Here is a 55,002-nt window from a genome sequence, read left to right on the forward strand (position 1 = left end):
GTCGAAGCAGGTACGTGAGGGCGCAAGCGTTTGTGCTTGTCTTTTTTGTCAGGCATGGGAAAGTCTCTGATTAGTGCGGTATCGAGCGCAGCGACGTGGGTATGAATGTGCGTACAGACCGCGCCTGGCGCGCGACGATGGCACGCCAGGTATCGCGTTGGTTGAGAAGGGATTCGAGACACTTCGCCAGCTGTTCGCCGTTCCCCATCGCCACACATTGAATAAGCCAAAGCGCACCGGTGGACGGCGCTAATGCAACTGCGCCGTGAAAATAGCTCAGGCTGGGGCCTCCCAGACGCATCCAGGTGCGCAGATGGGCTTTGTCTTCGCCCGCTTTGGTCAACTGGACCTTTACCAGCAGTCTGTTCGAAACGCGTTGAACGATGATTTCGTCTTCGTTCTCAAACAAAGTGAGCTGCTCTTCGTGGCCATTCAGCCAACTGGTAAGGAGTGCTCGCAACTTACTGCACGCCATCCAGCGCTGTTTTGAGCAGCGTATGCCTGGAGCGCGTATGTTCGTTTAGCGCGATGATAGAGAGCTTTTGTTGTTTCATGAGGTCGCCGAAGTATTCGATATCCGCATCGAGCGCAATCGGATCTTTATAGGCTGTATTGACTCGCTTGATATCAGCCTGAACTTGCTTCAGTAGATGGTTTTTCAGGTTTCCGTGAAAGTCCATGATTTTTACTCCAGATGTGTCTGAACTGTGTGGCGGGTTGTTTGCCACCAGTTCCATCGGCAGACATTTTTTTAAAGATATCGCCTGCCTCTACCGCTATGTCCTACTCGCCTGTAAACAATATTTCTCGCATCGAGGCCCAGTCGATACGAAAATCGCCTTCATCTGTTTCCAGTAGCAGTGATTGAGGTTTGATCTGGTCATCGGGGCGAAGCTTCCAGGGTGTAGAGCCCAACCGGGCCAAGGCTTGGGCTATCTGCTCATGCTCGTGCGGGTGGCAAACCAAGGTTGCCTTGATAGGTGGAATTTGCGTCGCTACCAACTGTTTGACCAATGCCGAAAGACGCTTTGGGGGCGGCACTTCTTCCAACAGGCAGTGGAAGGCTCGGCTGGCAATGGATGTTGCGTAGTGTTCGAGGCTGTCACACATTGTCTGGCGTTGGCGCTCCCACGCGCTGAGTTGCGCATGGGCACGTGACCAGAAGTCGAGGCGGGCCTGCTCGAGCATTTCTTCGCGATGCTCAGCCGCCTGGCGCAGCAACTCTTCAGCTTGGGCCTGTGCGCTACCCAGCAACTGCGCGGACTGAACGCACTCGGCGAGCATCTCCCGGGTAATCATTACTTTTGGCTGCCCGCAAGCGCCGTTGTGCAATTCGATTTTGCGTAGGGTCAACATAGACAATTGCTCTGGCTTGTTGCAGTTAACGACGAGTTGTTTCGCTGCCCGTTGCTTCGATACGCCAGACAATCGCCTGCCACAGCGTATTGAGCCGGCCATGCGCGTCGTCGAGTGGCAGGTGAGTGGTTTCAAGCGCCTGCACCCGGTCAGGGGGCAAGCGCAGCCGAAGACGTTGCCAGACAGCAGGCTCAACCCAGGCCCTCAGCAATTGCAGTGGATCATTCTCCGGCTGCAACAGCGCGTCAGGGTGCAGCGCCTTGGCGAGGCGCTCACACCACTTGCGGTGTTCATCGTACAAGGGGCTGTCGACGTTGGGATGGCACGTAAGCTCCAGTAGCGCTATCGCCAGATCGAACTGCTCCCGTGAAGCCAGGGCCAAACCAAGCACCGTTGCACGGGGAGGGGGAGGCAGGCACGGCTCGATGCCCAACGCTGCACACGCCAGCGCGGGTTGGCTGCGACACAAGGCGGGTAATGCATGGTAAGCCTGAGCGCTGGTCGCATCCGGGTGCGAAAACTGCCACGGACTGGCCCACCATTGGGCCCAGGCCAGATGATCACTCATTCGGTAGATGCGCTGGGGCGACAGGTTCCTGCCTTGATCGTTGGCCTCGTATGCGCCAGAACAGCGCAGCGACGAGCGTCAGTATCGCGCCGATAACCAACAAGCTGACAGTGGTACGCCAAAAACCGATGTCTTCCTCGGGGACCAGGAACGGACCGAAATAGCTCAGGCGTTGCTGCTCTTGGTAAGCCGCTGCCGGCACAAAAACCACCGTGAGCTTCTGCGCGTTATCCAATGCAGTGGTCATGCCGGGAATACTACTGGATACCATCCTGCGTACGCGCGCCCGGATGCTGTCGGGTTCCAGTCGCGGGTCGTGCTTGATGAACACCGAGGCGGAGGCGGGTTGGACGGGTTCACCGGGAGCCACGCGTTCGGGCAGCACCACGTGTACACGAGCGACGATGACGCCATCGATGTTTGACAGCGTAGCCTCCAACTCCTGGGACAGGGCGTAGATATACCGGGCACGCTCTTCCAACGGGGTAGAGATGACACCCTCCTTGCGGAAGGTGTCACCCATCGTGGCACGGGCGACCTTGGGTAATCCGACCGCTTCCAGTGTGCGAACGGCGCGGCTGATATCGGCTGCATTGACACGCACCACGACGCCGTCCTTGGCAGGTACTTTTTGCGCGCGTATGTGTTTGTCAGCCAGTTCCGCGATGACCTCATTGGCATCCTGCTCGGAGAGTTGGCGATGCAGTTCGACACTTTCGCCGCAGCCGCCCAGTATCAGCGTCAGCGAGAAAACTAATCCGATGGATAGAAAACGAATCATTTTTTCCTACTGTAGGTTACTGACTTTTTCTAGGCATTGAGCGCCCTTGCCGACGCACTTCACTAGGGTTTGGGTCAGCAGTACGGAGTCTGAAAGATGAGAGGCATAGTTGACCCGACTTTTCTCTTTGAACTCATTGTTGAAGTCCTTGAGGCCTCGACTCATGCCATTTTTCGCCTTGTCCAAATGCTGCAAAGCGTCGGTCAGGGCATTCGATGATGACGTGGCGGTAGCCCGTTGCATCGAGGGTTCCAATAACGAGCTGAAAAAGCTTACATCTTCGCCGTGGTGCGTAGGTTGGGCAGGGGGCCTGCGGGCTGTGAGGCCGTTCTGATATTCGCGTAATACATCGAATTCTTTTATCTGCATATAGACCTCTTGGGGAACCGCCCTTTGGTGACAAAGAGCGGTAATGCTATTTAGCGTATCGCGTCGATGTTCTTTTTCTGCTCAGAGATCTTGAAGGCCTCAATACTGTCCTTCAGGGATTGGCGAGCCGCTGCTTTCCTTTCTTGTTTAAGGTCTTCGTTTTCGCCGCCGCCGCCGCCGGAGCTTTGGACAGGGGGTAGATAGGTTTGTGCGTTAACGCCAGAAATATTCATAGTGATACTCCAATATCTAAGAAATGATGTCTGAGTCTTGATATATTGTTGCAATATTGTTGCTTCCAATAGGCACTAAATATATCAGGCTCATCCTTATGTGGTTCCGGGGCGAATATGGTTCCAGCTTTTACTTGAAGGGTGTGTCTGGAAATTTCTTCGGTGGCTGTGGACTGCGCTGCGGGCTACTGTATGTCTAGTTGTTTCATGCGATAGTAAAGCGTTCTCTTCGCCATCCCCAACTCTGCAGCCACGTCGTCCACACAATAGGTATGACGACGCAACGACTCTTCAATCAGAGCTTTCTCGATTTGTTGCAGGCGTTCTTTCAGGTTGATTGGCTCGTTTGTAACGTTCGAGGGTGAGCTTGATAACGGCACCAGGCCCAGCACAAAACGTTTGGCAGTGGAGCGCAGCTCACGCACATTCCCCAGCCAAGGGTGGCACAGCAACTGTTGGACCAGCTCGCTGCACAGGTTTGGGGCGAGACACTTATAGTGCTCGGCTTCCTCTTGAATCATATTCAGGAACAACGGGACGATTCGGTCACGGCGATTGCGCAGCGGAGGCAGATTGATATTTACGACGTTAAGGCGGAAATACAGGTCGCGCCTGAACCTTCCCTGCTCGACCATCTCATGCAGGGATTGCTGCGCAGAGGCGATGACTCGCATGTCTACCGGGATAAACCGGGTTGAGCCCAGCCGTTCCACACCCCTTGATTCCAGTACCCGTAGCAGTTTGGCTTGCATGGAGAGCGGCATACTGTCGATTTCATCCAGATACAAGGTACCCAGATGGGCGGCTTCGATAAAACCCGCACGTGATTGCACTGCTCCGGTATAGGCGCCGCTGTTGACGCCGAACAGTTGGCTCTCTGCGAGGCTTTCCGGGATGGCGGCGCAGTTCACGGCGACAAAATGACCTCGTCGTCCCGACAAACGATGGATCCGTTGGGCCAAGGTATCCTTGCCCGTCCCCGTCTCTCCTAATAATAAAATGTCGATATCGAGCGCCGCAGTACTCTTGAGCGTATGCTCGATGTCCAAGGCTTCAACAGAGGGGAGGTATGTCTCATTTGTTATTTTGTAAGAGGCTGACATAGTCCGGGTACTCCACTATCGCTATCACTTCACTGTTGATAGAACGCTGTTGGCGTACGGCCAGTAGAACGCAAATAATCAAAAATGTCATCGTGGCTGTGAGTATGAAAATGCTGCGGGAGAATGTGTGAAAGATTAACTATGTCAGCGCGCTGTATTATTCAAGTGCTTTAGTGTCGGTTATTGAGCGTTTAGTGTAGGAGAAGACTTAAGGGTTGAGGGATTCATCGTTCAAATGGATCGCCGGATCTGGATGATTAAGGTTTCTATGTAGAGGGACTTTAGTTGAGTGGTAGATAGAAATAGGAGGCAACAAAAAACCGACGCAATGCGTCGGTTTCTTGTATAGGGCAGGGTGTTCAGCTAACGCTTATACGTTGAAGCGGAAGTGCATCACATCGCCGTCTTTAACAATGTAGTCCTTGCCTTCCAAGCGCCATTTACCAGCTTCCTTGGCACCGGCTTCACCCTTGAACTGGATGAAGTCGTTGTAGGCGATCACTTCGGCGCGGATGAAGCCTTTTTCGAAGTCGGTGTGGATCACGCCGGCGGCCTGTGGCGCGGTGGCACCGACCTTGACGGTCCAGGCGCGAACTTCTTCGACACCGGCTGTGAAGTAGGTCTGCAGGTTGAGCATTTCGTAGCCGGCGCGGATCACGCGGTTCAGGCCAGGCTCTTCCAGGCCTAGGGCCTCGAGGAACATGTCCTTTTCTTCGCCGTCGTCGAGCTCGGCGATTTCCGCTTCGATCTTGTTGCACACCGGAACAACGATGGCGCCTTCTTCGTCGGCAATGGCCTTGACCACGTCGAGCAGCGGGTTGTTCTCGAAGCCGTCTTCGGCAACGTTGGCGATGTACATCACAGGCTTGGTGGTCAGCAGGTGGAAGCCCTTGATCACGGCCTTCTCGTCTGCGCCCATGTTCTTCATCAGGCTGCGCGCCGGCTTGCCTTCGGTGAAGTGCGCGATCAGTTGCTCCAGCAGGCCTTTCTGGACCACTGCATCCTTGTCGCCGCCCTTGGCGTTACGTGCGACTTTTTGCAGTTGCTTCTCGCAGCTGTCGAGGTCGGCGAAGATCAGTTCCAGGTCGATGATCTCGATGTCGCGCTTGGGGTCGACGCTGTTGGAGACGTGAATCACGTTCTCGTCTTCAAAGCAGCGGACCACGTGGGCGATGGCATCGGTTTCGCGGATGTTGGCCAGAAACTTGTTGCCCAAGCCTTCACCTTTCGAGGCGCCGGCAACCAGGCCTGCGATGTCGACGAACTCCATGGTGGTCGGCAGGATGCGCTTGGGATTGACGATGGCCGACAGTGCGTCAAGACGCGGGTCCGGCATCGGCACAATGCCGCTGTTGGGTTCGATGGTGCAGAAGGGGAAGTTCTCCGCCGCAATACCGGACTTGGTCAGGGCGTTGAACAGGGTGGATTTGCCGACGTTGGGCAGGCCGACGATGCCGCAATTGAATCCCATGGTGTTTCCCCTCGGTAAGAGTCAGGCCTTCTGGCTGTGCAGGTTTTTCATCGCACGGTTCCATTCACCGGCGAAGATATCCGGCAGCACGCCGAGGGCAAAATCGATGCTGGCATCGAGTTTTTCCTGTTCGGCGCGTGGCGCACGACCCAGGACGAAATTTGAAACCATACTGGCAACGCCTGGATGGCCAATGCCGAGCCGCAGACGGTAAAAATTATTCTGATTACCCAACTGCGCGATGATGTCGCGCAGGCCATTGTGCCCACCATGCCCGCCGCCGAGCTTGAGCTTGGCTACACCGGGTGGCAGGTCCAGTTCGTCATGGGCCACCAGGATTTCTTCGGGTTTGATCCGGAAGAAGCCCGCAAGCGCCGCGACAGCCTGGCCGCTGCGGTTCATGTAGGTGGTGGGAATCAGTAGACGAACATCCTGACCCTGGTGCGAGAAGCGCCCGGTCAGGCCAAAATATTTGCGATCGGCCACTAGGTTGATGCCTTGGGCGTGGGCGATGCGCTCAACAAAAAGGGCCCCCGCGTTATGCCGGGTCTGTTCGTATTCGGCGCCTGGATTTCCCAGGCCAACGATCAGTTTAATGGCAGTCACGACAGGGGCCCTTCCTTTGAAGTTGTGGATAACATCGCCGTACCCAGGTGCGGCGAAAGTGGACGACACTACATCATTTACTCAAGAGTAAACGCCGCGTTATCGCCCGCTTTCTCGCTACGTTTCGGTCCGCGATGTTTCCTCAAGCTCCGGCAATACAGAGTGAATTACTCTGCAGCGCCTTCTTCAGCTTCTTCTGGAGCAACGCGTGGAGCGTGAACGTTGGCAACAGCTTTGTCATCACCGTGAGCCAGTGCAACAAACTCAACGCCTTTAGGAGCCTTGAGGTCGGACAGGTGAACGATGGCGCCGATTTCCAGAGCCGACAGGTCGACTTCGATGAACTCAGGCAGGTCTTTTGGCAGGCAGGTCACTTCGATTTCGTTCAGGACGTGAGAGATCTCGCCGCCTTTCTTGACCGGAGCTTCTTCACCTACAAAGTGCACAGGCACGATGGCGGTCAGTTTTTGGCCAGCAACAACGCGAACGAAGTCAGCGTGCATGATGAACTGCTTGGAAGGGTGACGCTGCATCGCTTTAACGATGACGTTCTGCTTGGCGCCGTCGACGTTCAGCTCGATAACGTGGCTGTAGGCAGCTTCGTTTTCGAACAGCTTGGCGATTTCCTTGGCCAGGATGGTCACGGATTCAGCAGGCTTGTTACCACCGTAGACAACGGCTGGGATGTTGGCGGCGTGACGCAGGCGGCGGCTCGCACCTTTCCCCAGGTCAGTACGCGCTTGGGCGTTCAGAGTAAATTCGTTCATGTTGTATCTCCAAAATAGCCATCATCGAGGGGCGTTTGCGACCAGCGCCGAACTCGATATGGGCAAAAAAGCCCCGCCCCAGCGGAATGCTGGGGCGGGGCGCTTTTCGTCAGTGAGGTGATCCGTTGGTTTGACCCTTAACGGAACATCGCGCTGATCGATTCTTCATTGCTGATGCGGCGAACCGCTTCGGCAACGACCGGTGCAATATCCAGTTGACGGATACGTGCACAGGCTTGAGCTGCGGCGGACAACGGGATGGTGTTGGTCACCACCAGTTCGTCCAGCACGGAGTTCTCGATGTTCTCGATCGCTCGGCCCGACAGCACAGGGTGTGTGCAGTAGGCGAAGACTTTTGCTGCACCGTGCTCTTTCAAGGCTTTCGCCGCGTGGCACAGGGTGCCGGCGGTGTCGACCATGTCATCAACCAGAATACAGGTACGCCCTTCGACATCACCGATGATATGCATCACTTCAGAGTGATTGGCTTTCTCACGGCGTTTGTCGATGATCCCGAGGTCCACGCCCAGGGATTTGGCAACAGCCCGTGCACGCACGACGCCGCCAATGTCCGGGGACACGATCATCAGGTTTTCAAAGCGCTGGTCTTCGATGTCATCCACCAGAACGGGGGAGCCGTAGATGTTATCTACCGGAATATCGAAGAACCCCTGGATTTGGTCAGCGTGCAGGTCAACCGTGAGCACACGGTCGATACCTACCACGGTCAGCATGTCAGCAACGACTTTCGCGCTGATAGCCACACGAGCGGAACGCGGACGGCGATCCTGACGGGCATAACCAAAGTAAGGGATTACAGCTGTGATTCGAGTCGCTGAGGAGCGGCGGAAGGCATCAGCCATCACGACGAGTTCCATCAGGTTATCGTTGGTCGGAGCGCAGGTCGGCTGAATAATGAAGACGTCTTTACCGCGGACATTTTCATTGATCTCGGCTGTAATTTCGCCGTCGGAGAATTTACCGACAGAGATGTCACCGAGAGGGATATGCAGCTGACGTACGACACGTCGAGCCAGATCGGGGTTGGCATTCCCCGTAAAGACCATCATCTTGGACACGCGCAGTACCTAGAGGCTGAGGGTAACCTGGATGAGTATTAGAAAATGGCAGGGGCGGCTGGATTCGAACCAACGCATGGCAGGATCAAAACCTGCTGCCTTACCGCTTGGCGACGCCCCTGTATCTGTTGCAACGAGTGCCTAACACTCGGTTCCTTTTAGAGCAGACTTTGCAGCTTGCGATGCAACATCGAAACGTTGCTTCCTTTTGCTACAAACCCTGTAAGGGTCTCTGTAAGAAGGGCCGAGACTTTATCAGCTTCAGCTTTGCTTGGGAAGCCCCCAAACACACAACTTCCAGTGCCGGTTAATTTTGCTTCGGTAAATTTACCTAACAAATTCAAAGCGTTACGTACCTCTGGATAACGCCTTGCTACAACCGGTAAGCAGTCATTTCGACTGTTTCCCTTGGGAACGGGGCGCACTTTAATGGGAGAAGAGTTACGTGTCAACAACGGATCTGAAAAAATTTCTGCTGTACTTACAGATACTTGCGGCACCAGCACGACATACCAAGGTTCTTCGGGCTCTACAGGGGTGAGTTTCTCCCCAACGCCTTCAGCAAATGCGGCGTGCCCACGCACGAAAACCGGGACGTCGGCGCCCAGCGTAAGGCCCAGCGCAGCAAGGCGGTCGTGGTTCCAGCCCAGTTGCCATAAGTGATTGAGGCCCAGCAAGGTGGTGGCGGCATTTGAACTGCCGCCGCCGATGCCACCGCCCATGGGCAGGATTTTGTCGATCCAGATATCAATGCCAAGTGGGCAGCCGGATTGTGCCTGAAGTTTTTTGGCTGCCCGCACAATCAGATTGCTGTCGTGGGGCACGCCGTCGAATTCGGTGTGCAGTTGGATTACGCCATCCTCACGCACGGCAAAGGTCAGCTCATCGCCGTAGTCGAGAAACTGAAACAGCGTCTGCAACTCGTGGTAGCCATCTTCACGACGGCCAAGGATGTGCAGCATCAGGTTGAGCTTGGCCGGGGAGGGCAGGGTCAATTTTTGTGCGGACACGTTATTGCCCCAGCTTGCGCGGTTGCCAGTCCTTGATCACCAGCGTGACGTCAAGGTCGGTGCCATGCAGCTTGATACGTTCTGGAAGCCAGTAGCCGCTTTGTTCCACATAGCTCAAATATTCGACCTGCCAGCCATCCTGCTCCAGTGTGGCGAGGCGGCTGTCGCCATTGAGGCTCAGACGGCTCTTGCTGTCCGGCGCCGGCAAGCCGCGCACCCACCAGACCAAATGCGAGACAGGCAACTTCCAGCCAATCTGCTGCTCCAGCAGTTCTTCCGGGGAGGTTGCCTCATAGCGGCCCTGGTTGGCCACTTCCAGGCTCACTTGACCCGGCCGGCCAGTCAGGCGGGCTGCACCACGGCCCAGGGGGCCCGAGAGGCGAATGTCGTAGTAGTCCTGGCGCTGCAGCCAGAACAGGGTGCCGCTGCCGGAGTCTTTCGGCGCGCGCACCCCGACCTTGCCCTCGATCTGCCAGCCATCGATGCTGCTGAGTTGGTCCTTGTGTTGTTTCCATTGGGCCGGGTTGCCCTGGCCTTCAACGGATTCACGGCTGCCGATGCCCGCGCAACCGGCGAGCAGGGCGATGAAGCTGAAAACAATAACGTGGCGCAAGAACATAAATTTAAAGGGTCTCGGATCCGGTCAGGCGCTTGATGGTGCTGCGCAGGATAGGGCTATCGGGTTGTTCCTTGAGGAATTTTTCCCAGATTTGTCGGGCTTCGCGCTGCTTGCCATTGGCCCAGAGCACTTCGCCCAGGTGCGCGGCAACTTCCTGGTCCGGGAAACGCTCCAGTGCCTGGCGCAGCAAGCGCTCGGCCTCGTCGAGGTTGCCCAGGCGGTAATTCACCCAGCCCAGGCTATCGAGCACGGCCGGGTCTTCAGGGTTGAGCGCATGAGCCTGTTCGATCAGCACCTTGGCTTCGGCGTAGCGTGTAGTGCGGTCGGACAAGGTATAACCCAGGGCGTTAAGGGCCATGGCGTTGTCCGGGTCACGCTTGATGATCAGGCGCAGGTCTTTTTCCAGCTGCGCCAGGTCATTGCGTTTTTCTGCCTGCATGGCGCGGGTGTACAGCAGGTTCAAATCGTCGGGGTATTGCAGCAACGCCTGTTGCAACAGTTTCCAGGCGCGTTCGCCCTGTTTGTTGGCCGATAAGGTCTCGGCCTGGATCAGGTACAGCTGGATCGCGTAGTCCGGTTCGGCATCGCGGGCCGCGGCCAGGCGTTTTTCCGCTTCGTCGGTGCGGCCGTTGCTCATCAGGATATCGGCCTGGCGCAACTGTGCTGGCAGATAATCATTGCCGGGCCCGACCTGGGCATATTCAAGCAGGGCCGCTTGCGGGTCGTTGCGCTCTTCAGCGATGCGGCCCAGGTTCAGATGCGCCGAGTCCACATGGCTGTCACGTTCGATCAGCTCTTGCAGGTAGCCCTTGGCCTCGTCCCATGCCTTGGCTTCCAGGCACACCAATGCCAGGGAATAACGCAGTTCGTCGTCGTCCGGGTATTGCTGGACCAGGTTGGCGAACTGCACTTTGGCGTCTTCCATCCGGTCCTGCTCAACCAGCATGCGTGCATAGGTCAGGAGCAGGCGCTTGTCGCCGGGGTATTTCTTGATGCTTTTTTCCAGCAGCGGAATCGCTTCCTTGCCGCGGTTAAGGCTTTGCAGCAGGCGTGCGCGCAACAGGATCGGCGCGATTTCGCCTTCTTCCGGCGGGTTCTGTTCCAGCAGCTTGAGCGCGGCGTCAGCTTCATCGTCCTGTTGCAGCAGCAGGGCCTTGCCGAAAATCAACTGACTGTTCTTAGGGTGCTTTTGCAGCAGGCGATCGAAACTCTTCATCAGGCCATTGCGCGTGTCCTGGTCGGTGTCGGCGGCCGACAGCGCGAGAAAGTCAAAATGCGTGTCGCCCTTGCCCTGCAAAACTTTCTCCATATAGACCATGGAGTCGTCATAGCGCCCGGCACGCGCCAATTGCACGGCCGCGGCGCGTTGGGCTTCCAGATCATCCGGCGCGTTTTTGGCCCAGATCAGCGAGGTGTCCAGCGCTGCCTGGTCGGCGCCCAGGTATTCGGCGATGCGAAACGCTCGCTCGGAAATCCCCGGGTCCTGGGTATTGATGGCCTGGGTCACGTAATTATCCAGCGCAATATCGAAGCGATTGCGCTGGCCGGCCAGTTCAGCGGTCAGCAGGCTGTAGATCGTTTCTTCACTGAACGAGGAATAAACCTTGGGCTTTTCAGGGGCGGGAGTGCTGTCTTCCACCGGCGACGTAGCGTCCGGCGACACGGGGGCCATGGCCTGGCAGCCGCTGAGGAAGACAAAAGCGAGGAGCAACGCGGAAGATCTATTCATATAGGAAGAGGACGACTAACCTGCGGTCGGATCATCATGACACAAGCCTTCGGCCAAACATAACCGGGGCACTCGGAATACGACTATTGCTGCCTTTTGCCTTTCCTTTGTAGGAGCGAGCTTGCTCGCGAAAATCGTTAACGATAATGCGGGACGCCTGGCGCTCAGCGGCGCTCTCAGGTTTTTCGCGAGCAAGCTCGCTCCTACAAAAGTGCATTGATAGGCATAAGGTATAGGGACAATAGACGACGGTGGTTGTTCTGGATCTTTCGAAGTAGGACAATTGTCGGCTTCCCGACATCATCAGCGATATTGAATGGCCTTCCTCGCACTCGGTATTAACCACAAGACTGCCTCCGTAGACGTGCGCGAGCGCGTGGCGTTTACGCCAGAGCAGTTGGTTGAGGCCCTGCAGCAGCTCTGCCGGCTCACCGACAGCCGCGAAGCTGCGATCCTTTCGACCTGCAATCGCAGCGAGCTCTATATAGAGCAGGAACATCTCTCGGCGGATGTGGTGCTGCGCTGGCTGGCCGATTATCACCATTTGAGCCTCGATGACCTGCGCGCCAGCGCTTATGTGCATGAAGAGGATGCGGCAGTTCGTCACATGATGCGCGTGGCGGCTGGTCTCGACTCGCTGGTATTGGGCGAACCGCAGATCCTCGGCCAGATGAAGTCCGCCTACGCCGTGGCGCGCGAGGCCGGCACCGTCGGCCCCTTGCTGGGCCGCCTGTTCCAGGCCACCTTCAATTCCGCCAAGCAAGTGCGCACCGATACGGCCATCGGCGAAAACCCGGTGTCCGTGGCCTTTGCCGCCGTGAGCCTGGCCAAGCAGATCTTCAGCGACTTGCAGCGCAGCCAGGCCTTGCTGATCGGCGCCGGGGAAACCATTACCCTGGTGGCCCGTCACCTGCACGATCTTGGCGTGAAGCGCATCGTGGTTGCCAACCGCACCCTGGAGCGCGCCAGCATTCTGGCCGAGCAGTTCGGTGCGCATGCGGTGCTGCTGTCGGACATTCCCGCTGAACTGGTACGCAGTGATATCGTCATCAGTTCCACCGCCAGCCAATTGCCGATTCTGGGCAAGGGCGCGGTCGAGAGCGCGTTGAAGCTGCGCAAGCACAAGCCGATCTTCATGGTGGATATCGCCGTTCCTCGGGATATCGAGCCCGAAGTCGGCGAGTTGGACGACGTTTACCTCTATAGCGTCGATGATCTGCATGAAGTCGTCGCCGAAAACCTCAAGAGCCGTCAGGGCGCCGCCCAGGCCGCCGAGGAAATGGTCAGCACCGGCGCCGAAGATTTCATGGTGCGCCTGCGTGAACTGGCGGCAGTGGATGTGCTCAAGGCGTATCGTCAGCAGGGTGAACGCCTGCGTGATGAAGAGTTGCTCAAGGCCCAGCGCATGCTGGCCAACGGCAGCGGCGCCGAAGAGGTGCTGATGCAATTGGCCCGTGGCCTGACCAACAAGCTGCTTCACGCCCCTAGCGTTCAGTTGAAAAAGCTTACCGCCGAAGGCCGCCTCGATGCGCTGGCCATGGCCCAGGAACTCTTTGCCCTCGGTGAGGGCGCGTCAGACAGCTCTTCGGATAAAAAACCGCAATGAAAGCGTCACTGCTCAATAAACTGGACGTGCTCCAGGACCGTTTCGAAGAACTGACCGCCTTGCTCGGCGATGGCGAGGTCATTTCCGATCAAACCAAATTCCGTGCTTATTCTAAGGAATACGCCGAAGTTGAGCCCATTGTGGCCACCTATAAAAACCTACTGAAAGTCCAGGCCGACCTTGAAGGCGCCCAGGCCCTGCTCAAGGACAGCGACCCGGACATGCGCGAAATGGCCGTGGAAGAAGTCCGCGAAGCCAAGGAAAAACTCGCTGAGCTTGAGGGTGACCTGCAACGCATGTTGCTGCCCAAGGACCCTAACGACGGGCGCAACGTGTTCCTTGAAATCCGTGCCGGCACCGGTGGCGACGAGGCGGCGATTTTCTCCGGCGACCTGTTCCGCATGTATTCGCGCTATGCCGAGCGTCGCGGCTGGCGCGTGGAGATCCTCTCCGAGAACGAGGGCGAGCACGGCGGCTATAAAGAAGTCATCGCCCGGGTCGAAGGCGACAACGTCTACGGCAAGCTGAAGTTCGAGTCCGGTGCGCACCGCGTACAGCGGGTGCCGGCCACCGAATCCCAAGGCCGTATCCATACCTCGGCGTGCACCGTCGCCGTGTTGCCTGAGCCGGACGAGCAGGAAGCCATCGAGATCAACCCGGCGGATTTGCGCGTCGACACCTACCGCTCATCCGGCGCGGGTGGCCAGCACGTTAACAAGACCGACTCGGCGATCCGTATCACTCACTTGCCGTCGGGCATTGTGGTGGAGTGCCAGGAAGAACGTTCCCAGCACAAGAACCGTGCGCGGGCCATGTCCTGGTTGTCGGCCAAGTTGAACGACCAGCAGACCAGCGCCGCGGCCAACGCGATTGCCAGCGAACGCAAGCTGCTGGTGGGCTCCGGCGACCGCTCCGAGCGTATCCGCACCTACAACTTTGCCCAGGGCCGGGTTACCGACCATCGGGTCAACCTCACCCTGTACTCCCTCGACGAAATCCTTGCCGGTGGCGTGGATGCGGTGATCGAGCCGTTGCTCGCCGAATACCAGGCCGATCAACTGGCGGCGATAGGTGACTAAATGACCATCATTGCCAGCCTGCTGCGCGCCGCTGACCTGCCCGACTCGCCGACAGCGCGCCTGGACGTGGAGTTGCTGCTGGCCGCTGCCCTGGGTAAATCGCGCAGCTACCTGCATACCTGGCCGGAAAAGATCGTCAGCAGCGAAGATGCCCTGACGTTTGCCAGCTACCTGCAGCGCCGCCGCAGCGGCGAGCCGGTGGCGTATATCCTCGGCCAACAAGGTTTCTGGAAACTCGACCTTGAAGTGGCGCCGCACACCCTGATCCCGCGCCCGGAAACCGAACTGCTGGTGGAGGCCGCCCTGGAATTGCTGCCCGCCACGCCCGCCCAGGTCCTGGACCTGGGCACCGGCAGCGGCGCCATCGCCTTGGCCTTGGCCAGCGAGCGCCCGGCCTGGCAGGTCACGGCGGTCGACCGCGTGCTGGAGGCCGTGGCCCTGGCCGAGCGCAATCGCCAACGCCTGCACCTTCATAACGCCACGGTGCTGAGCAGCCATTGGTTCAGCGCCCTGCAAGGCCATCGCTTCGACCTGATTATCAGCAACCCGCCCTACATTGCCGACAATGACCCGCACCTGGTGGCCGGCGATGTGCGCTTCGAACCGGCCAGTGCGCTGGTGGCGGGGCACGATGGCCTGGACGATTTGCGCTTGATCATTGCAGAGTCTCCTGCCCACCTGAACGACGGCGGCTGGCTGTTGCTCGAACACGGTTACGACCAGGCCCAGGCCGTGCGCGACTTGTTGCTGAACCAGGGCTTTGAAGGCGTACACAGCCGCATCGACCTCGGCGGTCACGAACGCATCACCTTGGGGCGCCGCCCGTGCTGACCGACCAGGAGCTGTTGCGCTATAGCCGGCAGATTCTGTTGCAGCACGTCGACATCGAAGGCCAATTACGCCTGAAACAGAGCCGCGCGTTGATCGTCGGCCTGGGTGGCCTGGGCGCTCCGGTGGCGCTTTACCTGGCCGCTGCCGGTGTGGGCGAGTTGCACCTGGCGGACTTTGACACGGTCGATTTGACCAACCTGCAACGCCAGATCATCCATGACACTGACAGCGTGGGGCAGACCAAGGTCGATTCGGCCATGGGGCGCTTGAGGGCGATCAACCCTGACGTCACCTTGGTCGCCCATCGTGCTGCGCTGGATGCCGACTCGCTGGCCGCTGCGGTCAACGCAGTGGACCTGGTGCTCGATTGCAGCGACAACTTCTCTACCCGCGAGGCGGTCAACGCGGCCTGCGTAACCGCTGGCAAACCGTTGATCAGTGGCGCGGCCATTCGCCTTGAGGGGCAATTGTCGGTATTCGATTCCCGTCGCGCCGACAGCCCCTGTTACCACTGTTTGTATGGGCACGGCAGCGACACTGAACTGACCTGCAGCGAAGCCGGCGTCGTCGGGCCGTTGGTGGGGGTGGTTGGCAGCCTGCAAGCGTTGGAAGCCTTGAAACTGCTGGCCGGTTTTGGTGAGCCGTTGGTGGGGCGCCTATTGTTGATCGATGCGCTGACCACGCGTTTTCGTGAGTTGCGCGTCAAGCGCGACCCTGGCTGCAGCGTCTGCGGAACACAACATGGTTAAGGGCGCGCCTATCGGTGTGTTCGATTCCGGCATCGGCGGCCTCACGGTGCTGGAAGAAATTCAGCAATTATTGCCCCGCGAGTCACTGCTGTACGTGGCTGACTGCGGGCACATTCCCTATGGCGAGAAAACCCCGGCGTTCATTCTCGAGCGTTCTCGCTCGGTCGCTGAGTTTTTCCGCGAGCGGGGCGCCAAGGCGTTCGTGATTGCCTGTAACACGGCAACCGTCGCCGCCGTCGCCGATTTGCGCCAGGACTACCCCGACTGGCCATTGGTCGGCATGGAGCCTGCGGTCAAACCTGCTGCTGCTGCCACGCGCAGCGGTGTGGTGGGTGTGCTTGCCACCACCGGCACCCTGCAAAGCGCCAAGTTCGCCGCCTTGCTCGATCGCTTCGCCACCGATGTGCGAGTGATTACCCAGCCGTGCCCAGGCCTGGTGGAGTTGATTGAAGCTGGCGACCTGAATAGCCCCGCCTTGAGCGCCCTGCTGCAAGGCTATATCGAGCCGCTGCTCAGCGCTGGTTGCGACACCATCATCCTGGGTTGTACTCACTATCCTTTCCTCAAGCCACTCCTGGCGCAGATGCTGCCCCCCAGCATCATCCTCATTGATACCGGCGCCGCCGTGGCGCGCCAGCTCAAGCGCTTGCTCGGTGAGCGCGACCTGCTGGCCGTTGGCGAACCTGAACCTGCACAGTTCTGGACCAGCGGCGATCGGTGTCACCTAAGAAATATCCTACCGACACTTTGGAAACATCCTGGAGTTGTGCGAAGCTTTGGCTCGTGAAAATTTCGTGAAATAACACTGAAAAAAGCTGAACTTCTGGCTATGCGTCGGCTTCTATAGCCCGTTAGCCTGTACATAACCCAATTATTCCGTTTGCAAAGGACGTTTCACATGAAGCGCTTGTTCTGTTTGGCTGCGATTGCGGCCGCTATGTTGGGACACTCTGTTTCAGCCCAGGCCACCGGCCTGGAGTTCGGCTTGGGCAGCACCAGCGATTCGACGCTGACCTACCGCCTGGGCCTGACCTCCGATTGGGACAAAAGCTGGATGCAGAGCAATGTCGGCCGACTGACCGGCTACTGGAGCGGCGCCTATACCTATTGGGAAGGGGATGACCGTGCGGGCGCCAGCAGCCTGTCGTTCTCGCCGGTATTTGTGTATGAGTTTGCCGGCGAGTCGGTCAAGCCCTACATTGAAGCCGGTATCGGCGTGGCGTTGTTCTCTCGCACTCGGCTGGAAGACAACAACATCGGCCAGTCCTTCCAGTTCGAAGACCGCCTGGGTTTCGGCCTGCGGTTCAACGGCGGGCATGAAGTGGGCATTCGTGCCACGCATTATTCCAACGCCGGCATCAGCAGCAATAACGATGGGGTAGAGAGCTACTCGCTGCACTACACCATGCCGTTGTAATGCACTGTAGGAGCGAGCTTGCTCGCGAAGAACCTCAACGATAACGCAGCGAATCAGGTTTAATGCGGCGTTCTCAGGTTTTTCGCGAGCAAGCTCGCTCCTACAGAATCAGCGGTAGGCCGTGGTAATACCTTCACGCTCTTCAAGGCATTCCGGCGCCCCCATCTCGAACTCCCGGCAAATCAGCGGCCGCAGCTCATAAATCGTGCACATCATCGTGTCGCGGTCCAACGCTGCGCACCAGCCGTCGTCCAGGCGCAGCATCACCTCACCGCCCCAATCGTCGGTATCGATAAAGCGTTGCGGCACGCCAGTGTCGGTGATCAGCATGACTTCCAGCTGGCAGCAACAGGCCGCGCACGTCGAGCAGGTGACGGGTTCGGTGATTTGAATGTGAGGGATGTTGGTCATAGGCGCGCAGTGTAAGGCAAGTGCGCTAGACGCGTATGAATGCTCGGACGGGCGTCAATGCTCCAGCCTCTGCGCAATCCTGTGCAACAGCGGAAAGAGCATGGCCCATAACAGCGCCAGGCCGATCAGTGTTGGGATGGTGCCGTACCCAAAACTCACACCCGCCAATTGGCTGCCGGCGTAATAAGACAACGGCCCGCCCACCGCGCCTAGCAGGCTGGCCAGCCACCAGGGCTGTGCGCTCCAGGCCAGGCAATGCCGCAAGGTGGTGGCCAGCAAGGCCCATAACAGTATCAGCCACAGCGGAATCAATGGCCCCGGTGTATTGAACTCAAACACGCCCAGCCCGCGCAGTGCCGTATCGACCAGGGTGCCCAGCACCGTCACGGCCAGAATCACTTGCCCCTCTCTGGTCCATGAACTTATCCACAGAAGATGGACGCCCAGCGCCGCGATACCAATCAGCAGCCAACGGCTATCGCCGCCGAGCACGCAGACAAACCAGCCGCACTGAAACAGCACGGCATTGGCCAGGGGTTTAAGCACTGAAACGCCCGAGCAGCGGTGGATTGATCGCCGCCGGTTTGGCCAGCAGCAACTGTGCGGTGCCGATGGTGCGCTCCATAAAGCCGCCTTCGCAGTAGCACAGGTAAAACTCCCACAGGCGCAGGAAGTACTCGTCATAACCCAGTTCCGCAAGACGGCCATGGGCGCGGCGAAAATTCTCATGCCACAGGCGTAGGGTACGGGCGTAGTGCAGGCCGAAGTCTTCCATGTGCAGCAGGTTCATGTCGGTGTCGCGGCTGACGATTTGCAGCATGTTTTGCACACAAGGCAGCGCGCCGCCGGGGAAGATGTAGCGCTGGATAAAGTCGACGCTACGCTTGGCCTGTTCAAAGCGCTGTTCACGTATGGTGATGGCTTGCAGCAGCATCAAGCCGTCGGGCTTGAGCAACTGGGCACATTGTTTGAAATAGGTGGGCAGGAAACGATGGCCCACCGCTTCAATCATTTCGATCGACACCAGTTTGTCGTACTCACCGGTGAGGTCGCGATAATCGCTCAGCAGCACCGTCACTTGGTCTTGCAGGCCCAGCGCCTCAATACGCTGCGCGGTGTAGGCGAACTGTTCCTTGGACAGGGTCGTGGTGGTGACCCGACAACCGTAATGCTGCGCCGCATACAACGCCATGCTGCCCCAGCCGGTGCCGATTTCCAGTAGATGGTCGCTGGGCTTAAGCGCCAGTTTCTGGCAGATGCGCGCCAACTTGTTCAGTTGTGCCTGTTCCAGGGTGTCATCGGGGGTCAGGAACTGCGCCGCCGAGTACATCATCGTGGGATCGAGAAATTCTTCGAACAGGTCGTTGCCCAGGTCGTAATGGGCGGCGATGTTTTTTTGCGAGCCTTTGCGTGTGTTGCGGTTGAGCCAGTGCAGGCCCTGAGTGAACGGCCGGGCCAGGCGAGCCAAGCCACCCTCCATGGCGTCGAGCACCTCCAGGTTGCTGACCATCACCCGCACCACGGCGGTGAGGTCGGGACTGGTCCAATAACCATGGATAAACGCTTCGCCGGCGCCGATCGAGCCATTGGCCGCCACCAGCCCCCATACCGCCGCGTCGAGAATCTGGATCTCGCCCAGCAGGTGCGCTTCCCGTGCGCCGAAGACTTGCCGCTCGCCATCCTCGATGATCACCAACTGGCCGTGGCGCAATTGGCTGAGCTGGCGCAACACGCCTTTGCGCAATAGCGCAGCGGTCATGCCGTTGACGTTCAGGCGGTTAGCCTTGACCGATAAGCTAGGGGATTTCATGGCGGCGATCCTTGGTATACCCGACTGCGGTGCGAGAGGCGCCATCGGCGGCCTGGTGGGAAAAAATCGGTGTGCGTTTGAGCAGCAGGCGCAAAGCTTGCCAATAGATTGCAAGGCCGGTCTTGGCGGTCATCCAGGGAAAGCGCCACAAATAGCGATGCAGGCTGGCGCGGCTCAGTGCCTGTTTTTCCAGGCTCAAGGTGGCATCGAAGACTTTTTGTGTGCCTTGCCAATCGGCCATGTGCACGCCGAGCCTGGCGGCGGGTGGGCTGAAACTCATGCGGTATTCCAGGCCGCGAGGCAAAAACGGCGACACATGGAAGGCCTTGGCCACGGCGAAGTGCTGGTGCTCATCGGCGCCCAGTGCCTGGGCGGGCAGCACGTAGTGATAGCGCTCGCGCCATGGGGTGTTGGTCACTTCACACAGGATCGCGGCCAGTTGCCCGTCAGCCTCGAAGCAGTAGAAGAAACTCACCGGGTTAAAAGCCAGGCCCCAACTGCGGGCCTGGGTCAGCAGGCAGATAGCGCCCTGGGGTGTTTGCCCCAGGGCCTTGCCGACTTCCTGGCGCACGGCATCGCTCAGGCTCATGCCGTGGCGCGTGAATTCACGCAGGTAATCCTGCTGGCGGAAACCGAAAGGCGCCAGGCGACCCGTGCCGGCCAGCGGCGAAAGCCCCAGTACTTCATCCTCTTCACTGAGGTCCAGGTACAACAGGCCGATGCGGTAGCGAAAGGCGTGGGCCTTGGGCGTAAACCGGCGATGGGCGATCCAGCCGCTGTACAAGGCGCTGTTCACAGGGTTTCCCCAAAAGCCTGGGCCACGCGCAGGGCGCTGACCACGCCATCTTCGTGAAAGCCGTTGGCCCAGTAGGCCCCGCAGTAAAAGGTATTGCGCACGCCGTTCACTTCTTCCCAGCGTGCCTGCGCCGCCACTGCGGCCAGGCTGTATTGCGGATGCGCGTAGGTGTAGCGCGCCAGGATCTTCAGCGGGTTGATCATCGGCGTCTGGTTGAGGCTGACGCAAAAGGTAGTGGCGCTGTCGATGCCTTGCAGGATGTTCATGTCATAGGTGACGGCGGCCTGTTGTTGCACGTTGCCCGTCAGCCGATAGTTCCAGCTGGCCCAGGCCAGTTTGCGGTCGGGCAGCAGGCGTGTGTCGGTGTGCAGCACCACGTCGTTGTCGGCGTAGGGCAGGGCACCGAGGATCTGCTGTTCGGCCTGGCTGGGGTCATCGAGCAAGGCCAGGGCCTGATCGCTGTGGCAGGCGAACACCACGCGGTCGAAGGTTTCGCTGCCGGCCGGGCTGTGGATAACCACACCCTCGTCGCTGCGTTGCACCTTATGCACAGGGCAGTTGAGCCGTATCTGTTCGCGAAAGCTGCGGGTCAGCGGCTCGATATAACAGCTGGAGCCGCCTTCGATCACGCACCATTGCGGGCGGTTGCTCACCGAAAGCAAGCCGTGATTCTTGAAGAAGCGCACAAAAAACTGCAGCGGAAACTTGAGCATATCGGCCAAGGACATCGACCAGATGGCCGCGCCCATCGGCACGATGTAATGCCGGATAAACCTGGGGCCATAGCCGCCAGCGGTGAGGTAATCGCCCAGGGTCATGTCGGCGCTGATGCGCTGCTCTTGCAAGTCCAGGGGCGCCTGGCGATTGAAGCGCAGGATATCGCGCAGCATGCCCCAGAACCCCGGCGACAGAATATTGCGGCGCTGGGCAAACAGACTATTGAGGTTGTTGCCGTTGTACTCAAAGCCGGTGCTTTGGTCGCACACCGAAAAGCTCATCTCGGTGGGTTTGAACCTGACCCCGATTTGCTCCAGCAAGCGGATGAAATTCGGGTAGGTCCAGTCGTTGAACACAATGAAGCCCGTGTCCACCGCATAGCTTTTGCCGTCGACCGTCACGTTGGCCGTGTGGGTATGCCCGCCAATGCAGTCACTGGCTTCAAACAGCGTAATGTCGTGGCGACGGCTGAGCAGGTAGGCGCTGGTCAGCCCGGCGATGCCGCTGCCGATAATGGCGATCTTCACAGGTCGTCCTTCTTCGGTGGCGGGCTGCGCAGCATGCGTTTGCCGATGATCAGTTGCGCGCGGTTGGGCAGCTTCGACAGCGGCCACAAGGTGGCAATGAACAGGGCCGGAAAGGCGATTTCCAGCGGGCGTTTTTCCAGCTTGGCGAAGATGTGTTTCGCGGCTTTGTCGGCCGGCCAGCTCAGGGGCATCGGGAAATCATTGCGCTCGGTCAGCGGCGTGTCGACGAAGCCTGGGCTGATCACCGTGACATCGATGTTTTCTGGCGACAGGCCAATACGCAGGGATTCGAACAAGTAACGCAGGCCGGCCTTGGACGCGCCGTAGGCTTCGGCGCGAGGCATGGGCAGGTAGGTCACGGCGCTGGCCACGCCCACCAGATGCGGGGTACGCCCGGCGCGCAACAGCGGCAGCGCGGCCTCGATGCAATAACTGCTGGCCAGCAGGTTGGTGCGCACCACGTGCTCGATGATCGAGGCGTCAAATTGCCGGGCGTCCACGTATTCGCAGGTGCCGGCGTTGAGGATCACGGTGTCCAGTGAACCCCAGACCTCGCTGATACGCTCACCGATCTCGCGCACGGTCTGGCTGTTGGTCAGGTCGCCGGCCACCACCAGCACCTGGCCTGGATAACGAAGGGCGAGGGCATCTAGCGGGCCTTGGGTGCGGGAACTGAGGGCCACGTGGGCGCCGCTGTCGAGCAACTCCACGGCCAGCGCGGCACCGATACCACTGCTGGCGCCGGTCAGCCAGTAACGACGGGGCGGTGTAAGGCTCATCCCATTCTCCTTTTCAGCCAACGAATAACGCGACCCAGTAGGGGGACATGTTCATAGAGCAGGGCGCCGGCATCGAAATAGTCGCGATGGCGGTAAACCTTGTCGTGCCACATCAAATGGGAACAGCCTGGCACCTCGATCACCTGGCCGCCGGCCAGGCGTGGGTGACGAAAACGCATCGTCCAGCGCAGGTAGCCCTCGCCTTCGGCCACGGTATCGAAGCCGTGGAAGTCAAAATTCAGCTCGCTGACGTTGCTGTACAAGTCGGCAAAGTAACGCCGCAACGCTGGCAGGCCCTGAACTTCATGCAGGGGGTCGGCGAAGGCGACGTCCTCGCTGTACAGGCGGCCGAGCAGGTGCAGGTTGTGCTTGTCCAGCGTGGCGAAGGTGGGGGCGAACTGGCGCAGGAAGTCACTCATGTTCGGCCATCTCCTGACGCGAAGGCAGCCGGCGAAATGCGGCCAAGGCGCGCTCGCGAGACTGTTTCAAATCGACGATGGCACGCGGGTAATCCGCCACCCCGAACAGTCCGCCAGCCGCTTCGGGGTTGTGCACTTGTTTTTTATTCAGCGCGGCCAGTTCCGGGAGCCAGCGTTTGATGAACACGCCGTCGCCGTCGAATTTTTCCGATTGGCTCAGTGGGCTGAATATCCGGAAATACGGCGCCGAGTCGGTGCCGGTGGACGAACTCCACTGCCAGCCGCCATTGTTGGCCGCCAGATCACCGTCGATCAGGTGGCGCATAAAGAAGCGCTCGCCTTCGCGCCAGTCGATTAGCAGGTTTTTGGTCAGGAACATCGCCACCACCATGCGCAGGCGGTTGTGCATCCAGCCGGTTTCCAGCAGTTGGCGCATGGCCGCGTCGATGATCGGCAAGCCGGTGCGCGCCTGTTGCCAGGCGGCCAGGTCTTCGGGCGCCTTGCGCCAGGCCAGGGCTTCGGTTTCCGGGCGGAACGCGCGGTGGCGGGAAACCCGTGGGTAGCCGACCAGGATGTGTTTGTAGAACTCGCGCCACAGCAGCTCGTTGATCCAGGTGATGGCGCCGATGTCGCCGCTTTCGAACTCGCCCTGGTTGGTTTGCAGCGCGGCGTGCAAGCACTGGCGCGGCGAAACCACTCCGGCGGCCAGGTAGGCAGAAAGCTGACTGGTGCCGGGCTTGGCCGGGAAGTCGCGTTCATCCTTGTAATAGCTGATCTGCTGATCGGCGAAGGCATCGAGGCGACGGCGCGCTTCGTCTTCACCCGCGGGCCAGAGGGCACGCAAGGTTTCGCTGGGTGTTGGGAACCCTTCTACTGCCGTCGGCACAGGGTCGCTCTTCACGCCAGGTTCGGCCTGGGCCTTTGGCGTCGGCACCACGCGGGGCAGGGCGCTGTGCAGGCGGCTGTAGCAGACCTTGCGGAACTGGCTGAACACCTGAAAGTAGGTGCCGGTCTTGGTCAGCACGCTGCCCGGCTGGAAAAACAGTTGGTCCAGGTAGCTGTGGAAGGTCACGCCGTCAGCTTCCAGGGCCTGGGCCACGGCGCTGTCGCGGCGGCTCTCGTGAATGCCGTATTCCTCGTTGACGTGTACCGACTCCACCGACAGCTCGCGGCACAGTTGGCTTAGCACCGTCGGCGCCTGGTCCCAGGTCGCGGCGTGGCGGATTAACAGCGGGATGTTGAGGTTGCCCAGTGCCTGGCTCAGGTGCTGCAAGTTGCGCAGCCAGAAATCGACTTTGCACGGCGCGTCATCATGCGCCTGCCATTGCTCGGGCGTGATCAGGTAAACAGCCGCGACGGGGCCGCGCTGGCTCGCGGCCGCCAGGGCAGTGTTGTCGTGCAGGCGCAAGTCGGTGCGCAGCCAGATCAGATGCATTCAGACAATTCCACGCTGGATCAATAATTGATGGGCCGACAACAGGTCCTCGGCCACGGACAACTCAGGGTTGTCCTGGGTTAATACGCCCAACTCGGCGTGGTGGATGCACACCGTTGGTCCGGCAATCACCGTGGGGCAACTAATGCCGCCCAACAGTTTGCTGAGTGCCGGCACCTGCAGGGCCTTGCTCGAATACAGCAGCACCGCACGCGGTTGCAGGTGTTCCACCGCCAGGGCCAGTTCGCCGACCGGCAGTGGCCAATCGAATACTTCCACCGGGCAATCGGCACTGCTGGCCAGCCAGGCGCTGAGCCACAGGTGGGGTTCCAGGGGCAGGTCGGAATGATTGACCAGCAACAGCGGCGCGCCGTGGAGTTGACGATTGTTGTGATAGATCCGTGCGCCGAACTTGCTGCGCAACCAGGACAGGAAGAACACCCGCTCCATCTGCGCGCCGAACTGGCCCTGCCAGCGCTGTTCCAGCTCGTTGAGCAGCGGCAGCATCAATTGCTCGCACAAGGTGCGCGGCGGGTACAGCGCCATGGCCTGGTTGAACGCGTCATCGACCCGGCGCTCGGCCAGTTCACTGATGGCACTCACCAAATGCTGGCGCAGGCTCTGCCACTCGTTTTCCATCGGCTCCGGGCTGCCTTGGGCGGAGTCGATCAGCCCTTTGACCTGGCTGACCGGCACGCCGCGATTGAGCCAGGTGAGAATGGCCTGGATGCGTTGCACATGTTCGGCGCTGAACAACCGATGCCCTTTGGGCGTGCGCTGGGGCACGATAAGGCCGTAGCGACGCTCCCACGCGCGCAGCGTCACCGCATTCACGCCGGTCTGGCGCGCCACCTCGCGGATCGGCAGCCAGCCGTTTTCCAAGGCCAGGGCGAGGTCTTCGCCGGGTTCGTCGAGCAGGGCAGGTTTCATGGGTTAGATCGCATTACGCAGGCTGAGGTTTTCCGGGTGCGGTTGCAGGTAGGCCTGCTGCGCGATGTAGCGGTCCGGGTGTTGGCGAAAGTGGTGCTTGAGCAGGGTCAGCGGCACCACCAGCGGCACGATGCCGTGGCGGTATTGGCCGATAACGGTCTGCATTTCCTGTTTGTCATCGGCGCTGATGGCCTGCTTGAGGTAGCCGCTGATGTGTTGCAGCACATTGGTATGGGTGCCGCGAGTCGCGCATTTTTTCAGGCCCGCCATCAGTTCGCTGAAATAGCCGTCGGCCAAAGCTTGCAGGTCAATGCCCTTGCCCATGCTGCCGAGCAAGTGGCCCAGGCTTTTGTAATGCGCCGGGCTGTGGGCCATCAGCAGGTACTTGTAGCGCGAGTGAAACGTCAGCAAGCGGTGACGGGTAAGGCCGTCGGCCAACAGTTGCTGCCAACTGGCGTACACGAACACGCGGGTGAGGAAGTTTTCCCGCAGCACCGGGTCGTTCAGGCGACCGTCTTCTTCCACCGGCAGGTTGGGGTGGCGGGCACAAAACGCCTGGGCGTAAATGCCGCGCCCGCCACCGTCGACGGGCGTGCCGTTGTCGCGGTAGACCTTGACCCGCTCCAGGCCGCAGGACGGTGACTTTTGCATGAAGATGTAGCCGCACAGGTCGGTATGTTCCCGGGCCATTTGCTGGCCGTAGTCGTCCAGTGGCTGCGTGACATTGAGCGCGGGGTTTACGCTGCCCACAGCCTGCGGATGGTCGGGGTCACCGACCAGGCGGATTGCTTGCCGAGGAATGCCCAGGCCGATGGCAACTTCAGGACACAACGGGACAAAATCGAAATAGTCACTGAGGGTCTGGCTGCATAGCAGGGACTGTTTATGACCGCCATTGAAGCGCACGTTCTCACCCAGAAGGCAGGCGCTGATGGCGATCTTCGGTTTCACATGGCTGGACATAAGCAAACCTCTGCAAGAATCCTGTACAAGCTACAAAGCTTGTACAACTAAATCTCATCATAGGCTCGATGTTGTACAAGTCAAATAATTTGTACAGGTTTGTGCGGCCGCGTTATTTCCAGCCGATTTTCCAGTCCTCAGCGTTTTTCAACGTCTCCCAGGGCAGGCGTTCAGCGCGCCGGGTGAGGATGGCTTGCAGTTCGATGTCCAGCACCGTGCCCTCTTCGTCACGGAACAACTCGGTGACCAGGAAGTGTTTTTCCTTGTGGCGAGGATGAGCTGCCGTCCATTTTGACAGCAGCAGTTTGGCGGGGTTGATGCGGTTCATTGCAGGTGCTCGATCAAGCGTCGTGCCGCTTCCTGGCCACTGAGCCAGGCACCTTCCACCCGACCGGACAGGCACCAGTCGCCGCAAACGAACAAGCCCAGGTCGGCGTCGGCCAGCACACCGAACTCATGGCTGCTGGAGGGGCGTGCGTAGAGCCAGCGATGCGCCAGGCTGAACGACGGCGCGGGCATGGCGCTGTGCAGCAATTCGGCAAAGGCGCCGTGCAGGTGTTCGATCACCGCTTCCTTGGACAGGTCCAGATGGGCCTTGCTCCAGGCGCTGGTGGCGTGCAGTACCCAGGTGTCGAGGGTGGTATCGCGCCCGGGCTTGCTGCGGTTGCGCGCCAGCCAGTCGAGGGGGCTGTCTTGCACGAAGCAGCCCTCCATCGGCGTATCCAGGGGCTTGTCGAACGCCAGGGCGATGGTCCAGGTCGGGTCCATTTTCACCCCGGCGGCGGCGCTCGCGAGCTTGGGCGCGGCGGCCAGCAGGGCGGTGGCTTGGGGCGCCGGCGTGGCAATGATCACGTGACTGAAAGGGCCGTGATTGCCGCCGTCCGCGTCGAGCAGGTTCCAATGCTGCGTGCCCTGGAAGACTTCGGTGATGCGGCAACCGAACTCCACCGGCAAGTCGTCGAGCAGGGCGCGAGTGATGGCGCTCATGCGCGGCGTGCCCACCCAGCGGATCTGCTCATCGGGGGACGGCGTCAATTGCCCGGACTTGAAGTTATACAGCTGGGGCTTCCACTGCTCGGCCCAGCCGTTGCTCTGCCAGCGCTGCACTTCGTTGACGAAGCGCCGGTCGCGGGCGGTGAAATATTGCGCGCCCATGTCCAGCGCGCCGGCGTCGCTGCGCTTGCTGGACATGCGGCCACCGCTGCCGCGGCTTTTATCGAAAAGTTGTACTGCGTGCCCGGCGTCTTGTAACGCTCGGGCGGCGGAGAGACCGGCGATGCCGGTACCAATGATCGCGATGGGAACAGTCATGGGAGGCCTCGTTTTACCGTTGGGTACAGACTACGCCGACACCAATAGCTGTACAATATTGTTTTTTGGTATAAGTTTTGGCGTGCCTGATTGTGTGGCGTGACCTATGGTTAAGCTAAGGCTTAAACCCCCGTCACGCTCCATTATCAAATTGATCCCTGCTTATAAAATAGACCAGTGAGCGGCGGCGAACGTTACATGAGGAGAGTCCCATGCATATTTTGCTGACCGGCGGTACCGGCTTGATCGGTCGCCAACTCTGCAAGCACTGGCTCGCACAAGGCCATCGCCTGACGGTGTGGAGCCGGCAACCGGAAACGGTCGCCCAGGTGTGTGGTGCGCAGGTGCTCGGGGTGGCGCGTTTGCAAGAGGTGATTGGCGCGGTGGACGCGGTAGTCAACCTGGCAGGCGCGCCTATCGCCGACCGGCCTTGGACCCACAAGCGCAAGGCGTTGCTGTGGAGCAGTCGCATTCACCTCACCGAAACCTTGCTGGCCTGGATGGAAAGTCTGGAGCAGAAACCGGCGGTGCTGATCTCCGGTTCTGCGGTGGGTTGGTACGGCGACGGCGGCGAGCGCGAACTGACCGAAGCCAGCGGCCCGGTGCTGGATGACTTCCCCAGCCAGTTGTGTATCGCCTGGGAGGAAACCGCCCAGCGTGCCGAAGCCTTGGGCATTCGTGTGGTGCTGGTGCGTACGGGGTTGGTGCTGTCTGCCGAGGGCGGCTTTTTGTCGCGCCTGCTGCTGCCGTTCAAACTGGCGCTGGGCGGGCCGATTGGCAATGGGCGGCAGTGGATGCCCTGGGTGCATATCAAGGATCAAATCGCCCTGATTGATTTTCTTCTGCACAAGCAAGACGCCAACGGTCCTTATAATGCCTGCGCGCCACACCCGGTGCGCAACCGCGAATTTGCCAAGACCCTGGGCCAGGTGCTGCACCGCCCGGCGTTCATGCCGATGCCGGCATTTGCGTTGAAGGTTGGCCTGGGCGAGTTGTCCGGCTTGTTGCTGGGTGGGCAAAAGGCTTTGCCTGAACGGCTGCAAGCCGCAGGTTTCACTTTCCAGTTCACTGAGTTGCGTGCGGCTCTGGACGACTTGTCCAGCCGCCTCTAAAGATAGGATGTTGCATGACCGATCACGCGTTGTTACTGGTCAACCTGGGTTCGCCAAAGTCCACTTCAGTGGCCGATGTGCGCAGCTACCTCAATCAGTTCCTGATGGACCCTTATGTGATCGACTTGCCGTGGCCGGTGCGGCGCTTGCTGGTGTCGCTGATCCTGATCAAGCGCCCCGAGCAATCGGCCCATGCCTATGCGTCGATCTGGTGGGACGAGGGTTCGCCGCTGGTGGTGCTGAGCCGCCGCCTGCAAAAGCAGATGACTGCGCAGTGGACCCAGGGCCCGGTGGAACTGGCGATGCGTTATGGCGAGCCGTCCCTGGAAACGGTCCTGACACGCCTGGCCGCCCAGGGTATTCAAAAAATCACACTGGCGCCGTTGTACCCGCAGTTTGCCGACAGCACCGTCACCACGGTGATAGAGGAAGCCAAGCGAGTGGTGCGCGACAAGCAACTGAATGTGCAGTTTTCGATCCTGCAACCGTTCTACGATCAGCCCGAATACCTGGATGCGCTGGCGGCGAGTGTGCGCTCTTATGTAGAGCAGGATTACGATCACTTGCTGCTCAGTTTCCATGGTTTGCCTGAGCGTCACCTGACCAAGCTTGACCCTACTGGCCAGCACTGCTTCAAGGACGCCGATTGCTGCAAGAACGCATCCCCCGAGGTGCTTGCCACCTGTTATCGCGCGCAGTGCTTCAGCGTGGCGCGGGACGTGGCCGCGCGGTTGGGTTTGCCGGAGGGTAAATGGTCGGTGGCGTTCCAGTCCCGCCTGGGCCGGGCCAAGTGGATCGAACCCTACACCGAGGCGCGCCTTGAGGCATTGGCCCAGCAAGGCGTGAAGAAGCTGCTGGTGATGTGCCCGGCGTTTGTCGCCGATTGCATTGAGACGTTGGAGGAAATTGGTGATCGCGGTCGCGAGCAATTTTGTGAAGCGGGGGGGGAGGAGTTGGTGTTGGTGCCTTGTCTGAATGATGAGCCGCAGTGGGCGGCGGCGCTTAATACACTATGCGAACGGGCGCCGGTTTCATTGTAATCGAGCCCTGCGGTGAGCCAGTTGTGGGAGCTGGCTTGCCTGCGATGGCGGCCTGACAGCCGACGCCCAGCTACCTGACACCCCAACGATCCTAGTGTGGGAGCTGGCTTGCTCGCGAAGGCGGCCTGACAGTCAACACAGTTGGATGGTGTACATATCCATTGCTGCGGTAACGGCTGCTTAGGGTTCCGCTCTGACAGCGGGTCACTTTTGGAAGGACCCAAAAGTAACCAAAAGGTCCTCGCCCCACCACTCGGCACCTCGCCTAGGCTCGGTGTGCCCGAACGCAGGCTTGAATCCGTGGGCCGCCGCCACGCGCCATCCATGGCGCGGGGCGGCTAACCCGGCGTCCTGCCGGGTTACCCACGAATTCAAGCCTGCGTTCGGCCAGCGTGGTTTGACGGGGCGCCTAAGATCAAAAGCAGATCAAGATCAAAAGCGGCTCGCTTCGCATCGTGGTTACCGTTGATTGCGACAGCGTTGTGTCGATATCTATGGCTATCGCAGGCGAGCCAGCCCACAATTTGACTGTATTTACAGATTAAGGGTCATGCTAACCGTGAAGTTGCGCGGCTCGCCGGGGTTGACCCAATAGTTGCTATAAGACCGCTCGTAATACTTTTCATTGAACAGGTTGTTGAGGTTCAGCCCCACCGTCACGTTCTGCGTGGCCTTGTAATGGGCCAGCAAATCCACGGTGTGGTAGGCGGGCAGTTCGAAGCCTGTGCCGGCTTCGCCTGAGCGGTCACCTACATAGGTGAACGCTGCGCCCAGGTCTGAGCCACGCAATGCGCCGTCCTGGAATTCATACACGCCCAACACACTGCCGCTGCGCTTGGCCACGCCGAGAATGCGGCTGCCCGTGGGGATGGTTTTGTCGCCCTTGGTCACTTCGGCGTCGATGTAGGCCAAGGCGCCGATCACGCGCACGGCGTCGGTCACTTGCCCGGTTACTTGCAGGTCGAAGCCCTGGCTGCGGGCCTTGCCCATGGCGCGGTTGAGGTTGGTCGCCGGGTCCAGGGTCAGCACGTTTTCCTTTTCGATATGAAAGGCCGCAAGCGTAGCGCTGAGGCGGTCGTCAAACAGCTCGCTTTTGATTCCCACCTCGTAACCCACGCCTTCTTCGGGCTTGAAGGACTTGCCGCCGGCATCCAGGCCGCTATTGGGCTTGAACGAGGTGGAGGCGTTAGCAAAAACGCCGACTTCTGGCGTGAGCTGGTAGAGCAGGCCGGCACGTTGAGTGAAGGCGTCGTGGGTTTGGCGGCTCTTGGCGTGGTTGCGGGTGAAGTCGTCGGTGCTTTGTTCGAAGTGTTCCAAGCGCGCACCGATCATGCCGCGCAGGCGGTCGGTGAAGATGATCTGGTCTTGCAGGTTCAGCGCGTGGCTTTTGGTTTGTTCGAAGAAGTCGGTGCCGGAGCGTTTGCCGTTGGGTTTGGGCTGGCCATACACCGGCTTGTAGATGTCGATGGGATAGTCCCCAGCGATCGCCGTCACACGCTCTTTCTTGCGGTAATCCTCGTATTCGGTACCGATCAACAGTTCGTGTTGCCAACTGCCTATATCGAACACCCCGCGCAGTTCCAACTGGGTGATGCTGTCGTGCCAACCGGTGGAGCGTTCACGGTAACGGCGGTTGACGCTGTGGCCGTCTGGGTTCAGCGCACGGCTTTCCGAAGCATCGCCCCACAGGCTGCCCTGTTTGTAATGACTGGCCAGACGCAGTTTCCAGGCGTCGTTGAGGTGGTGTTCCAATGCCGCCTGAATGCGGTTGTTGTGGTTGCGGATATTGCCGTCGTTGGGCTCGCCGAGGAAGGTGGAATGGGACATGCCGGTGTTGGCGACGATGCCCCGGTCGAAGGTGGAGCTGTGGCGCACGAATTCGCTTTCCACCAGCAGCGTGGTGTCCGGGTCCAGTTGCCAACTGAAGGAGGGCGCGACGAACACGCGCTTGGCGTCGACGTGATCGCGAAAGCTGTGGTTGTCTTCAACCGCCAGATTCACTCGCGTCAGCACGCGCCCCTCGCTGTCCAGCGGCGTATTCACATCCAGCGCGGTGCGGTAACGGTCCCAACTGCCGGCGCTGGTCTGCAGCGTGGTGAAGGCCTCGGGCTGGGGTTTCTTGGTGACGATATTCACCGTGCCGCCGGGATCGCCACGCCCATAGAGGCTGGCGGCGGGGCCCTTGAGCACTTCGATGCGCTCGATATTCGCTGCGTCCGGGGTGCTGGGGTAACCACGGTTGGCGCTGAAACCATCCTGGTAGAACTCGGACGTGGTGAAGCCGCGCACGCTGTATTCGTAGAGGGTCAGGCCGCCGAAGTTGTTTTGCTTGGACACACCGCCGGCGAATTCCAGGGCGCGTTCAACGCTGGTACTGCCCAGGTCTTTGAGTACCGTGGCCGGAATCACGCTGATCGACTGCGGGATGTCGCGCAAGGCCGTGTCGGTCTTGGTCGCACTGGCAGAGCGGGTGGCACGGTAGCCGTCGACCGGACCGGTAGCGGATTCATAGGCGTCGGAAGTGACGCTGATGGTGTCCAGCTCCAGGGTGTTTTCGTCGGCGTAGGCAGGGTCGAGCAGCAAACCCAGGGCCAGGCCGGCCAGGGGCACAAACTTTCGAGACGGCATGATAGAGCGTTCCAATAGCGATATTGAAACAATATAACATGCCTAATGAGAATGAATCGCTAAGAAATATGGCCTTACAAGCGCCCGTGAACGGGCGCTTGGGTCGCGACGGTTATTGCTCTTCTTTCACTGGCGCGGTCGCCGGTGGTGGGCGCAGGCCGATTTCCGCCGACAGTTTGATCTCCTTGCCGTTGCGCATCACCAGGATCGCCACCTTGTCGGTCGGCTTGATCCGAGCCACCTGGTTCATCGACTTGCGGCCATCACCCGCCGGGGCGCCGTCGATGCTGAGGATCACATCGCCCAGTTGCAGGCCGGCCTTCTGCGCCGGGCCGTCGCGGAAGATCCCCGCTACCACGATGCCTGGACGCCCGGTCAGGCCGAATGATTCGGCCAGTTCCTTGGTCAAGGGCTGTACTTCAATGCCCAGCCAGCCGCGAATCACCTGGCCGTGCTCGATGATCGACTTCATCACTTCCATCGCCAGCTTCACCGGGATGGCAAACCCAATGCCCTGTGAACCGCCGGACTTGGAAAAAATCGCGGTGTTGATGCCGGTCAGGTTGCCATTGGCGTCCACCAGCGCACCGCCGGAGTTGCCGGGGTTGATCGCCGCGTCGGTCTGGATGAAATCTTCGTAGCTGTTAAGGCCCAGCTGGTTGCGCCCGGTGGCGCTGATGATGCCCATGGTCACCGTCTGGCCCACCCCGAACGGGTTGCCGATGGCCAGCGCCACATCGCCCACGCGCAAACCGTCGGAGCGGCCGAGGGTGATGGCCGGTAGGTTCTTCAGATCAATCTTGAGTACCGCCAGATCCGTTTCCGGGTCGCTGCCCACCACGCGGGCCAGGGTTTCGCGGCCGTCACGCAGGGCCACCACGATCTGGTCGGCGCCGGTGGTCACGTGGTTGTTGGTGAGGATGTAGCCCTCGGGGCTCATGATCACACCGGAGCCGAGGCTGGATTCCATGCGGCGCTGCTTGGGGCCGTTGTCACCGAAATAGCGGCGAAATTGCGGGTCTTCAAACAACGGATGCGCGGGCTTGTTGATGACCTTGGTGGTGTACAGGTTGACCACCGCCGGCGCGGCAATGACCACGGCATCGGCATAGGTCACCGGGCCCTGCACCACCGTGTTGGTCTGCGGCGCCTGTTGCAGGTTCACATCCAGTGTGGGCAGGCCCACCCACTGGGGATAACGCTGGATAATCAGCATCGCGATCAGCACGCCAGCCAACAATGGCCATCCAAAAAAACGCAGTGCCTTGAGCATCAAGTAAGTCCTGACAGGTTGCAGGGGGCGCGAGAGCGCCCATAATGTCGCGCATTATACGAGGCTGCGACGCCTGCGAACGGGATATTTAGGAGTCTTTTATGGCCGTGCCCCTTACTACCCTCGTCGAGGAAGCCGACCGCTACCTCGGCAGCGCCAAAATTGCCGATTACTGCCCCAATGGCCTGCAGGTCGAGGGCCGGCCCCAAGTGATGCGCATCGTCAGCGGCGTGACCGCCAGCCAAGCCCTGCTGGACGCCGCCGTCGAAGCCAAGGCCGACCTGGTGCTGGTGCACCACGGTTATTTCTGGAAGGGCGAAAACCCCTGCATCACCGGCATGAAGCAACGCCGCCTCAAAACCCTGCTCAAGCATGACATCAGCCTGCTGGCCTACCACTTGCCCCTGGACCTGCACGCCGATGTCGGCAACAACGTGCAACTGGCTCGCCACCTGGACATCACCGTCGAAGGCCCGCTGGACCCTGGCAACCCCAAAGTCGTCGGCCTGGTCGGCTCCCTGGCCGAGCCCCTGTCACCCCGCGACTTCGCCCGCCGCGTGCAGGACGTGATGGGCCGCGAACCGCTGCTGATCGAAGGCAGCGAAATGATTCGCCGCGTCGGCTGGTGTACCGGTGGCGGCCAGGGCTACATCGACCAGGCGATTGCCGCCGGTGTCGATTTGTACCTGAGCGGTGAAGCGTCCGAACAGACCTTCCACAGCGCCCGGGAAAACGACATCAGCTTCATCGCCGCCGGCCATCACGCTACCGAACGTTATGGCGTGCAGGCGTTAGGCGACTACCTGGCGCGGCGCTTTGCCCTGGAGCACCTGTTCATCGACTGCCCCAACCCGATCTAAAGCACAGCACTGAACACTGTGGGAGCTGGCTTGCCTTAATGCCAGTCAGTTAAGCGTGCATCGCTCTCTGTAGGAGCGAGCTTGCTCGCGAAAAACCGCAACGATAACGCGTGCTTCCTGAATGAACGCGGCGCCTATGAGTTTTTCGCGAGCAAGCTCGCTCCTACAAAAGCCTTAACTGACTGGCATTATGGCTTGCCTGCGATGGCATCACCTCGGTCAGCCTGAATGAGCACGGCGCCTGTATCGCAGGCAAGCCAGCTCCCACATTGAGCGAGTTGGGCGCCAAACTCGGCGGCATATTCATATATCGTTTCGGTCTAGCTGGCTCCCTAAATAGAAGAAGTTGCTGTGCTAGCATGCCTCGCTCGAACACGGCCCGCTGGCCGTCCATAAGATCGTTTTTCCGTGAGTAACCATGGTCGACAAACTGACGCATCTGAAACAGCTGGAGGCGGAAAGCATCCACATCATCCGCGAGGTCGCCGCCGAGTTCGATAACCCGGTGATGCTCTACTCGATCGGTAAAGACTCCGCCGTGATGCTGCACCTGGCACGCAAGGCCTTCTTCCCAGGCAAGCTGCCGTTCCCGGTGATGCACGTCGACACCCGCTGGAAATTCCAGGAAATGTACAAGTTCCGCGACAAGATGGTCGAGGAGCTGGGCCTGGACCTCATCACCCACATCAACCCCGATGGCGTGGCGCAGAACATCAACCCGTTCACCCACGGCAGTGCTAAGCACACCGATATCATGAAGACCGAGGGCCTCAAGCAGGCGCTGGACAAGCATGGTTTCGACGCCGCATTCGGCGGTGCCCGTCGCGATGAAGAGAAATCCCGTGCCAAAGAGCGCGTGTACTCGTTCCGCGACAGCAAGCACCGTTGGGATCCAAAAAACCAACGCCCGGAGCTGTGGAACGTCTACAACGGCAATGTCAACAAGGGTGAGTCGATCCGCGTGTTCCCGCTGTCCAACTGGACCGAGCTGGACATCTGGCAGTACATCTACCTTGAAGGCATCCCGATTGTGCCGCTGTATTTCGCCGCCGAGCGCGAGGTGATCGAGAAGAACGGCACGTTGATCATGATCGACGACGACCGCATCCTCGAGCACCTGTCCGACGAAGACAAAGCCCGCATCGTCAAAAAGAAAGTACGTTTCCGCACCCTTGGCTGCTACCCGTTGACGGGGGCGGTGGAGTCCGAAGCCGAGACGCTGACGGACATCATTCAGGAAATGCTCCTGACGCGAACTTCCGAGCGCCAGGGCCGTGTCATCGACCACGATGGTGCCGGCTCGATGGAAGATAAAAAACGTCAAGGCTATTTCTAAGGGGCTGTCATGTCGCATCAATCTGATTTGATCAGCGAGGACATCCTCGCCTACCTGGGCCAGCACGAGCGCAAAGAGATGTTGCGCTTCCTGACCTGCGGCAACGTCGATGACGGCAAGAGCACCCTGATCGGGCGCCTGCTGCACGACTCCAAGATGATCTACGAAGATCACCTGGAAGCCATTACCCGCGATTCGAAAAAATCCGGCACCACCGGTGACGATATCGACCTGGCGTTGCTGGTCGATGGCCTGCAGGCCGAGCGTGAGCAGGGCATCACCATTGATGTTGCCTACCGCTATTTCTCCACCGCCAAACGCAAATTCATCATCGCCGATACCCCCGGCCATGAGCAGTACACCCGCAACATGGCCACCGGTGCGTCCACCTGTGACCTGGCGATCATCCTGATCGACGCTCGCTACGGCGTGCAGACCCAGACCCGTCGTCACAGCTACATCGCCTCGTTGCTGGGCATCAAACACATCGTGGTGGCCATCAACAAGATGGACATCAACGGCTTTGACCAAAGCGTATTCGAGTCGATCAAGGCCGATTACCTGAAGTTCGCCGAAGGTATCGCGTTCAAGCCGAGCACCCTGGCCTTCGTGCCGATGTCGGCGCTCAAGGGCGACAACGTGGTGAACAAGAGCGAGCGTTCGCCCTGGTACACCGGCCAGTCGCTGATGGAGATCTTGGAGACTGTCGAGATCGCCAATGATCGCAACTACACCGACCTGCGTTTCCCGGTGCAGTACGTCAACCGCCCGAACCTGAACTTCCGTGGGTTTGCCGGCACCCTGGCGAGCGGCATCGTGCACAAGGGCGACGAAGTGGTGGTGTTGCCGTCGGGCAAGAGCAGCCGCGTCAAATCCATCGTCACCTTTGAAGGTGAGCTGGAACACGCAGGCCCAGGCCAGGCCGTGACCTTGACCATGGAAGACGAGATCGACATCTCTCGTGGCGACCTGCTGGTGCATGCCGACAACGTGCCGCAAGTGACCGACGCCTTCGACGCCATGCTGGTGTGGATGGCCGAAGAACCGATGCTGCCGGGCAAGAAATACGACATCAAACGCGCCACCAGCTACGTGCCGGGTTCCATCACCAGCATCGTGCACCGCGTGGACGTAAACACCCTGGCCGAAGGCCCGGCGAGTTCGCTGCAGCTCAACGAGATTGGCCGGGTCAAGGTCAGCCTGGACGCCGCCATCGCCCTGGACGGTTACGACAGCAACCGCACCACCGGCGCGTTTATCGTGATCGACCGCTTGACCAACGGTACAGTGGCCGCGGGTATGATCATCGCACCGCCGGTGGGTCATGGCGGCGCAGCGCAGCACGGCAGCCTGGCGCATGTTGCCACCGAAGAGCGCGCCCTGCGTTTCGGCCAGCAGCCGGCCACGGTGTTGTTCAGCGGCTTGTCGGGCGCTGGCAAGAGCACCCTGGCCTATGCGGTTGAGCGCAAGCTGTTCGACATGGGCCGTGCGGTGTTCGTACTGGATGGCCAGAACCTGCGCCACGACCTGAACAAAGGGTTGCCGCAGGACCGTGCCGGGCGTACCGAGAACTGGCGTCGTGCCGCTCATGTGGCGCGCCAGTTCAACGAAGCCGGCCTGCTGACCCTGGCGGCCTTCGTTGCCCCGGATGCCGAAGGCCGTGAACAGGCCAAGGCGCTGATTGGTGCGGACCGACTGCTGACCGTCTACGTGCAGGCATCGCCGTTGGTGTGCGCCGAGCGTGACCCGCAAGGGTTGTACGCGGCCGGTGGGGATAACATCCCTGGTGAATCCTTCCCGTATGACGTGCCGTTGAATGCCGACCTGGTAATCGACACTCAGGCGTTGTCGCTGGAAGACAGCGTCAAGCAAGTGCTGGAGCTGTTGCGTCAGCGCGGCGCGATCTAAACCTCGCAGCCATCAAAAAGCCCGCCATCGATCACTCGGTGGCGGGCTTTTTACATATTCTCAAATGTGGACTCGATCACTGTGGGAGCTGGCTTGCCTGCGATGGCGGACGGTCAGTTTATTTATCCTTAGCTGATCCACCGCTATCGCAGGCAAGCCAGCTCCCACATTAGCTTGCTTCCACATGTGATCAGCGGCTGGCCGGAAAGTCTTTGTGAAGCTGCTCCAGCAATGCATCCTTGTCTTGCCACAACTGGTTGATCCAGCCCTGGAACGCCAACCGATAGTCCCCATCCTGCTCATAATTCTTGCCGATGAACTCAGCCGGGATCTGCACCTCTTCAAAGTGCACCACCACGTCCTTCACATTGCCGCACAGCAGATCCCAATAACCTGGGCGCCCGGCGGGGTAGTGAATGGTCACATTGATCAGTGATTTGAGCTGCTCGCCCATGGCATCCAGCACAAACGCAATACCGCCCGCCTTGGGTTTAAGCAGGTAGCGAAACGGTGACTGCTGCTGCGCATGCTTGCCCGGGGTAAAGCGTGTGCCTTCGGCAAAGTTGAAAATCCCCACGGGGTTGTCGCGAAACTTCGCACAGGTCTTGCGCGTGGTTTCCAGGTCTTTGCCTTTCTTCTCCGGGTGCTTCTCCAAATAAGCCTTGCTGTAGCGCTTCATGAAGGGAAAGCCCAGTGCCCACCACGCCAGGCCAATCACGGGTACCCAGATCAGCTCTTGTTTGAGGAAGAACTTCAGCGGGCGAATGCGCCGATTGAGCACGTACTGCAAAACCATGATGTCGACCCAGCTCTGATGGTTGCTGGTCACCAGGTACGAGTGCTGGTAGTCCAGGCCCTCAAGGCCAGTCAGGTGCCAGCGTGTACGCCGCACCAGGTTCATCCAGCCCTTGTTGTTGGTGACCCAGGCTTCGTGGGTGTGGTTCATCAGCCATTCGCTCAGGCGCTTGGCGAACGGCAGCGCCTTGAACAGCGCCACGATGAACAGGAACGAACACAGCAGGATCGTGTTCAGCGCCAGCAACAGCGAAGCAATCACCCCGCGCACGGCGGCAGGTAGAAAATCCAGCATTTAGATATCCATGGGTCGGTTGGCGGCTTGGATCGCCGTCAGGGCGATGGTGTACACGATGTCGTCCACCTGGGCGCCACGTGGCAGGTCATTGACCGGTTTGCGCAGGCCCTGGAGCATCGGCCCCAGGCTCACGCAATCGGCGCTGCGTTGTACGGCTTTGTGGGTGGTGTTGCCGGTGTTCAGGTCCGGGAACACAAAGACGGTGGCCTTGCCTGCCACCTGGCTGTTGGGCGCCAGTTGCCGGGCGACGTTTTCGTTGGCGGCGGCGTCGTATTGCAACGGGCCGTCGATCAGCAGCGAGCTTTGTTGCTCGTGGGCGAGCAGGGTGGCTTCGCGGACTTTTTCCACCTCCTCGCCGCTGGCCGAGTCACCGCTGGAATAGCTGATCATCGCCACCCGTGGCGTGATGCCGAACGCGGCCGCCGAGTCGGCGCTTTGCAGGGCGATCTCTGCCAGTTCTGCAGCGCTTGGGTGCGGGTTCATCACGCAATCGCCGTACACCAGCACCTGCTCGGGGAACAGCATGAAGAACACCGACGACACCAGGGTGCAGCCCGGCGCGGTCTTGATCAGTTGCAGCGCTGGGCGAATGGTATTGGCGGTTGAGTGAATCACGCCGGAGACCAGGCCATCCACTTCGTCGAGGGCGAGCATCATGGTGGCGATCACCACGGTGTCTTCCAGTTGTTGCTCGGCCATGGGCGCGTTGAGGCTCTTGCTCTTGCGCAAGGCGACCATTGGCTCCACGTAGCGTTGGCGAATCAGGTCGGGGTCGAGAATCTCCAGGCCTTCGGGCAGGTCGATACCCTGGGCGCGGGCGACCGCTTCCACATCCGCAGGCTTGGCCAGCAGCACGCAACGGGCAATGCCGCGGGCCTGGCAGATTGCGGCGGCCTGTACGGTCAGCGGCTCGCTGCCTTCGGGTAGCACGATGCGTTTGTTGGCGGCCTGGGCGCGTTGGATCAGTTGGTAGCGGAACACCGCCGGCGACAGGCGCATCTCCCGTGGCGTGCCGCAACGCTGGTGCAGCCAGCGCGCATCGAGGTGGCTGGCGACGAAATCGGTGATGATTTCCGCACGCTCGCGGTCATCGATGGGGATTTCCTTGTTGAGGCTATTGAGCTGGTTGGCGGTGTCATAGGAGCCGGTGCTCACCGACAACACCGGCAACCCGGCCTGGAAGGCGCCTCGGCACAGATCCATGATGCGCGGGTCGGGCAGGGTGTCGCTGGTCAGCAGCAGCCCGGCCAGCGGCACGCCATTGATGGCGGCCAGACTGACGGCGAGGATGATGTCGTCGCGATCGCCCGGGGTTACCACCAACACACCGGGCTTGAGCAGCTCGACGGTGTTACGCATGGTGCGCGCGCAAATGATGATCTTGGTCATGCGCCGGCTTTCGTAGTCACCGGCGTTGAGGATCTGCGCGCCCATCAGGTCGGCTACATCGCGGGTGCGCGGGGCGTTGAGCTCGGGTTGGTAGGGGATGCAGCCGAGCAGCCGGAAATCACCGCTGCGCAACAGCGGCGAATGCTCTTTGAGGCGCGCCGAGAAGGCTTCCATGCTTTCGTCGGTGCGTACCTTGTTGAGGATGACGCCCAGCACTTTCGGGTCTTTAGGGCCGCCAAACAGTTGGGCCTGCAATTCCACGCGGCCGGAAAGCTCGGTGAGCACTTCGTTTTCCGGGGCCGAGACGAGGATTACTTCAGCGTCCAGGCTCTTGGCCAGGTGCAGGTTGACCCGTGCCGCATAGCTGGCGCTACGGGTCGGTACCATGCCTTCGACGATCAGCACGTCTTTGCCTACGGCCGCCTGCTGGTACAGGGTGATGATTTCTTCGAGCAGCTCATCGAGCTGGCCGTCACCGAGCATGCGCTCTACGTGAGCCAAGCCCAGAGGCTGCGGCGGTTTCAGGCCGTGGGTGCGTGCCACCAGCTCGGTGGAACGTTCCGGCCCGGTATCGCCAGGGTGTGGCTGGGCGATGGGTTTGAAAAAACCGACTTTCAGGCCGGCCCGTTCCAGGGTGCGCACCAGCCCAAGGCTGATGGAGGTCAGACCCACACCAAAATCGGTGGGCGCGATAAAAAAAGTCTGCATGCGAATTCTCTGGAGGTGCATGGCTTGGGTGGCGCTCTATGGGTGAGTGCCTACCGCGAATCAGGCGCCAAGGTTATCGTTATTCGTGCCCTTGCGCACACCAGCCGCACGCAAAGGCCTGGCCTATTTTTTCAAGGCGTTGCGCGGGGTCGAGCACCCAGGCGCGTGACTGCCAGGGCGGCTGGTGGCGCAAATGCTGGGTGTGGCCGCAAGACAGCTCGACCACCCAGTGCCCATCGTCGTCCTGATGAAAACCTGTGATCGTGACCGTTGATCGGCCCCGTCCGTCCGGGTTCCGTTCGCTTTCGGGCAAATCCTTGTTTAGACTTGTCCGTTCTTCATTCTTTTGCAAAAGGTCTCGCCCCATGACGATCGCCGCTAACAAGGCTGTCTCCATCGACTATACCCTGACCAACGACGCTGGTGAGGTCATCGATAGCTCCGCCGGCGGCGCGCCGCTGGTTTACCTGCAAGGCGCAGGCAACATCATCCCGGGCCTGGAAAAGGCTCTGGAAGGCAAGAACGTCGGTGACGAACTGACCGTCGCCGTAGAACCTGAAGATGCCTACGGCGAATACTCCGCCGAACTGGTCAGTACCTTGAGCCGCAGCATGTTCGAAGGTGTTGATGAGCTGGAAGTGGGCATGCAGTTCCACGCTTCGGCGCCGGACGGCCAAATGCAGATCGTCACCATCCGCGACCTGGACGGCGATGACGTGACCGTTGACGGCAACCACCCTCTGGCTGGCCAGCGCCTGAACTTCCAAGTGAAGATCGTAGCCATCCGCGACGCTTCCCAGGAAGAAGTGGCTCACGGCCACGTCCACGGTGAAGGCGGTCATCACCATTGATTGATGTTTTGATCAAGTGGTAGCAAAAACGCCCCGACTGGTTCGGGGCGTTTTTTTTGCCCTGGGCTCACTGTAGGAGCGAGCTTGCTCGCGAAAAACCCGAGACCCCCGCTGGGCGCCAGGCTTCCCGCGTCATCGTTAACGATCTTCGCGAGCAAGCTCGCTCCTACAGTTTCAGGCACACACAAAAATGCCCCGGACCTTTCGGTACGGGGCATTTTTTAACTGTTACACAGCCTGAGCTGCGTTGCAGTTGTTACCACTTAGGCTGCAGCAGGAACGCTCAGAGCCTTGATGTGGCCATTCAGGCGGCTCTTATGGCGAGCGGCCTTGTTCTTGTGGATGATGCCTTTATCGGCCATACGGTCGATAACAGGCACAGCCAGAACGTAAGCTGCTTGAGCTTTTTCAGCGTCTTTGGTGTCGATGGCTTTGACTACATTCTTGATGTAGGTGCGAACCATGGAACGCAGGCTGGCGTTGTGGCTGCGACGCTTCTCAGCCTGTTTTGCACGTTTTTTGGCGGAAGGTGTGTTGGCCACCGTCGAGCTCCTCGAAAGACTTTTTAGGAAATAGCAAACAAAATAGGCCGCGAATCATGCCGATGACTTGACGGGTTGTCAAGGGCGGCTGATGCGAACTGCTGAGTGGTCGATCTGAAGAGGCGGGTGATTTATTTCCGGCGCTTGACCTGTAAACTCGCGAGCTTTGGCTCTGTGCTGTTGCAGGCGCGCAGTATCGCATAAGTGGGCGCGTAGTTCGCCTGCTCTTTATCTATAGGCGCAAACTCTTTCAATGAATCTGCTCAAATCGTTGGCTGCCGTCAGCTCTATCACAATGATCTCCCGGGTATTGGGGTTTGTGCGCGACACCCTGCTGGCACGCATCTTTGGCGCCAGCATGGCCACGGATGCGTTCTTTATTGCCTTTAAACTGCCCAACCTGCTGCGGCGGATCTTCGCTGAGGGCGCATTTTCCCAGGCGTTCGTACCGATCCTGGCTGAATACAAGACCCAGCAAGGCGAGGAGGCGACCCGCACTTTTATTGCCTACGTCTCGGGCCTGCTGACCCTGGTGCTGATGCTGGTAACCCTTATCGGCATGCTCGCCGCGCCCTGGGTGATCTGGGCCACCGCCCCCGGTTTTGCCAATACCCCGGAAAAATTCGCACTGACCACTGATCTGCTGCGCGTGACCTTTCCTTATATATTGCTGATCTCCCTGTCGTCCCTGGCCGGCGCGATCCTCAATACCTGGAATCGGTTCTCGGTGCCGGCCTTCGTGCCGACCTTGCTGAACGTCAGCATGATTATCTTTGCGCTGTTCCTCACCCCTTACTTCGACCCGCCCGTCATGGCGCTGGGCTGGGCGGTGCTGGCCGGCGGCCTGGCGCAGTTGCTGTACCAACTGCCCCACCTGAAAAAAATCGGCATGCTTGTACTGCCACGCCTGAACCTCAAGGACACCGGCGTCTGGCGCGTCATGCGCAACATGCTGCCGGCGATCCTCGGGGTGTCGGTCAGCCAGATTTCCCTGATCATCAACACCGCGTTCGCCTCGTTGCTGGTATCCGGCTCGGTGTCGTGGATGTACTACGCCGACCGCCTGATGGAATTGCCATCCGGTGTGCTGGGCGTGGCGTTGGGCACCATCCTGCTGCCGACCCTGGCGCGTACCTACGCCAGCAAGGACCGCCAGGAATACTCACGCATTCTCGATTGGGGCCTGCGCCTGTGCTTTTTGCTGGTGTTGCCGTGCGCCTTGGCCCTGGGCATCCTCGCCGAGCCGTTGACGGTCTCGCTGTTTCAATACGGGCAGTTCGACGCCCATGACGCCTTGATGACCCAGCATGCGCTGGTCGCCTACTCCGTGGGCCTGCTTGGTATTATCGTGATCAAAGTGCTGGCGCCCGGCTTCTACGCCCAGCAGAACATCCGCACCCCGGTGAAAATCGCGATTTTCACCCTGGTCGTTACACAATTGCTCAACCTGGTGTTTATCGGCCCGCTGGCCCACGCCGGCCTGGCCTTGGCGATCAGCGCGGGTGCGTGCATAAACGCAGGCCTGCTGTTTTACCAATTGCGTAAACAACAGATGTACCAACCACAGCCAGGCTGGGGCGTGTTTGCGTTCAAACTGCTGGTGGCGGTCGCCGCGATGTCGGTTGTGCTGTTTGGCCTGATGCACATCATGCCGGCCTGGGGCCAAGGCAATATGCTGGAGCGCTTCATGCGCCTGGGTGTATTGGTAGTAGCGGGCGTGGTGGTGTACTTCGGCATGTTGCTGTTGCAGGGTTTTCGCCTGCGCGATTTCAATCGCAAGTCGCTGGGGTAGCGAGTTTGCCGTGATAAAACGGTTGTTTTATCGATTCGACCCATTTGGCCTGCGCTGTTGCCTGTCGTCCGGGGCTGGGTGTGGTTATAATCGACCACTTTATGAGCAAGAAGCGCGTTATGCAGCTGGTTCGAGGTCTCCACAACCTGCGCCCCGAGCACCGGGGCTGCGTCGCCACTATTGGCAACTTTGACGGTGTTCACCGTGGCCACCAGGCTATCCTGGCTCGGTTGCGCGAGCGTGCGGTCGAGTTGGGCGTGCCCAGCTGCGTGGTGATTTTTGAACCACAACCGCGGGAGTTCTTTACCCCGGAAACGGCGCCGGCCCGCTTGGCGCGCTTGCGGGACAAGTTGCAGCTGTTGGCGGAAGAGGGCGTGGACCGTGTCCTCTGCCTGGCTTTCAACCAGCGTTTGCGCAGCCTCAGCGCCGCCGAGTTCGTCGACCGCATCCTGGTGGACGGCCTGGGCGTGCAGCACCTGGAGGTCGGCGACGACTTCCATTTCGGTTGTGACCGGGTCGGGGATTTCGATTTCCTGCAGCATGCCGGCGTCAACCAGGGTTTCACTGTCGAAGCCGCGCAAACCGTCGAACTGGACGGCCTGCGCGTGAGCAGCACCCAGGTGCGTAACGCCCTGGCCGCCGCCGACTTCGACCTGGCCGAGCGTTTGCTCGGTCGCCCGTTCCGCATTGCCGGGCGGGTACTGCACGGCCAGAAGCTGGCGCGCCAACTGGGCACGCCAACCGCCAACGTGCAACTCAAGCGCCGCCGTGTGCCGCTGACCGGGGTTTACCTGGTGAGCGTCGACATCGACGGCCAATCGTGGCCAGGAGTCGCCAATATAGGCGTCAGGCCCACGGTTGCAGGTGATGGCAAGGCCCACCTGGAAGTTCACCTTTTGGATTTTGCCGGTGATTTATACGACCGGCGTTTGACGGTGGTTTTCCACCAGAAGCTGCGTGAAGAGCAGCGTTTCGCCTCCCTTGAGGCGTTGAAAACGGCGATCAATGCGGATGTCGCCGCCGCCCGTGCACTAGCCGCACCTAGCGCCCATCGCTAACCGAAGAGCCTTAAATGACCGACTATAAAGCCACGCTAAACCTTCCGGACACCGCCTTCCCAATGAAGGCCGGCCTGCCACAGCGCGAACCGCAGATCCTGCAGCGCTGGGACAGTATTGGCCTGTACGGAAAGTTGCGCGAAATTGGCAAGGATCGTCCGAAATTCGTCCTGCACGACGGCCCTCCTTATGCCAACGGCACGATTCACATCGGTCATGCGCTGAACAAGATTCTCAAGGACATGATCCTGCGCTCCAAGACCCTGTCGGGCTTCGACGCGCCGTATGTCCCGGGCTGGGACTGCCATGGCCTGCCGATCGAACACAAAGTCGAAGTGACCTACGGCAAGAACCTGGGCGCGGATAAAACCCGCGAACTGTGCCGTGCCTACGCCGCCGAACAGATCGAAGGGCAGAAGTCTGAATTCATCCGCCTGGGTGTGCTGGGCGAGTGGGACAACCCCTACAAGACCATGAATTTCAAGAACGAGGCCGGTGAAATCCGTGCCTTGGCCGAAATCGTCAAGGGCGGTTTCGTGTTCAAGGGCCTCAAGCCCGTGAACTGGTGCTTCGACTGCGGTTCGGCCCTGGCCGAAGCGGAAGTGGAGTACGAAGACAAGAAGTCCTCGACCATCGACGTGGCCTTCCCGATCGCCGACGACGCCAAGCTGGCCCAGGCGTTCGGCCTGGCAAGCCTTGCCAAGCCGGCCGCCATCGTGATCTGGACCACCACCCCCTGGACCATCCCGGCCAACCAGGCGCTGAACGTGCACCCGGAATTCACCTACGCCCTGGTGGACGTCGGTGATCGCCTGCTGGTGCTGGCCGAGGAAATGGTCGAGTCGTGCCTGGCGCGTTACGAACTGCAAGGTTCGGTGATCGCCACCACCACCGGTTCTGCGCTGGAGCTGATCAACTTCCGTCACCCGTTCTATGAACGTCTGTCGCCGGTGTACCTGGCTGACTACGTCGAGCTGGGTTCGGGTACTGGCATTGTTCACTGCTCGCCTGCCTATGGTGTGGACGACTTCGTGATCTGCAAGAAGTACGGCATGGTCAACGATGACATCATCAACCCGGTGCAGAGCAACGGCGTATACGTGCCTTCGCTCGAGTTCTTCGGTGGCCAGTTCATCTTCAAGGCCGATCAACCGATCATCGAAAAGCTGCGTGAAGTCGGTGCGTTGATGCAAACCGCCACCATCCAGCACAGCTACATGCATTGCTGGCGTCACAAGACCCCGCTGATCTACCGCGCTACGGCGCAGTGGTTTATCGGCATGGACAAAGAGCCGACCAGCGGCGACACCCTGCGTGTACGTTCGCTCAAAGCCATCGAGGACACCACGTTCGTCCCGGCCTGGGGCCAGGCGCGCCTGCACTCGATGATCGCCAACCGTCCGGACTGGTGCATCTCCCGCCAACGTAACTGGGGCGTGCCGATCCCGTTCTTCCTGAACAAGGAAAGCGGTGAACTGCACCCGCGCACCGTGGAGTTGATGGAAGTCGTGGCTCAGCGCGTTGAGCAAGAAGGCATCGAAGCCTGGTTCAAGCTGGACGCCGCCGAGCTGCTGGGCGACGAAGCGCCGCTGTACGACAAGATCAGCGACACCCTCGACGTGTGGTTCGATTCGGGCACCACTCACTGGCACGTGCTGCGTGGCTCGCACCCGATGGGTCACGAGACCGGCCCGCGCGCCGACCTGTACCTGGAAGGTTCGGACCAACACCGTGGCTGGTTCCACTCGTCATTGCTGACCGGTTGCGCCATCGACAACCACGCGCCGTACCGCGAGCTGCTGACTCACGGTTTCACCGTCGACGAGACGGGCCGCAAGATGTCCAAGTCGCTGAAGAACGTGATCGAACCGAAAAAGATCAACGACACCTTGGGCGCCGACATCATGCGTCTGTGGGTGGCCTCCACCGATTACTCGGGTGAAATCGCCGTGTCGGACCAGATCCTGGCCCGCAGCGCCGACGCCTACCGTCGTATCCGCAATACCGCACGCTTCCTGCTGTCGAACCTGACCGGTTTCAACCCGGCCACCGACCTGCTGCCAGCCGAAGACATGCTCGCCCTGGACCGTTGGGCCGTGGACCGTACCCTGCTGCTGCAGCGCGAGCTGCAAGAGCACTACGGCGAATACCGCTTCTGGAACGTCTACTCCAAGATCCACAACTTCTGCGTGCAGGAGCTGGGCGGTTTCTACCTCGACATCATCAAGGACCGCCAGTACACCACCGGCGCCAACAGCAAGGCGCGCCGTTCGGCGCAGACCGCGCTGTACCACATCAGCGAAGCGCTGGTGCGCTGGATCGCACCGATCCTGGCGTTCACCGCCGACGAGCTGTGGGAATACCTGCCGGGCGAGCGTAACGAGTCCGTCATGCTCAACACCTGGTACGAAGGCTTGACCGAACTGCCGGCCGACTTCGAACTGGGCCGCGAGTACTGGGCAGGCGTCATGGCCGTCAAGGTTGCGGTGAACAAGGAGCTGGAAGTCCAACGTGCGGCCAAGGCCGTGGGTGGCAACCTGCAAGCCGAAGTCACCCTGTTTGCCGAGGATGGCCTGACCGCCGACCTGGCCAAGCTGAGCAACGAACTGCGCTTCGTGCTGATCACCTCCACCGCGAGCCTGGCACCTTTCGCCCAGGCCCCGGCAGATGCCGTGGTCACCGAGGTACCGGGCCTGAAGCTCAAGGTGGTGAAGTCGGCCTTCCCTAAATGCGCCCGTTGCTGGCACTGCCGTGAAGATGTCGGCGTGAACCCTGAGCACCCGGAAATCTGTGGTCGTTGTGTCGACAACATCAGCGGTGAAGGCGAGGTTCGCCACTATGCCTAATGTAGCCAGTCGTTTCGGACGTCTGGGCTGGCTCGTACTGAGCCTGCTGGTACTGGTCATCGACCAGGTCAGCAAGGCTCACTTCGAGGGCTCCCTGGAAATGTTCCAGCAAATCGTGGTGATCCCGGATTACTTCAGTTGGACCCTGGCCTACAACACCGGCGCCGCCTTCAGCTTCCTGGCTGACGGCGGTGGCTGGCAGCGCTGGCTGTTCGCGGTGATCGCCGTGGTGGTCAGCGCCGTGCTGGTGGTGTGGCTAAAGCGCCTGGGCCGCGACGACACCTGGCTGGCTATCGCGCTGGCCCTGGTGTTGGGCGGCGCGCTGGGTAATCTGTATGACCGCATCGCCCTGGGCCATGTGATCGACTTCATCCTGGTGCATTGGCAGAACCGCCACTACTTCCCGGCGTTCAACTTTGCCGACAGCGCCATTACCGTTGGTGCAATCATGCTGGCGCTGGATATGTTCAAGAGCAAGAAAACCGGAGAAACCGTCAATGACTGATCAGGTATTGGCTGAGCAACGCATCGGCCAGAACACGGAAGTCACTTTGCATTTTGCATTGCGCCTGGAAAATGGCGACACGGTCGACAGCACCTTCGACAAAGCCCCGGCGACCTTCAAGGTTGGCGACGGTAACCTGCTGCCTGGTTTTGAAGCGGCATTGTTCGGGTTCAAGGCGGGCGACAAGCGCAACCTGCAGATCCTGCCGGAAAACGCCTTCGGCCAGCCCAACCCGCAAAACGTGCAGATCATCCCGCGTTCGCAGTTTGAAGGCATGGACCTGTCGGAAGGCTTGCTGGTGATCTTCAATGATGCGGCCAATACCGAATTGCCCGGAGTGGTTAAAGCGTTCGATGATGCGCAAGTGACCATCGACTTCAACCATCCGTTGGCCGGTAAAACCTTGACGTTTGATGTTGAAATCATCGACGTTAAAGCGCTCTAACTGACGAAACCGGTTCCTGTGGGGCTGGCTTGTGTGGGAGCTGGCTTGCCTGCGATAGCATCACCTCGGTGTACCTGATACATCGAGTCGTTTGCATCGCGGGCAAGCCCGCTCCCACAGAGGCTTATTCTATAGAGCTGAGTTGATCCAATTTCTTGGCCTGCAAGGCACGAGGCACAGCATGCAAATCAAACTCGCCAACCCCCGTGGCTTCTGCGCTGGCGTGGACCGGGCGATCGAAATCGTCAACCGCGCTTTGGAAGTCTTCGGGCCGCCGATTTATGTGCGCCACGAAGTCGTCCATAACAAGTTCGTGGTCGAAGACCTGCGCGCACGCGGTGCGATCTTTGTCGAAGAGCTCGACCAGGTACCCGACGACGTTATCGTCATCTTCAGTGCCCATGGCGTGTCCCAGGCCGTGCGTACCGAAGCGGCCGGCCGTGGCCTTAAAGTGTTCGATGCCACCTGCCCGCTGGTGACCAAGGTGCACATCGAGGTAGCGCGTTATAGCCGCGACGGCCGCGAATGCATCCTGATCGGCCATGCCGGTCACCCGGAAGTCGAAGGCACCATGGGCCAGTACGATGCCAGCAACGGCGGCGCCATCTACCTGGTGGAAGACGAAAAAGACGTTGCCAACCTGCAGGTGCACAACCCTGATCGCCTGGCTTTCGTCACCCAGACCACCTTGTCCATGGACGATACCAGCCGCGTCATCGACGCCCTGCGCACGCGGTTTCCTGCTATTGGCGGCCCCCGCAAGGATGACATCTGCTACGCCACGCAAAACCGCCAGGATGCGGTCAAGCAACTGGCGGACGAATGCGATGTAGTGCTGGTGGTCGGCAGCCCTAACAGTTCCAACTCCAACCGCCTGCGCGAGCTGGCCGAGCGCATGGCCACACCGGCGTACCTGATCGACGGCGCCGAAGACATGCAGCGCAGCTGGTTCGACGGTGTCGAGCGTATCGGCATCACGGCGGGCGCCTCCGCTCCGGAAGTACTGGTGCGCGGCGTGATCCAACAGTTGCAAGCCTGGGGTGCCACCGGCGCCGATGAGCTGGCGGGTCGTGAAGAGAACATCACGTTCTCGATGCCCAAGGAACTGCGGGTCCGCTCGCTGCTCTGACGGCCAGGGTGCTGGAATAGCCTCGGCATAATGCCTGCTCGGTCTTATCACTGCGCAGGCTGACGCGCCCGCTGGGGGCCAGTACGATCTGATACAGGCTCTGTGCCTGGTCCTTGTCACACACATGCACGGTGCCGGCACGAAATCCCCCGCCGGCGAACACCGGCTCTCCCAAGCCGCTGAAGCGCACCTGGCTTGTCACCGGGCCATTACCGGCGACCGGCACGCGCCCACTGCTTTCACGCTCCAGCAATATTGGATTGTCGTCATCCAGGTGGCCGCGCCCACTTACATCCAGTATCACGCGCCATCCCAGGCTCCAGTCCTCGTCCTTTGCATGAATGACCACCGCCCGGTTGCGCGCGATGGCCTCGGTGCGTGCGTAGCGCAACCCGGAGGCGAGTGCTTGGGCCGCGTTTTGTCGTTGCTGCGATTCAAGCAAACCCTTGAAACCGGGTACGGCCAGTTGCGCTAGAAAACTGGTGACGATCAGCCCCAGCAACATTTCAATCAGGGTGAATCCTTGTTGTTTCATGTGCGTTCCCTCCTTGGGCACGAGTGGGTTGTCTAGGTATAGCGCTTGGTCCTTGGCGCTGGATGATGGCCTTTATGTCCAAAGTATTTCCCTTTGTTCCGGGAGCAGCGCGGCTCTAAAACCGACGCTAGGCTTGGGTCGCACAGCAGGCTTTGCCTGCTTTTTTCACCGGCCTTCGACGTGGATGACGACGCAAATGCCAGCCTGCCACAACCGATTTTTCCTGCGCGTTGCGCACTTGCGCCAGTCCGGCATGACGCTGGTCGAAGTGCTGGTAGCGCTGTTGATATTGGCGATCGGCCTGATGGGCGCTGCGGTACTGCAACTCAACGCGCTCAAGTACACCAACAGCGCCAGGATGACCAGCCAAGCGAGCTTTATTGCCTACGACATGCTCGACCGCATTCGCACCAATGCTGGCGCCGATTACACATGGGGCAGGGCGGAGCTGGCGCCACCCAACACCGCCACCGCCAGCGTGCGTGACCTGGACCTGCACGATTTCGAAGCCAATATCATGGGTTTTGCCGGGGAGGATGCGAAAGGTTCAGTGGTGGTGAATGGGCACGAGGTCACCATCAGCATCAGTTGGGCAGATGCCCGGGCAGCAAACCGCCCAGGGGCGCGGGAAACCTTCACCCTGACCAGTCGTATCAGCAATGAACAAGGAGTGTCGCAATGAAGCGTGTTGTGCGAGGTTTCAGCCTGGTGGAAGTGCTGCTGGCGCTCGCCGTCGGGTTGGTTTTGATACTTGGAGCGAGCCAGATACTGGTCAGTGCGCGGTTGACCCATGCCAGCCAGCAGGCCGCCATGGTGCTGCAGGATGATGCCCGGTTTGTGCTGAGCAAGATCACCCAGGATATTCGCCAGGCAGGCATGCTGGGGTGTTTGGCCGTGGCCGCTATCGATAATGCTCCGGCTGCCTTTGATCGGCCGATAAGCTGGGAAGCGGCGGGGAGTACGAAGTCACTGACGCTGGTGACCGCGAATATCGGCGATGGCGTCGGCAGGCCTGACTGGACAGTGTTGTCCGACTGCAAGGAGGCGGCCAGGGCTTATGCAGGCACGCCACCCGGCGCCGAGCCCGGCCAACTTCGTTTTGGCATACGCCAACTTACCTACACCTACGAATCGGGCCAGTTGAAGATCAGTACCCCGGCGGCGCCGGCCAGGGCGGTATTGATGGATAACGTAAGGGCATTCGACGTCAGCTTCGGCATGGCAGCCACCTCGGCATCAACAGTTGTGGAGCGCTATGACAGCCATCCCGCCGATGAGTCGCTGATACGTAGCGTGCGCATCCTCATGACCCTTCAAGACCCCGCTGGGCGGGTGAAGGACCAGACCTATAGTGTCGTGGCGGCACTGCGAAATCGGCTGGGGTAGGGGCAATGATCATGCATGGCGGCATTCATGTACGGCAGACCGGGATGGTGCTGCTGATCAGTCTGGTGTTCCTGTTGGTGCTGTCGCAAGTGGGACTGTCATCAATACAGGCTGCGGTCTCCCAGCAAAAAGTCGCGAGCAGCCTGTGGCATCGCAATCAATCGTTTCAATCTGCCGAAAGCGGCCTGAGATTGGGGGAGTCGACCGTGCAAAAGGTTGGTCAGGCGATGCCTGTCTGCCACTCGATCATCCGTTGTGCGCCGCCTGCTGAAGCGTCTTCCTTGACGGCGGCCGGGACGAACCCGGTCTCGGCGGTCACCTGGCTCGCCTTGAAGGATGGGTTTTATGGCATTCAATCTCTTGGGAAAGGTGCAGGGCTTGCTCATTTACCCCCCCAAACCTTAGGCACACTTTTTCGTGTCACCTCGGTCGGGCTTGCGGGGCAAACGCGCACGGTGCTGGAGACGGTCTATGCACGGGTGGAGGAGGGCGGCCGCGTCAAGTTTCGACGGGTCTTATGGCGGCAACTTCAATAAGGAGCAATCGGATGGGCAAGGAGAGCCAGGGTTTTACCCTGATTGAGTTACTGATCGTCGTGGCGATCATCGCGTTGCTGGCCGGGATTGCGTATCCCGGGTACCTCAGCCAGGTGAAGAAGGTGTATCGGGCGCAGATCGTCGCGTTGTTGAGCGAACAGGCCCAGCACCTGGAGCGTTCTTATACGAGGAATGGCACTTTTATTGATGCAGGCGACGTCAGCGCGGGCAATGATCATTATAGAATCAGTGCCGTCCTCAACCCTCAGGATTTTGACCTGCTCGCCACTCCCGCTGCGGACTCGGTCATGGCGAACGACGCATGCGCAGCATTCAGCTTGACCAGCACCGGTATGCGCGGCAACCCGGGAGCAGGGCCTGAAATGTCGCCCAAGGTCTGCTGGGGGCAAGGATGAGCGTACTTGAAGCGTGGGCGCCGGGCGCGCCTTTCCCTGTTTATCGGCTGGATCAAATGATGGCTAAGCAACAGCAAGTGGTGATTGTCGGCGGCGGAGTAATCGGGCTGTTGACGGCGTACAACCTCGCCAGTGAGGGCCAGGCGGTCACGCTGCTGGAGCGCGGTGGGCTTGGGCAAGAGTCTTCCTGGGCGGGCGGTGGGATTGTCTCGCCGTTGTACCCGTGGCGCTATAGCCAGGCGGTCACTGCCTTGGCCCATTGGTCCCAGGATTTTTACCCGCAACTGGCGCAACGGCTGTTTGCAGCGACCGGCGTCGATCCAGAGGTACATACCACGGGGTTGTATTGGCTCGACCTGGATGACGAAGCGCAAGCACTGGCCTGGGCTGCCCGTGAAGGGAGACCGTTGAGCAAGGTGGACGTATCGGCGGCCCATGACGCGGTGCCGGTGTTGGGGGGTGGCTATTCCCAGGCGATCTACATGGCCGATGTGGCCAACGTACGCAACCCGCGCCTGGTCAAGTCACTGAAGGCGGCGCTGCTGGCGTTGCCGAACGTGACGATTTACGAGCAATGCGATGTGACGGGCTTTGTGCTCGGCGACGACAGGGTGATGGGTGTGAATACCGCTACCGGCCAGGTTTTGGGTGATCAGGTGGTACTCGCGGCCGGCGCCTGGAGCGGACAGTTGCTGGGTACGCTGGGCTTGGCGCTGCCCATCGAGCCGGTCAAAGGCCAGATGATTCTGTACAAATGCGCGTCGGACTTTTTATCCAGCATGGTCCTGGCCAAGGGGCGTTATGCGATCCCGCGGCGCGATGGGCACATCCTGATCGGCAGCACGTTGGAGCATGAAGGATTCGACAAGACGCCAACCGACACCGCGTTGGAAAGCCTCAAGGCGTCTGCGGTGGAATTGATTCCCGCCTTGGCGGACGCCGAGGTAGTCGGGCATTGGGCCGGTTTGCGGCCTGGCTCACCCGAAGGTATACCGTATATCGGTGAGGTCCCTGGCTTCAAGGGGTTGTGGCTCAATTGCGGGCATTACCGCAATGGTCTGGTACTCGCACCAGCCTCTTGCCAGTTGTTCACCGACTTGCTGCTGACGCGGGCTCCGATCATCGATCCAGCGCCTTACGCCCCCGCAGGGCGCCTCAACGCTGGATAGACTTTGGCCCTTGTTCCAGGTGTGCCTGGGTGCAGTACCATTGCTGGCGTGAGCTCAGTGCGCGGTCCTGCGGCAGGTGCACGCCACAGTGGGCGCAACGCACCATCAGGGCCGCATCCGGCTCAGCAGGCCGCTGCTGACGGGCGGCAGGGTTTTTGAATTTGCGCCAGAACCATACCGCGGCAGCAATGACAGCAATCCAGAACAGTAGACGAAGCATGATGGGCAGTTTCTCGACAAGGAATGCGCCAGTTTAGCCAAGGTGATCCCGGGCGCACAGGGCAATAAATACTCGCTCATAAAAAAGGGAGCTCCTTAAGAGCTCCCTTTTGCGTTGCGTCGAACAATCAGTCGAACACACCGAAGGTCATGTAGCTGAACCACGAGCGGTCCTGGTTGTTGCCCAGTGCTTGCGGCTCTTCTTCTTCGATCACGTCACCGTTCTCGTCGTGCGGCTTGAGATCCGAAGGAATAGCGTCCTTGGCGTCCTGGTACATCTTGATCACGTCCTGGTTGGCGCGAGTTTCACCCGGCGGCAGTGGTGGACGGGACTCGATCAAGCCCAGGGTGTACTTGCTCAGCCACGAACGGTTGTCCGCTTCGGCAACCTGAGGCACGAACTGGCCGTCTTTCAGGCTCGGGTGGTCAGGATAGTTGAGCTTCAGGGTTTCCAGGCTGGTAGTCGCCAGGGTGTCCAGGTGCAGACGCTGGTAAGCCTCGGTCATCACGGCCAGGCCGTCACCCACGGATGGGGTTTCCTGGAAGTTTTCCACCACGTAGCGGCCACGGTTGGCGGCGGCCACATATGCCTGACGGGTCAGGTAGTAGTGGGCCACGTGGATCTCGTACGAAGCCAGCAGGTTGCGCAGGTAGATCATGCGCTGCTTGGCGTCCGGCGCGTAGCGGCTGTTGGGGTAGCGGCTGGTCAGCTGGGCGAACTCGTTATAGGAGTCGCGGGCAGCACCCGGGTCACG

60 protein-coding genes, 1 tRNA gene and 1 pseudogene (2 of these 62 running past the window's edge) are annotated in these 55,002 nt (G+C 60.0%); 24 read left to right on the forward strand and 38 right to left on the reverse strand.

Features of this window, described 5'->3' with window-relative positions; all coding sequences use genetic code 11:
* The 17 genes from sctC to QK296_RS06545 all read right to left on the reverse strand — a co-directional run.
* On the reverse strand, nt 1–56 hold the start of the coding sequence (gene sctC, locus QK296_RS06465; protein ID WP_282390714.1) for a type III secretion system outer membrane ring subunit SctC. 2,083 nt of this gene lie to the left of the window's left edge; only the first 56 of its 2,139 coding nucleotides appear in the window; the start codon lies at nt 54–56; the stop codon falls past the left edge of the window.
* Between the two features lie 14 nt (nt 57–70).
* Nucleotides 71–475 (reverse strand): type III secretion system chaperone, encoded by a 405-nt coding sequence (locus QK296_RS06470; RefSeq protein ID WP_003188339.1) that lies wholly within the window; start codon nt 473–475, stop codon nt 71–73.
* A complete protein-coding gene (locus QK296_RS06475) occupies nt 462–680 on the reverse strand; it encodes a hypothetical protein (RefSeq protein ID WP_003188341.1) in 219 nt (72 codons plus the stop codon). The genes QK296_RS06470 and QK296_RS06475 overlap by 14 nt, the downstream gene beginning before the upstream one ends.
* Before the next feature lie 103 nt (nt 681–783).
* Nucleotides 784–1,428, reverse strand: coding sequence for a type III secretion system stator protein SctL (sctL, locus tag QK296_RS06480; protein WP_338137055.1), 645 nt, complete (start codon nt 1,426–1,428; stop codon nt 784–786).
* Nucleotides 1,382–1,924 carry a type III secretion protein gene (locus tag QK296_RS06485; RefSeq protein WP_169855841.1) on the reverse strand — a complete coding sequence of 181 codons (543 nt, stop codon included), beginning with the start codon at nt 1,922–1,924 and terminating at the stop codon, nt 1,382–1,384. Before QK296_RS06485 ends, sctL begins: the two co-directional genes overlap by 47 nt.
* Nucleotides 1,917–2,705 carry a type III secretion inner membrane ring lipoprotein SctJ gene (gene sctJ / locus QK296_RS06490; RefSeq protein ID WP_003188344.1) on the reverse strand — a complete coding sequence of 263 codons (789 nt, stop codon included), beginning with the start codon at nt 2,703–2,705 and terminating at the stop codon, nt 1,917–1,919. The genes QK296_RS06485 and sctJ overlap by 8 nt, the downstream gene beginning before the upstream one ends.
* Nucleotides 2,706–2,711: 6 nt before the next feature.
* Complete coding sequence (locus tag QK296_RS06495) at nt 2,712–3,074, reverse strand: hypothetical protein (RefSeq protein WP_034134415.1); 363 nt, start codon at nt 3,072–3,074, stop codon at nt 2,712–2,714.
* A 50-nt stretch (nt 3,075–3,124) separates the two neighbouring features.
* Nucleotides 3,125–3,307 carry a type III secretion effector protein gene (locus tag QK296_RS06500; protein ID WP_282390715.1) on the reverse strand — a complete coding sequence of 61 codons (183 nt, stop codon included), beginning with the start codon at nt 3,305–3,307 and terminating at the stop codon, nt 3,125–3,127.
* Nucleotides 3,308–3,492: 185 nt separating this feature from the next.
* A complete protein-coding gene (locus tag QK296_RS06505; RefSeq protein WP_057710687.1) occupies nt 3,493–4,410 on the reverse strand; it encodes a sigma 54-interacting transcriptional regulator in 918 nt (305 codons plus the stop codon).
* A gap of 370 nt (nt 4,411–4,780) precedes the next feature.
* Complete coding sequence (gene ychF / locus QK296_RS06510; protein ID WP_032893664.1) at nt 4,781–5,881, reverse strand: redox-regulated ATPase YchF; 1,101 nt, start codon at nt 5,879–5,881, stop codon at nt 4,781–4,783.
* Nucleotides 5,882–5,902: 21 nt separating this feature from the next.
* Nucleotides 5,903–6,487, reverse strand: coding sequence for an aminoacyl-tRNA hydrolase (gene pth, locus QK296_RS06515; protein ID WP_003188350.1), 585 nt, complete (start codon nt 6,485–6,487; stop codon nt 5,903–5,905).
* A gap of 167 nt (nt 6,488–6,654) precedes the next feature.
* Complete coding sequence (locus tag QK296_RS06520) at nt 6,655–7,254, reverse strand: 50S ribosomal protein L25/general stress protein Ctc (protein ID WP_003188351.1); 600 nt, start codon at nt 7,252–7,254, stop codon at nt 6,655–6,657.
* A gap of 137 nt (nt 7,255–7,391) precedes the next feature.
* Nucleotides 7,392–8,333, reverse strand: a complete 942-nt coding sequence (locus tag QK296_RS06525; RefSeq protein WP_003171603.1) for a ribose-phosphate pyrophosphokinase — start codon at nt 8,331–8,333, stop codon at nt 7,392–7,394.
* 46 nt (nt 8,334–8,379) lie between these two features.
* A tRNA-Gln gene (locus QK296_RS06530) sits at nt 8,380–8,454 on the reverse strand.
* Nucleotides 8,455–8,491: 37 nt separating this feature from the next.
* Nucleotides 8,492–9,295 (reverse strand): 4-(cytidine 5'-diphospho)-2-C-methyl-D-erythritol kinase, encoded by an 804-nt coding sequence (gene ispE / locus QK296_RS06535; protein WP_282390736.1) that lies wholly within the window; start codon nt 9,293–9,295, stop codon nt 8,492–8,494.
* Between the two features lie 49 nt (nt 9,296–9,344).
* Entirely contained in the window at nt 9,345–9,962 is a 618-nt protein-coding gene (gene lolB / locus QK296_RS06540; RefSeq protein ID WP_032893661.1) for a lipoprotein insertase outer membrane protein LolB, read from the reverse strand.
* Nucleotides 9,963–9,966: 4 nt separating this feature from the next.
* Nucleotides 9,967–11,691: a tetratricopeptide repeat protein gene (locus tag QK296_RS06545; RefSeq protein ID WP_003188355.1), complete on the reverse strand. Its 1,725-nt coding sequence runs from the start codon at nt 11,689–11,691 to the stop codon at nt 9,967–9,969.
* 121 nt (nt 11,692–11,812) lie between these two features.
* On the opposite strand from QK296_RS06545, the pseudogene QK296_RS06550 reads away from it, so the two are divergent.
* From QK296_RS06550 to QK296_RS06580, 7 genes and pseudogenes are all read left to right on the forward strand, one after another.
* Nucleotides 11,813–11,899: pseudogene (locus QK296_RS06550) on the forward strand (outer membrane lipoprotein carrier protein LolA); the annotation flags it as partial.
* A 108-nt stretch (nt 11,900–12,007) separates the two neighbouring features.
* On the forward strand, nt 12,008–13,297 hold the full coding sequence (hemA, locus tag QK296_RS06555) for a glutamyl-tRNA reductase (RefSeq protein ID WP_003188356.1): 1,290 nt from the start codon (nt 12,008–12,010) through the stop codon (nt 13,295–13,297).
* Complete coding sequence (gene prfA / locus QK296_RS06560) at nt 13,294–14,376, forward strand: peptide chain release factor 1 (RefSeq protein ID WP_003188358.1); 1,083 nt, start codon at nt 13,294–13,296, stop codon at nt 14,374–14,376. The genes hemA and prfA overlap by 4 nt, the downstream gene beginning before the upstream one ends.
* A complete protein-coding gene (gene prmC, locus QK296_RS06565) occupies nt 14,377–15,207 on the forward strand; it encodes a peptide chain release factor N(5)-glutamine methyltransferase (RefSeq protein WP_003188360.1) in 831 nt (276 codons plus the stop codon). It begins immediately after the preceding gene.
* Nucleotides 15,201–15,956: a molybdopterin-synthase adenylyltransferase MoeB gene (locus QK296_RS06570; RefSeq protein ID WP_003188361.1), complete on the forward strand. Its 756-nt coding sequence runs from the start codon at nt 15,201–15,203 to the stop codon at nt 15,954–15,956. Before prmC ends, QK296_RS06570 begins: the two co-directional genes overlap by 7 nt.
* Nucleotides 15,949–16,743, forward strand: coding sequence for a glutamate racemase (murI, locus tag QK296_RS06575; RefSeq protein ID WP_003188362.1), 795 nt, complete (start codon nt 15,949–15,951; stop codon nt 16,741–16,743). Before QK296_RS06570 ends, murI begins: the two co-directional genes overlap by 8 nt.
* Before the next feature lie 111 nt (nt 16,744–16,854).
* Entirely contained in the window at nt 16,855–17,373 is a 519-nt protein-coding gene (locus tag QK296_RS06580) for an acyloxyacyl hydrolase (protein WP_003188363.1), read from the forward strand.
* A gap of 108 nt (nt 17,374–17,481) precedes the next feature.
* Here QK296_RS06580 and QK296_RS06585 read toward each other — a convergent pair whose 3' ends face one another.
* From QK296_RS06585 to QK296_RS06640, 12 genes are all read right to left on the reverse strand, one after another.
* Nucleotides 17,482–17,784, reverse strand: coding sequence for a YkgJ family cysteine cluster protein (locus QK296_RS06585; RefSeq protein WP_003188364.1), 303 nt, complete (start codon nt 17,782–17,784; stop codon nt 17,482–17,484).
* Nucleotides 17,785–17,838: 54 nt separating this feature from the next.
* Complete coding sequence (locus QK296_RS06590; RefSeq protein ID WP_034134408.1) at nt 17,839–18,330, reverse strand: DUF2878 domain-containing protein; 492 nt, start codon at nt 18,328–18,330, stop codon at nt 17,839–17,841.
* A complete protein-coding gene (locus QK296_RS06595; protein WP_020302482.1) occupies nt 18,323–19,594 on the reverse strand; it encodes a cyclopropane-fatty-acyl-phospholipid synthase family protein in 1,272 nt (423 codons plus the stop codon). The genes QK296_RS06590 and QK296_RS06595 overlap by 8 nt, the downstream gene beginning before the upstream one ends.
* A complete protein-coding gene (locus QK296_RS06600) occupies nt 19,581–20,390 on the reverse strand; it encodes a DUF1365 domain-containing protein (protein ID WP_003188369.1) in 810 nt (269 codons plus the stop codon). The genes QK296_RS06595 and QK296_RS06600 overlap by 14 nt, the downstream gene beginning before the upstream one ends.
* Entirely contained in the window at nt 20,387–21,634 is a 1,248-nt protein-coding gene (locus QK296_RS06605; protein WP_169855835.1) for an FAD-dependent oxidoreductase, read from the reverse strand. Before QK296_RS06605 ends, QK296_RS06600 begins: the two co-directional genes overlap by 4 nt.
* On the reverse strand, nt 21,631–22,413 hold the full coding sequence (locus QK296_RS06610) for an SDR family NAD(P)-dependent oxidoreductase (protein WP_003188373.1): 783 nt from the start codon (nt 22,411–22,413) through the stop codon (nt 21,631–21,633). The genes QK296_RS06605 and QK296_RS06610 overlap by 4 nt, the downstream gene beginning before the upstream one ends.
* Nucleotides 22,410–22,832 carry a nuclear transport factor 2 family protein gene (locus tag QK296_RS06615; RefSeq protein ID WP_282390716.1) on the reverse strand — a complete coding sequence of 141 codons (423 nt, stop codon included), beginning with the start codon at nt 22,830–22,832 and terminating at the stop codon, nt 22,410–22,412. The genes QK296_RS06610 and QK296_RS06615 overlap by 4 nt, the downstream gene beginning before the upstream one ends.
* Entirely contained in the window at nt 22,825–24,267 is a 1,443-nt protein-coding gene (phrB, locus tag QK296_RS06620) for a deoxyribodipyrimidine photo-lyase (protein ID WP_094775123.1), read from the reverse strand. Before phrB ends, QK296_RS06615 begins: the two co-directional genes overlap by 8 nt.
* Nucleotides 24,268–25,197 carry a MerR family transcriptional regulator gene (locus QK296_RS06625; RefSeq protein WP_003188377.1) on the reverse strand — a complete coding sequence of 310 codons (930 nt, stop codon included), beginning with the start codon at nt 25,195–25,197 and terminating at the stop codon, nt 24,268–24,270.
* 3 nt (nt 25,198–25,200) lie between these two features.
* Nucleotides 25,201–26,160, reverse strand: a complete 960-nt coding sequence (locus QK296_RS06630) for a DUF523 and DUF1722 domain-containing protein (RefSeq protein WP_032893647.1) — start codon at nt 26,158–26,160, stop codon at nt 25,201–25,203.
* 112 nt (nt 26,161–26,272) lie between these two features.
* The gene (locus QK296_RS06635) at nt 26,273–26,488 is read right to left on the reverse strand and encodes a TIGR02450 family Trp-rich protein (RefSeq protein WP_003188381.1); all 216 of its coding nucleotides are present in this window, start codon (nt 26,486–26,488) and stop codon (nt 26,273–26,275) included.
* Nucleotides 26,485–27,471 (reverse strand): FAD-dependent oxidoreductase, encoded by a 987-nt coding sequence (locus tag QK296_RS06640; protein ID WP_003188383.1) that lies wholly within the window; start codon nt 27,469–27,471, stop codon nt 26,485–26,487. Before QK296_RS06640 ends, QK296_RS06635 begins: the two co-directional genes overlap by 4 nt.
* 212 nt (nt 27,472–27,683) lie before the next feature.
* On the opposite strand from QK296_RS06640, the gene QK296_RS06645 reads away from it, so the two are divergent.
* Nucleotides 27,684–28,583 (forward strand): TIGR01777 family oxidoreductase, encoded by a 900-nt coding sequence (locus QK296_RS06645; protein ID WP_034134402.1) that lies wholly within the window; start codon nt 27,684–27,686, stop codon nt 28,581–28,583.
* Between the two features lie 14 nt (nt 28,584–28,597).
* Nucleotides 28,598–29,623, forward strand: a complete 1,026-nt coding sequence (hemH, locus tag QK296_RS06650) for a ferrochelatase (protein ID WP_282390718.1) — start codon at nt 28,598–28,600, stop codon at nt 29,621–29,623.
* Between the two features lie 534 nt (nt 29,624–30,157).
* Here hemH and QK296_RS06655 read toward each other — a convergent pair.
* Together QK296_RS06655 and algW are read right to left on the reverse strand one after the other, a co-directional pair.
* Nucleotides 30,158–32,251 (reverse strand): TonB-dependent siderophore receptor, encoded by a 2,094-nt coding sequence (locus QK296_RS06655; RefSeq protein ID WP_282390719.1) that lies wholly within the window; start codon nt 32,249–32,251, stop codon nt 30,158–30,160.
* A gap of 112 nt (nt 32,252–32,363) precedes the next feature.
* Nucleotides 32,364–33,524: a Do family serine endopeptidase AlgW gene (gene algW / locus QK296_RS06660; protein ID WP_003188388.1), complete on the reverse strand. Its 1,161-nt coding sequence runs from the start codon at nt 33,522–33,524 to the stop codon at nt 32,364–32,366.
* Nucleotides 33,525–33,625: 101 nt separating this feature from the next.
* Between algW and QK296_RS06665 the strand changes: the two genes are divergently transcribed.
* From QK296_RS06665 to cysN, 3 genes are all read left to right on the forward strand, one after another.
* A complete protein-coding gene (locus tag QK296_RS06665) occupies nt 33,626–34,384 on the forward strand; it encodes a Nif3-like dinuclear metal center hexameric protein (protein ID WP_003188389.1) in 759 nt (252 codons plus the stop codon).
* A gap of 418 nt (nt 34,385–34,802) precedes the next feature.
* A complete protein-coding gene (gene cysD / locus QK296_RS06670; RefSeq protein WP_016971196.1) occupies nt 34,803–35,720 on the forward strand; it encodes a sulfate adenylyltransferase subunit CysD in 918 nt (305 codons plus the stop codon).
* Between the two features lie 9 nt (nt 35,721–35,729).
* Entirely contained in the window at nt 35,730–37,628 is a 1,899-nt protein-coding gene (cysN, locus tag QK296_RS06675) for a sulfate adenylyltransferase subunit CysN (protein WP_003188392.1), read from the forward strand.
* 190 nt (nt 37,629–37,818) lie between these two features.
* On the opposite strand, the gene QK296_RS06680 is transcribed toward cysN, so the two are convergent.
* The 3 genes from QK296_RS06680 to QK296_RS06690 form a co-directional block, all read right to left on the reverse strand.
* The gene (locus tag QK296_RS06680; RefSeq protein ID WP_282390720.1) at nt 37,819–38,718 is read right to left on the reverse strand and encodes an acyltransferase; all 900 of its coding nucleotides are present in this window, start codon (nt 38,716–38,718) and stop codon (nt 37,819–37,821) included.
* On the reverse strand, nt 38,719–40,818 hold the full coding sequence (gene pta, locus QK296_RS06685; RefSeq protein WP_003188396.1) for a phosphate acetyltransferase: 2,100 nt from the start codon (nt 40,816–40,818) through the stop codon (nt 38,719–38,721).
* A gap of 79 nt (nt 40,819–40,897) precedes the next feature.
* Nucleotides 40,898–41,185 carry a DUF3565 domain-containing protein gene (locus QK296_RS06690; protein ID WP_080765560.1) on the reverse strand — a complete coding sequence of 96 codons (288 nt, stop codon included), beginning with the start codon at nt 41,183–41,185 and terminating at the stop codon, nt 40,898–40,900.
* On the opposite strand from QK296_RS06690, the gene QK296_RS06695 reads away from it, so the two are divergent.
* A complete protein-coding gene (locus QK296_RS06695) occupies nt 41,184–41,669 on the forward strand; it encodes a peptidylprolyl isomerase (protein ID WP_003188398.1) in 486 nt (161 codons plus the stop codon). The genes QK296_RS06690 and QK296_RS06695 overlap by 2 nt on opposite strands.
* Nucleotides 41,670–41,932: 263 nt before the next feature.
* On the opposite strand, the gene rpsT is transcribed toward QK296_RS06695, so the two are convergent.
* Entirely contained in the window at nt 41,933–42,211 is a 279-nt protein-coding gene (rpsT, locus tag QK296_RS06700; RefSeq protein WP_003188401.1) for a 30S ribosomal protein S20, read from the reverse strand.
* Nucleotides 42,212–42,464: 253 nt separating this feature from the next.
* On the opposite strand from rpsT, the gene murJ reads away from it, so the two are divergent.
* From murJ to ispH, 6 genes are all read left to right on the forward strand, one after another.
* A complete protein-coding gene (gene murJ, locus QK296_RS06705) occupies nt 42,465–44,003 on the forward strand; it encodes a murein biosynthesis integral membrane protein MurJ (RefSeq protein ID WP_137204007.1) in 1,539 nt (512 codons plus the stop codon).
* A gap of 119 nt (nt 44,004–44,122) precedes the next feature.
* Complete coding sequence (ribF, locus tag QK296_RS06710; RefSeq protein WP_003188404.1) at nt 44,123–45,061, forward strand: bifunctional riboflavin kinase/FAD synthetase; 939 nt, start codon at nt 44,123–44,125, stop codon at nt 45,059–45,061.
* 14 nt (nt 45,062–45,075) lie between these two features.
* Nucleotides 45,076–47,907 (forward strand): isoleucine--tRNA ligase, encoded by a 2,832-nt coding sequence (ileS, locus tag QK296_RS06715; protein ID WP_003188405.1) that lies wholly within the window; start codon nt 45,076–45,078, stop codon nt 47,905–47,907.
* Nucleotides 47,900–48,412, forward strand: coding sequence for a signal peptidase II (gene lspA / locus QK296_RS06720; protein ID WP_169855830.1), 513 nt, complete (start codon nt 47,900–47,902; stop codon nt 48,410–48,412). The genes ileS and lspA overlap by 8 nt, the downstream gene beginning before the upstream one ends.
* A gap of 7 nt (nt 48,413–48,419) precedes the next feature.
* A complete protein-coding gene (locus QK296_RS06725) occupies nt 48,420–48,857 on the forward strand; it encodes a peptidylprolyl isomerase (RefSeq protein ID WP_169855857.1) in 438 nt (145 codons plus the stop codon).
* A 181-nt stretch (nt 48,858–49,038) separates the two neighbouring features.
* Nucleotides 49,039–49,986 (forward strand): 4-hydroxy-3-methylbut-2-enyl diphosphate reductase, encoded by a 948-nt coding sequence (ispH, locus tag QK296_RS06730; RefSeq protein ID WP_003188409.1) that lies wholly within the window; start codon nt 49,039–49,041, stop codon nt 49,984–49,986.
* Here the strand turns inward: ispH and QK296_RS06735 are convergent.
* Entirely contained in the window at nt 49,940–50,521 is a 582-nt protein-coding gene (locus QK296_RS06735) for a GspH/FimT family pseudopilin (RefSeq protein ID WP_003188411.1), read from the reverse strand. The genes ispH and QK296_RS06735 overlap by 47 nt on opposite strands.
* A gap of 196 nt (nt 50,522–50,717) precedes the next feature.
* Here QK296_RS06735 and pilV point away from each other — a divergent pair, with 196 nt between their 5' ends.
* The 5 genes from pilV to thiO are packed head-to-tail and all read left to right on the forward strand — an operon-like array spanning nt 50,718 to nt 54,028.
* Entirely contained in the window at nt 50,718–51,203 is a 486-nt protein-coding gene (gene pilV, locus QK296_RS06740; protein WP_034134835.1) for a type IV pilus modification protein PilV, read from the forward strand.
* A complete protein-coding gene (locus QK296_RS06745) occupies nt 51,200–51,907 on the forward strand; it encodes a prepilin-type N-terminal cleavage/methylation domain-containing protein (RefSeq protein ID WP_282390721.1) in 708 nt (235 codons plus the stop codon). Before pilV ends, QK296_RS06745 begins: the two co-directional genes overlap by 4 nt.
* Before the next feature lie 5 nt (nt 51,908–51,912).
* Nucleotides 51,913–52,443, forward strand: coding sequence for a PilX N-terminal domain-containing pilus assembly protein (locus QK296_RS06750; RefSeq protein WP_060766625.1), 531 nt, complete (start codon nt 51,913–51,915; stop codon nt 52,441–52,443).
* A gap of 11 nt (nt 52,444–52,454) precedes the next feature.
* Nucleotides 52,455–52,859 (forward strand): type IV pilin protein, encoded by a 405-nt coding sequence (locus QK296_RS06755; protein ID WP_020302966.1) that lies wholly within the window; start codon nt 52,455–52,457, stop codon nt 52,857–52,859.
* Between the two features lie 59 nt (nt 52,860–52,918).
* A complete protein-coding gene (gene thiO, locus QK296_RS06760; protein ID WP_282390722.1) occupies nt 52,919–54,028 on the forward strand; it encodes a glycine oxidase ThiO in 1,110 nt (369 codons plus the stop codon).
* Here the strand turns inward: thiO and QK296_RS06765 are convergent.
* Both QK296_RS06765 and QK296_RS06770 read right to left on the reverse strand, forming a co-directional pair.
* Nucleotides 54,015–54,248, reverse strand: coding sequence for a PP0621 family protein (locus QK296_RS06765; protein ID WP_032897621.1), 234 nt, complete (start codon nt 54,246–54,248; stop codon nt 54,015–54,017). The two genes, thiO and QK296_RS06765, sit on opposite strands and share 14 nt — an antisense overlap.
* 127 nt (nt 54,249–54,375) lie before the next feature.
* Nucleotides 54,376–55,002, reverse strand: partial view of an outer membrane protein assembly factor BamD gene (locus QK296_RS06770; RefSeq protein WP_003188421.1) — the 3' portion only. Its footprint extends 399 nt past the window's final position; 627 of the gene's 1,026 nt are visible here — the last part of the coding sequence; its start codon lies beyond the right edge, outside the window — the gene reads right to left on this strand; its stop codon occupies nt 54,376–54,378.

It is taken from the genome of Pseudomonas sp. AL10 (assembly GCF_029960685.1).
Lineage (GTDB): Bacteria > Pseudomonadota > Gammaproteobacteria > Pseudomonadales > Pseudomonadaceae > Aquipseudomonas > Aquipseudomonas lactis.

Excerpts from the sequence above, each read along its gene's own strand:
- hemH (WP_282390718.1), top strand. The coding sequence starts at position 28,598 with ATGACCGATCACGCGTTGTTACTGGTCAACCTGGGTTCGCCAAAGTCC.
- QK296_RS06755 (WP_020302966.1), top strand. The coding sequence starts at position 52,455 with ATGGGCAAGGAGAGCCAGGGTTTTACCCTGATTGAGTTACTGATCGTC.
- prmC (WP_003188360.1), top strand. The coding sequence starts at position 14,377 with ATGACCATCATTGCCAGCCTGCTGCGCGCCGCTGACCTGCCCGACTCG.
- QK296_RS06545 (WP_003188355.1), bottom strand. The coding sequence starts at position 11,691 with ATGAATAGATCTTCCGCGTTGCTCCTCGCTTTTGTCTTCCTCAGCGGC.
- phrB (WP_094775123.1), bottom strand. The coding sequence starts at position 24,267 with ATGCATCTGATCTGGCTGCGCACCGACTTGCGCCTGCACGACAACACT.
- QK296_RS06750 (WP_060766625.1), top strand. The coding sequence starts at position 51,913 with ATGATCATGCATGGCGGCATTCATGTACGGCAGACCGGGATGGTGCTG.
- QK296_RS06610 (WP_003188373.1), bottom strand. The coding sequence starts at position 22,413 with ATGAGCCTTACACCGCCCCGTCGTTACTGGCTGACCGGCGCCAGCAGT.
- hemA (WP_003188356.1), top strand. The coding sequence starts at position 12,008 with ATGGCCTTCCTCGCACTCGGTATTAACCACAAGACTGCCTCCGTAGAC.
- ileS (WP_003188405.1), top strand. The coding sequence starts at position 45,076 with ATGACCGACTATAAAGCCACGCTAAACCTTCCGGACACCGCCTTCCCA.
- QK296_RS06690 (WP_080765560.1), bottom strand. The coding sequence starts at position 41,185 with ATGGGGCGAGACCTTTTGCAAAAGAATGAAGAACGGACAAGTCTAAAC.
- QK296_RS06580 (WP_003188363.1), top strand. The coding sequence starts at position 16,855 with ATGAAGCGCTTGTTCTGTTTGGCTGCGATTGCGGCCGCTATGTTGGGA.
- QK296_RS06520 (WP_003188351.1), bottom strand. The coding sequence starts at position 7,254 with ATGAACGAATTTACTCTGAACGCCCAAGCGCGTACTGACCTGGGGAAA.
- QK296_RS06655 (WP_282390719.1), bottom strand. The coding sequence starts at position 32,251 with ATGCCGTCTCGAAAGTTTGTGCCCCTGGCCGGCCTGGCCCTGGGTTTG.
- QK296_RS06640 (WP_003188383.1), bottom strand. The coding sequence starts at position 27,471 with ATGACTGTTCCCATCGCGATCATTGGTACCGGCATCGCCGGTCTCTCC.
- QK296_RS06595 (WP_020302482.1), bottom strand. The coding sequence starts at position 19,594 with ATGAAATCCCCTAGCTTATCGGTCAAGGCTAACCGCCTGAACGTCAAC.
- sctJ (WP_003188344.1), bottom strand. The coding sequence starts at position 2,705 with ATGATTCGTTTTCTATCCATCGGATTAGTTTTCTCGCTGACGCTGATA.
- QK296_RS06680 (WP_282390720.1), bottom strand. The coding sequence starts at position 38,718 with ATGCTGGATTTTCTACCTGCCGCCGTGCGCGGGGTGATTGCTTCGCTG.
- QK296_RS06625 (WP_003188377.1), bottom strand. The coding sequence starts at position 25,197 with ATGAAACCTGCCCTGCTCGACGAACCCGGCGAAGACCTCGCCCTGGCC.
- QK296_RS06585 (WP_003188364.1), bottom strand. The coding sequence starts at position 17,784 with ATGACCAACATCCCTCACATTCAAATCACCGAACCCGTCACCTGCTCG.
- QK296_RS06475 (WP_003188341.1), bottom strand. The coding sequence starts at position 680 with ATGGACTTTCACGGAAACCTGAAAAACCATCTACTGAAGCAAGTTCAG.
- QK296_RS06630 (WP_032893647.1), bottom strand. The coding sequence starts at position 26,160 with ATGTCCAGCCATGTGAAACCGAAGATCGCCATCAGCGCCTGCCTTCTG.
- QK296_RS06665 (WP_003188389.1), top strand. The coding sequence starts at position 33,626 with ATGGCCGTGCCCCTTACTACCCTCGTCGAGGAAGCCGACCGCTACCTC.
- QK296_RS06735 (WP_003188411.1), bottom strand. The coding sequence starts at position 50,521 with ATGAAACAACAAGGATTCACCCTGATTGAAATGTTGCTGGGGCTGATC.
- QK296_RS06765 (WP_032897621.1), bottom strand. The coding sequence starts at position 54,248 with ATGCTTCGTCTACTGTTCTGGATTGCTGTCATTGCTGCCGCGGTATGG.
- algW (WP_003188388.1), bottom strand. The coding sequence starts at position 33,524 with ATGCTCAAGGCACTGCGTTTTTTTGGATGGCCATTGTTGGCTGGCGTG.
- QK296_RS06495 (WP_034134415.1), bottom strand. The coding sequence starts at position 3,074 with ATGCAGATAAAAGAATTCGATGTATTACGCGAATATCAGAACGGCCTC.
- ychF (WP_032893664.1), bottom strand. The coding sequence starts at position 5,881 with ATGGGATTCAATTGCGGCATCGTCGGCCTGCCCAACGTCGGCAAATCC.
- murJ (WP_137204007.1), top strand. The coding sequence starts at position 42,465 with ATGAATCTGCTCAAATCGTTGGCTGCCGTCAGCTCTATCACAATGATC.
- cysN (WP_003188392.1), top strand. The coding sequence starts at position 35,730 with ATGTCGCATCAATCTGATTTGATCAGCGAGGACATCCTCGCCTACCTG.
- QK296_RS06470 (WP_003188339.1), bottom strand. The coding sequence starts at position 475 with ATGGCGTGCAGTAAGTTGCGAGCACTCCTTACCAGTTGGCTGAATGGC.
- QK296_RS06635 (WP_003188381.1), bottom strand. The coding sequence starts at position 26,488 with ATGAACCGCATCAACCCCGCCAAACTGCTGCTGTCAAAATGGACGGCA.
- pta (WP_003188396.1), bottom strand. The coding sequence starts at position 40,818 with ATGCAGACTTTTTTTATCGCGCCCACCGATTTTGGTGTGGGTCTGACC.
- ispE (WP_282390736.1), bottom strand. The coding sequence starts at position 9,295 with ATGCTGCACATCCTTGGCCGTCGTGAAGATGGCTACCACGAGTTGCAG.
- QK296_RS06485 (WP_169855841.1), bottom strand. The coding sequence starts at position 1,924 with ATGAGTGATCATCTGGCCTGGGCCCAATGGTGGGCCAGTCCGTGGCAG.
- prfA (WP_003188358.1), top strand. The coding sequence starts at position 13,294 with ATGAAAGCGTCACTGCTCAATAAACTGGACGTGCTCCAGGACCGTTTC.
- ribF (WP_003188404.1), top strand. The coding sequence starts at position 44,123 with ATGCAGCTGGTTCGAGGTCTCCACAACCTGCGCCCCGAGCACCGGGGC.
- murI (WP_003188362.1), top strand. The coding sequence starts at position 15,949 with ATGGTTAAGGGCGCGCCTATCGGTGTGTTCGATTCCGGCATCGGCGGC.
- ispH (WP_003188409.1), top strand. The coding sequence starts at position 49,039 with ATGCAAATCAAACTCGCCAACCCCCGTGGCTTCTGCGCTGGCGTGGAC.
- QK296_RS06500 (WP_282390715.1), bottom strand. The coding sequence starts at position 3,307 with ATGAATATTTCTGGCGTTAACGCACAAACCTATCTACCCCCTGTCCAA.
- thiO (WP_282390722.1), top strand. The coding sequence starts at position 52,919 with ATGGCTAAGCAACAGCAAGTGGTGATTGTCGGCGGCGGAGTAATCGGG.
- lolB (WP_032893661.1), bottom strand. The coding sequence starts at position 9,962 with ATGTTCTTGCGCCACGTTATTGTTTTCAGCTTCATCGCCCTGCTCGCC.
- cysD (WP_016971196.1), top strand. The coding sequence starts at position 34,803 with ATGGTCGACAAACTGACGCATCTGAAACAGCTGGAGGCGGAAAGCATC.
- pilV (WP_034134835.1), top strand. The coding sequence starts at position 50,718 with ATGCCAGCCTGCCACAACCGATTTTTCCTGCGCGTTGCGCACTTGCGC.
- lspA (WP_169855830.1), top strand. The coding sequence starts at position 47,900 with ATGCCTAATGTAGCCAGTCGTTTCGGACGTCTGGGCTGGCTCGTACTG.
- QK296_RS06505 (WP_057710687.1), bottom strand. The coding sequence starts at position 4,410 with ATGTCAGCCTCTTACAAAATAACAAATGAGACATACCTCCCCTCTGTT.
- QK296_RS06645 (WP_034134402.1), top strand. The coding sequence starts at position 27,684 with ATGCATATTTTGCTGACCGGCGGTACCGGCTTGATCGGTCGCCAACTC.
- QK296_RS06615 (WP_282390716.1), bottom strand. The coding sequence starts at position 22,832 with ATGAGTGACTTCCTGCGCCAGTTCGCCCCCACCTTCGCCACGCTGGAC.
- QK296_RS06745 (WP_282390721.1), top strand. The coding sequence starts at position 51,200 with ATGAAGCGTGTTGTGCGAGGTTTCAGCCTGGTGGAAGTGCTGCTGGCG.
- QK296_RS06695 (WP_003188398.1), top strand. The coding sequence starts at position 41,184 with ATGACGATCGCCGCTAACAAGGCTGTCTCCATCGACTATACCCTGACC.